53 protein-coding genes (1 of these 53 only partly in view) are annotated in these 57671 nt (G+C 43.3%); 24 read left to right on the top strand and 29 right to left on the bottom strand.

The features are described from left to right. Together FPZ43_RS09030 and FPZ43_RS09035 are read right to left on the bottom strand one after the other, a co-directional pair. Positions 1-103, bottom strand: partial view of an acyltransferase family protein gene (locus FPZ43_RS09030; protein WP_146381536.1) — the start only. The gene continues 1019 nt to the left of window position 1, outside the view; 103 of the gene's 1122 nt are visible here — the first part of the coding sequence; the start codon lies at positions 101-103; its stop codon lies beyond the left edge, outside the window. 84 nt (positions 104-187) lie between these two features. Further along, positions 188-751, bottom strand: coding sequence for a biliverdin-producing heme oxygenase (locus tag FPZ43_RS09035; RefSeq protein WP_146381537.1), 564 nt, complete (start codon positions 749-751; stop codon positions 188-190). A gap of 204 nt (positions 752-955) precedes the next feature. On the opposite strand from FPZ43_RS09035, the gene FPZ43_RS09040 reads away from it, so the two are divergent. Next, entirely contained in the window at positions 956-3283 is a 2328-nt protein-coding gene (locus FPZ43_RS09040; RefSeq protein WP_146381538.1) for a glycoside hydrolase family 3 protein, read from the top strand. Positions 3284-3362: 79 nt separating this feature from the next. Here the strand turns inward: FPZ43_RS09040 and FPZ43_RS09045 are convergent, their stop codons facing one another. The 3 genes from FPZ43_RS09045 to FPZ43_RS09055 all read right to left on the bottom strand — a co-directional run bounded on the left by FPZ43_RS09045 (position 3363) and on the right by FPZ43_RS09055 (position 7964). Continuing rightward, positions 3363-5072 (bottom strand): sodium:solute symporter, encoded by a 1710-nt coding sequence (locus FPZ43_RS09045; RefSeq protein ID WP_146381539.1) that lies wholly within the window; start codon positions 5070-5072, stop codon positions 3363-3365. A gap of 111 nt (positions 5073-5183) precedes the next feature. Next, entirely contained in the window at positions 5184-5384 is a 201-nt protein-coding gene (locus FPZ43_RS09050) for a hypothetical protein (RefSeq protein WP_146381540.1), read from the bottom strand. A gap of 63 nt (positions 5385-5447) precedes the next feature. Next, entirely contained in the window at positions 5448-7964 is a 2517-nt protein-coding gene (locus FPZ43_RS09055; RefSeq protein ID WP_146381541.1) for a PIG-L family deacetylase, read from the bottom strand. A gap of 194 nt (positions 7965-8158) precedes the next feature. Between FPZ43_RS09055 and FPZ43_RS09060 the strand changes: the two genes are divergently transcribed. From FPZ43_RS09060 to FPZ43_RS09075, 4 genes are read left to right on the top strand one after another with little or no spacing between them, the layout of a single operon-like run. Continuing rightward, positions 8159-8806, top strand: a complete 648-nt coding sequence (locus FPZ43_RS09060; protein WP_146381542.1) for a TetR/AcrR family transcriptional regulator — start codon at positions 8159-8161, stop codon at positions 8804-8806. Next, positions 8790-10157, top strand: coding sequence for a TolC family protein (locus FPZ43_RS09065; RefSeq protein WP_146381543.1), 1368 nt, complete (start codon positions 8790-8792; stop codon positions 10155-10157). Before FPZ43_RS09060 ends, FPZ43_RS09065 begins: the two co-directional genes overlap by 17 nt. Positions 10158-10175: 18 nt before the next feature. Then, positions 10176-11225, top strand: a complete 1050-nt coding sequence (locus FPZ43_RS09070; protein ID WP_146381544.1) for an HlyD family secretion protein — start codon at positions 10176-10178, stop codon at positions 11223-11225. 7 nt (positions 11226-11232) lie between these two features. Beyond that, positions 11233-12774 (top strand): DHA2 family efflux MFS transporter permease subunit, encoded by a 1542-nt coding sequence (locus tag FPZ43_RS09075; protein WP_146381545.1) that lies wholly within the window; start codon positions 11233-11235, stop codon positions 12772-12774. A 218-nt stretch (positions 12775-12992) separates the two neighbouring features. Here the strand turns inward: FPZ43_RS09075 and FPZ43_RS09080 are convergent, their stop codons facing one another. The 6 genes from FPZ43_RS09080 to FPZ43_RS09105 form a co-directional block, all read right to left on the bottom strand. Then, the gene (locus FPZ43_RS09080; protein WP_146381546.1) at positions 12993-13577 is read right to left on the bottom strand and encodes a carboxymuconolactone decarboxylase family protein; all 585 of its coding nucleotides are present in this window, start codon (positions 13575-13577) and stop codon (positions 12993-12995) included. Positions 13578-13731: 154 nt separating this feature from the next. Further along, on the bottom strand, positions 13732-14277 hold the full coding sequence (locus FPZ43_RS09085; RefSeq protein WP_146381547.1) for a peroxiredoxin: 546 nt from the start codon (positions 14275-14277) through the stop codon (positions 13732-13734). Positions 14278-14447: 170 nt separating this feature from the next. After that, positions 14448-16076 (bottom strand): NADP-dependent glyceraldehyde-3-phosphate dehydrogenase, encoded by a 1629-nt coding sequence (locus FPZ43_RS09090; protein ID WP_146381548.1) that lies wholly within the window; start codon positions 16074-16076, stop codon positions 14448-14450. 240 nt (positions 16077-16316) lie between these two features. Then, positions 16317-16796 carry a TlpA family protein disulfide reductase gene (locus FPZ43_RS09095; protein WP_186461793.1) on the bottom strand — a complete coding sequence of 160 codons (480 nt, stop codon included), beginning with the start codon at positions 16794-16796 and terminating at the stop codon, positions 16317-16319. A gap of 27 nt (positions 16797-16823) precedes the next feature. Then, positions 16824-17840 carry a Gfo/Idh/MocA family oxidoreductase gene (locus FPZ43_RS09100; RefSeq protein WP_146381550.1) on the bottom strand — a complete coding sequence of 339 codons (1017 nt, stop codon included), beginning with the start codon at positions 17838-17840 and terminating at the stop codon, positions 16824-16826. 103 nt (positions 17841-17943) lie between these two features. Further along, the gene (locus FPZ43_RS09105) at positions 17944-18525 is read right to left on the bottom strand and encodes a DUF4142 domain-containing protein (protein WP_146381551.1); all 582 of its coding nucleotides are present in this window, start codon (positions 18523-18525) and stop codon (positions 17944-17946) included. Between the two features lie 152 nt (positions 18526-18677). On the opposite strand from FPZ43_RS09105, the gene gcvH reads away from it, so the two are divergent. From gcvH to feoB, 5 genes are all read left to right on the top strand, one after another. Next, the gene (gene gcvH / locus FPZ43_RS09110; protein WP_146381552.1) at positions 18678-19058 is read left to right on the top strand and encodes a glycine cleavage system protein GcvH; all 381 of its coding nucleotides are present in this window, start codon (positions 18678-18680) and stop codon (positions 19056-19058) included. 4 nt (positions 19059-19062) lie between these two features. Further along, on the top strand, positions 19063-19458 hold the full coding sequence (locus tag FPZ43_RS09115) for a VanZ family protein (protein WP_146381553.1): 396 nt from the start codon (positions 19063-19065) through the stop codon (positions 19456-19458). Further along, positions 19445-19582: a hypothetical protein gene (locus tag FPZ43_RS19265; protein ID WP_186461794.1), complete on the top strand. Its 138-nt coding sequence runs from the start codon at positions 19445-19447 to the stop codon at positions 19580-19582. Before FPZ43_RS09115 ends, FPZ43_RS19265 begins: the two co-directional genes overlap by 14 nt. A 101-nt stretch (positions 19583-19683) precedes the next feature. Continuing rightward, positions 19684-19899, top strand: a complete 216-nt coding sequence (locus tag FPZ43_RS09120; protein WP_146381554.1) for a FeoA family protein — start codon at positions 19684-19686, stop codon at positions 19897-19899. Between the two features lie 5 nt (positions 19900-19904). After that, positions 19905-22016 carry a ferrous iron transport protein B gene (gene feoB, locus FPZ43_RS09125; protein ID WP_146381555.1) on the top strand — a complete coding sequence of 704 codons (2112 nt, stop codon included), beginning with the start codon at positions 19905-19907 and terminating at the stop codon, positions 22014-22016. 62 nt (positions 22017-22078) lie between these two features. Here feoB and FPZ43_RS09130 read toward each other — a convergent pair whose 3' ends face one another. Then, positions 22079-22483, bottom strand: a complete 405-nt coding sequence (locus FPZ43_RS09130) for a hypothetical protein (RefSeq protein ID WP_186461795.1) — start codon at positions 22481-22483, stop codon at positions 22079-22081. Between the two features lie 127 nt (positions 22484-22610). Here FPZ43_RS09130 and FPZ43_RS09135 point away from each other — a divergent pair, with 127 nt between their 5' ends. Continuing rightward, positions 22611-23231, top strand: a complete 621-nt coding sequence (locus FPZ43_RS09135) for a SprT-like domain-containing protein (protein ID WP_146381557.1) — start codon at positions 22611-22613, stop codon at positions 23229-23231. A 146-nt stretch (positions 23232-23377) separates the two neighbouring features. Here the strand turns inward: FPZ43_RS09135 and FPZ43_RS09140 are convergent, their stop codons facing one another. From FPZ43_RS09140 to FPZ43_RS09150, 3 genes are all read right to left on the bottom strand, one after another. Then, a complete protein-coding gene (locus FPZ43_RS09140; protein WP_146381558.1) occupies positions 23378-24682 on the bottom strand; it encodes an ammonium transporter in 1305 nt (434 codons plus the stop codon). A gap of 635 nt (positions 24683-25317) precedes the next feature. Beyond that, on the bottom strand, positions 25318-26418 hold the full coding sequence (dinB, locus tag FPZ43_RS09145) for a DNA polymerase IV (RefSeq protein WP_146381559.1): 1101 nt from the start codon (positions 26416-26418) through the stop codon (positions 25318-25320). Continuing rightward, the gene (locus tag FPZ43_RS09150) at positions 26418-27152 is read right to left on the bottom strand and encodes a class I SAM-dependent methyltransferase (protein ID WP_146381560.1); all 735 of its coding nucleotides are present in this window, start codon (positions 27150-27152) and stop codon (positions 26418-26420) included. The genes dinB and FPZ43_RS09150 overlap by 1 nt, the downstream gene beginning before the upstream one ends. Positions 27153-27286: 134 nt before the next feature. Between FPZ43_RS09150 and FPZ43_RS09155 the strand changes: the two genes are divergently transcribed. Together FPZ43_RS09155 and FPZ43_RS09165 are read left to right on the top strand one after the other, a co-directional pair. Further along, positions 27287-27856 (top strand): thiamine diphosphokinase, encoded by a 570-nt coding sequence (locus FPZ43_RS09155; protein WP_186461796.1) that lies wholly within the window; start codon positions 27287-27289, stop codon positions 27854-27856. Positions 27857-27981: 125 nt separating this feature from the next. Further along, positions 27982-29094: a DUF6515 family protein gene (locus FPZ43_RS09165; protein WP_186461797.1), complete on the top strand. Its 1113-nt coding sequence runs from the start codon at positions 27982-27984 to the stop codon at positions 29092-29094. Positions 29095-29162: 68 nt separating this feature from the next. On the opposite strand, the gene FPZ43_RS09170 is transcribed toward FPZ43_RS09165, so the two are convergent. Both FPZ43_RS09170 and aspS read right to left on the bottom strand, forming a co-directional pair. Then, positions 29163-29627 carry an FKBP-type peptidyl-prolyl cis-trans isomerase gene (locus tag FPZ43_RS09170; protein WP_146381562.1) on the bottom strand — a complete coding sequence of 155 codons (465 nt, stop codon included), beginning with the start codon at positions 29625-29627 and terminating at the stop codon, positions 29163-29165. Between the two features lie 26 nt (positions 29628-29653). Further along, the gene (gene aspS, locus FPZ43_RS09175; RefSeq protein WP_146381563.1) at positions 29654-31402 is read right to left on the bottom strand and encodes an aspartate--tRNA ligase; all 1749 of its coding nucleotides are present in this window, start codon (positions 31400-31402) and stop codon (positions 29654-29656) included. A gap of 125 nt (positions 31403-31527) precedes the next feature. On the opposite strand from aspS, the gene FPZ43_RS09180 reads away from it, so the two are divergent. The 7 genes from FPZ43_RS09180 (at position 31528) to FPZ43_RS09210 (ending at position 38824) form a co-directional block, all read left to right on the top strand. Beyond that, positions 31528-32604 carry a S41 family peptidase gene (locus tag FPZ43_RS09180; RefSeq protein WP_146381564.1) on the top strand — a complete coding sequence of 359 codons (1077 nt, stop codon included), beginning with the start codon at positions 31528-31530 and terminating at the stop codon, positions 32602-32604. Between the two features lie 47 nt (positions 32605-32651). Next, on the top strand, positions 32652-33287 hold the full coding sequence (locus FPZ43_RS09185; RefSeq protein WP_146381565.1) for an MBL fold metallo-hydrolase: 636 nt from the start codon (positions 32652-32654) through the stop codon (positions 33285-33287). 11 nt (positions 33288-33298) lie between these two features. After that, complete coding sequence (locus FPZ43_RS09190) at positions 33299-34528, top strand: FtsX-like permease family protein (protein ID WP_146381566.1); 1230 nt, start codon at positions 33299-33301, stop codon at positions 34526-34528. Positions 34529-34688: 160 nt separating this feature from the next. Further along, positions 34689-35474 (top strand): succinate dehydrogenase cytochrome b subunit, encoded by a 786-nt coding sequence (locus FPZ43_RS09195; RefSeq protein ID WP_146381568.1) that lies wholly within the window; start codon positions 34689-34691, stop codon positions 35472-35474. Between the two features lie 129 nt (positions 35475-35603). Next, positions 35604-37538: a fumarate reductase/succinate dehydrogenase flavoprotein subunit gene (locus FPZ43_RS09200; protein ID WP_146381569.1), complete on the top strand. Its 1935-nt coding sequence runs from the start codon at positions 35604-35606 to the stop codon at positions 37536-37538. Positions 37539-37630: 92 nt separating this feature from the next. Next, positions 37631-37966: a four helix bundle protein gene (locus FPZ43_RS09205; RefSeq protein WP_261381038.1), complete on the top strand. Its 336-nt coding sequence runs from the start codon at positions 37631-37633 to the stop codon at positions 37964-37966. Between the two features lie 63 nt (positions 37967-38029). Next, positions 38030-38824, top strand: coding sequence for a succinate dehydrogenase/fumarate reductase iron-sulfur subunit (locus tag FPZ43_RS09210; protein ID WP_146381573.1), 795 nt, complete (start codon positions 38030-38032; stop codon positions 38822-38824). A 76-nt stretch (positions 38825-38900) separates the two neighbouring features. Here FPZ43_RS09210 and FPZ43_RS09215 read toward each other — a convergent pair whose 3' ends face one another. The 8 genes from FPZ43_RS09215 to carB form a co-directional block, all read right to left on the bottom strand. Beyond that, positions 38901-39272: a response regulator gene (locus tag FPZ43_RS09215; protein ID WP_146381575.1), complete on the bottom strand. Its 372-nt coding sequence runs from the start codon at positions 39270-39272 to the stop codon at positions 38901-38903. A gap of 82 nt (positions 39273-39354) precedes the next feature. Beyond that, positions 39355-40566: a glycosyltransferase family 4 protein gene (locus FPZ43_RS09220; protein WP_146381577.1), complete on the bottom strand. Its 1212-nt coding sequence runs from the start codon at positions 40564-40566 to the stop codon at positions 39355-39357. Between the two features lie 67 nt (positions 40567-40633). Further along, positions 40634-42172 (bottom strand): YifB family Mg chelatase-like AAA ATPase, encoded by a 1539-nt coding sequence (locus FPZ43_RS09225; protein WP_146381578.1) that lies wholly within the window; start codon positions 42170-42172, stop codon positions 40634-40636. A 57-nt stretch (positions 42173-42229) separates the two neighbouring features. After that, positions 42230-42607: a hypothetical protein gene (locus FPZ43_RS09230; protein ID WP_146381579.1), complete on the bottom strand. Its 378-nt coding sequence runs from the start codon at positions 42605-42607 to the stop codon at positions 42230-42232. 202 nt (positions 42608-42809) lie between these two features. After that, positions 42810-43190, bottom strand: coding sequence for a hypothetical protein (locus FPZ43_RS09235; RefSeq protein WP_146381581.1), 381 nt, complete (start codon positions 43188-43190; stop codon positions 42810-42812). Positions 43191-43437: 247 nt separating this feature from the next. Next, positions 43438-45588 (bottom strand): S9 family peptidase, encoded by a 2151-nt coding sequence (locus FPZ43_RS09240; RefSeq protein ID WP_146381582.1) that lies wholly within the window; start codon positions 45586-45588, stop codon positions 43438-43440. Positions 45589-45735: 147 nt separating this feature from the next. Further along, positions 45736-46455: a hypothetical protein gene (locus FPZ43_RS09245; protein ID WP_146381584.1), complete on the bottom strand. Its 720-nt coding sequence runs from the start codon at positions 46453-46455 to the stop codon at positions 45736-45738. A gap of 61 nt (positions 46456-46516) precedes the next feature. Next, positions 46517-49333: a carbamoyl-phosphate synthase large subunit gene (gene carB, locus FPZ43_RS09250; RefSeq protein ID WP_146381586.1), complete on the bottom strand. Its 2817-nt coding sequence runs from the start codon at positions 49331-49333 to the stop codon at positions 46517-46519. 357 nt (positions 49334-49690) lie between these two features. Here carB and FPZ43_RS09255 point away from each other — a divergent pair, with 357 nt between their 5' ends. Further along, complete coding sequence (locus tag FPZ43_RS09255; RefSeq protein ID WP_146381587.1) at positions 49691-50242, top strand: hypothetical protein; 552 nt, start codon at positions 49691-49693, stop codon at positions 50240-50242. A 1-nt stretch (position 50243) separates the two neighbouring features. Here FPZ43_RS09255 and FPZ43_RS09260 read toward each other — a convergent pair whose 3' ends face one another. The 4 genes from FPZ43_RS09260 to panC form a co-directional block, all read right to left on the bottom strand. After that, entirely contained in the window at positions 50244-50696 is a 453-nt protein-coding gene (locus tag FPZ43_RS09260; protein WP_146381588.1) for a hypothetical protein, read from the bottom strand. 75 nt (positions 50697-50771) lie between these two features. Then, positions 50772-51767, bottom strand: a complete 996-nt coding sequence (locus FPZ43_RS09265) for an energy transducer TonB (protein WP_146381589.1) — start codon at positions 51765-51767, stop codon at positions 50772-50774. Positions 51768-51853: 86 nt separating this feature from the next. Further along, positions 51854-52204, bottom strand: coding sequence for an aspartate 1-decarboxylase (gene panD / locus FPZ43_RS09270; RefSeq protein ID WP_146381590.1), 351 nt, complete (start codon positions 52202-52204; stop codon positions 51854-51856). A gap of 87 nt (positions 52205-52291) precedes the next feature. After that, positions 52292-53122: a pantoate--beta-alanine ligase gene (gene panC / locus FPZ43_RS09275; RefSeq protein WP_146381592.1), complete on the bottom strand. Its 831-nt coding sequence runs from the start codon at positions 53120-53122 to the stop codon at positions 52292-52294. Between the two features lie 150 nt (positions 53123-53272). Between panC and FPZ43_RS09280 the strand changes: the two genes are divergently transcribed. Genes FPZ43_RS09280 through glmS form a run of 3 tightly spaced genes read left to right on the top strand, consistent with a single transcriptional unit; the run spans position 53273 to position 57439 of the window. Then, complete coding sequence (locus tag FPZ43_RS09280) at positions 53273-54097, top strand: glycogen/starch synthase (protein WP_146381594.1); 825 nt, start codon at positions 53273-53275, stop codon at positions 54095-54097. A gap of 15 nt (positions 54098-54112) precedes the next feature. Then, entirely contained in the window at positions 54113-55582 is a 1470-nt protein-coding gene (locus FPZ43_RS09285; protein ID WP_146381595.1) for a DUF4270 domain-containing protein, read from the top strand. A gap of 12 nt (positions 55583-55594) precedes the next feature. Next, positions 55595-57439 (top strand): glutamine--fructose-6-phosphate transaminase (isomerizing), encoded by a 1845-nt coding sequence (glmS, locus tag FPZ43_RS09290; RefSeq protein ID WP_146381597.1) that lies wholly within the window; start codon positions 55595-55597, stop codon positions 57437-57439. Positions 57440-57671 lie beyond the last annotated feature (232 nt).

Genomic DNA, 57671 nt, shown 5'->3' on the forward strand with positions numbered 1-57671 from the left:
CGGGGTTGTTTACAAGCGTCATGGCGGCTATAGTAAGCCCACGAAAAACGTCAAGGCTTAATAGTCGTACTTTGTTAGATGTGTGGATGGGGGCGGCAGGCATTGCAAATGTTTAGAGAGATATGATAATCCGATTATTACGTTACCGCAATGTATCATATCTCCCTGTTTTTTGCAATGGCAGTTATTACTGGTTTTTATTAAACCATTCTCCAAATTTAAGGAAGGTTTGGTTGGCGGCTGCAATTACTACTGCTTCCTGCTCGGGGTTTTTTGCCTGATGGTCAAGCGCATCTTTAAATATGTTCCACATGCGTTCGGTATCGTCGCCATAGCTGGCAAAAAAACTCAGAGCATCCGGGCCAATATTTAGTTGTTGCTGCATCATTTTACTGATGATCTTTCCGCCCAAGGTAGAGCCTTCAATTACATACAAAGCACCCAACGCTTCCAAATGATTATTTATAGCAGGCAAAGCATCACCATCTGCTTTGGCAGGAATACCTGCACCAAGCGCTTGCAGGTCATCGGCTATAGCCTGGGTTTTGCGCCGTTCGGCATTATCGGGCAGCAGGTTAGGGTCGATAACCTTATTGATATTCATTTCCAGCCCGCCAAAGTATCCGTAAAAAAGCTTTAGCAGATCGGCATATTGTGCAGCCGAGCGTACGGCCTTAAGCTTTCCAACCAATGCTTTCTCAAGTATTTGATGATTGGTTTTAGTGGCCTCTTTTAATTTTTCTGATAGCATAGCAAATGTTTGGTGTAAATGTACTATCAGAACGCTAAACGTTGCTGCTTTTTTGCAAACTGAAAAAATAAAAAGATGTATCGTCTTAAAAACTTGCTAATTAAAATAATAATATTTAGCATTGTGTATTATTGACACAAAGATGTTAACAGTGTTATAAACCAATTAATTAAGCGCAACCAGCGCTTGCACCTAAAAATTATTATGAAAAAATATTTAATGCTGATGGCGCTATTGCCTTCGGTTGCTTTGGCGCAGAGCCAGTTTACCGAAAACCGGGTTGGCGATGTTGTTTTTATAAACAATACCGGTGGCCAAAAATTGGGTTATTCGTCAAAATCGGGAGTTAAAATACTGACGGTTGACGGCAAGGCTTTTAAAGACCTGAACAAAAACGGCAAACTGGATAAGTACGAAGACTGGCGCCTGCCTGTTGACGTGCGCGCCAGGGATTTGGCCAGCCAAATGAGCGTTGAGCAAATTGCCGGTTTAATGCTTTACAGCCGCCACCAAATGATACCAACTATGCCGGTAGGTCCGTTTGCGGGCCTCTACAATGGCAAATCTTTTACTGAAAGCGGTGCTGCCGCGTATGACCTGTCTGACCAACAAAAGGCCTTCTTGAAAGATGACAATGTACGGCATGTGCTTATAACATCAGTGCAAAGCCCTGAAGTTGCTGCAAAGTGGAACAATAATGCACAAGCTTACGTGGAAAGTTTGGGCCTTGGCATACCGGCCAATAACAGTTCGGACCCACGCCATGGCACGGTTGCCAATGCGGAGTTTAACGCAGGGGCCGGTGGCGCTATATCTATGTGGCCGGGTTCGTTGGGTTTGGCAGCAACGTTCGACCCATCTGTTACCTTAAACTTTGGTAAAATAGCGGGCCAGGAATACCGGGCCTTGGGTATTGCAACCGCCCTATCGCCACAGGTTGATATTGCTACCGACCCGCGTTGGAACCGCTTCAGCGGTACATTTGGTGAAAATCCGCAGCTGGCGGCTGATATGGCAAGGGCGTATGTAGATGGCTTCCAAACGTCAACCGGAAATAATGAAATTGCCAATGGCTGGGGTTACGTAAGCGTAAATGCAATGGTTAAACACTGGCCGGGCGGCGGCGCCGGCGAAGGCGGGCGCGATGCGCATTATGGTTTTGGCAAATATGCCGTTTACCCCGGTAACAACTTCGATCAGCACCTGATACCCTTTACACAGGGCGCGTTTAAACTGAATGGCAAAACGGGTATGGCTTCAGCTGTAATGCCATATTACACAATCAGCTATAATCAGGATAAAAAGAACCACGAGAATGTAGCCAACAACTACAATAAATATATTATAACCGACTTGCTGCGTAATAAATACAAATACGATGGCGTGGTATGTACCGATTGGCTTGTTACAGGTGACGAAACAGTTGTAAACAGCTTCCTCTCAGGTAAATCATGGGGCGTTGAAAAGCTGACCGTCGCGCAGCGTCACTATAAAATACTAATGGCCGGGGTTGACCAGTTTGGCGGTAATAACGATATGAAGCCTGTTTTAGAAGCTTACCAAATGGGCGTTAAAGAGCACGGCGAAAAATTTATGCGTGCAAGATTTGAGCAGTCGGCCCTCCGCTTACTGCGCAATGTGTTCCGCACCGGCTTATTTGAAAACCCTTACCTGGACCCGCAAGTAACCAAAAGCACTGTAGGCAAACCAGAGTTTATGGATGCAGGCTACCAGGCGCAGCTTAAATCCATCGTGATGCTGAAGAACAAAGGTGGTGTGTTGCCTTTACAAGCAGGTAAAACTGTTTATGTGCCGAAGAAATTTACGCCTGCAGGCAAAAACTTTTTAGGCATTCCTCACCCCGAAAAAACGGAGTACCCGGTTAATATGGATATCGTTAAAAAATATTTCAAAGTAACCGAGAACCCTGACGAGGCCGACTATGCGCTTGTATTTATAGAAAGCCCTATTGGACATGGCGGATATAACGAGGAAGACGCCAAGAACGGCGGTAATGGCTACCTGCCCGTGTCATTACAATACGGCGCCTACAAAGCCGAAACTGCCCGCGCTACCAGCATTGCCGGTGGCGACCCGCTTGAGAAATTTACCAACCGCAGTTATAAAGATAAAACTGAAACATCAACTAATGTAACAGATCTGGCCATGGTAAATGATACCTATGCAAAAATGAAAGGCAGGCCGGTTATTGTATCAATAAACATCAATAACCCTATGGTAATGGCCGAGTTTGAAAAGCAGGCCAGCGCAATAATAGGTGACTTCGGCGTACAAGGCCAGGCCAGCCTGGATATTTTAACCGGTAAAGCAGAGCCATCGGCCTTATTGCCATTACAGATGCCTGTTAATATGAAAACGGTTGAAGCCCAATACGAAGACGTTCCGCATGATATGAAATGCTACACTGATAGCGAGGGTCACGTTTATGATTTTGGCTACGGCTTAAATTGGAAAGGCGTTATCAAAGATGCGCGCACTACTAAATATGTTAAGGCACTGCCAAAAATGTAATTGCACACACACACACTTAATCAACTATATGGGGCGCAGGGATTATTTCCTTGTGCCCTTTTTATTAGTAAAGTACTTCTTATTTGTGTGCAGTAGATACCGGCTTGCTGCCGGGCTTAACAAAGGTATTTAAAATAACTGCTATAAGCACCACCCCTATACAACCTATCGCATTGAACCAAAGGTAGGCCACTACATCAAAATAACCGCACAGGCACACTATAGCTTCTGTTATGATAGCGGCGATGAAAATCGCTGTTCCGCTTATTCTTTTTAAGAAAAATGCTACCATAAAAACGCCGAGCATAGTGCCATAAATGTATGACCCTAATTGATTAACGGCTTCTAACAGGTTGCCTATTTTGCTGGCATAAAGTGCCATGCCAATACATACCAATCCCCAAAAAACGGTTAACCAGCGTGATGCAGTTACATATTCCTCATCAGATGCCTCTTTATTGATCATCCTTTTATAAATATCGATAACACTTGTTGATGCCAGCGAATTGAGTGCGCTTGCTGTCGACCCCATGGATGCGAGGAAGATGATGGCAATAAGTAGCCCTATTAATCCTTTGGGTAAGTATTGGGTTACGAAGCTTAGAAAGATGTAGTTGGTATCATCGGCATTAGCTTTATCATTATTTTTTTTGATGAGGGCAACGGCCTGTTTTCGTAGTGTATCTGTTTGCGCTTTTGATTTGTTCAGGTCGATTTTAGCGGATGATATCGCCTGCTCACTTCCTTCGTCTATGGCCTTGATAAGCATCTGGGCCTTTGCCTTTTTTTGCTCGAAAGCGGTATTGTACTCAGTTTCTATCCTGTTGTATTCAGCTCCATAAGGGCTTTGCTTAACCTGGCTTACCTCATAGCTGTTAAAAAATACCGGCGGGCGATTAAACTGGTAAAAGCTGAACACCAGCACACCCACCAGCAATATCAAAAACTGCATGGGTATTTTTAGCAACCCGTTCATGATGAGGCCTAGGCGGCTTTGGCCTTCGCTGCTACCGGTTAGATATCGGCCAACCTGGCTTTGATCTGTACCAAAATAGGCTAGCTGCAAAAAGAAACCGCCAATAATTCCGCTCCAGATATTGTAACGATTGCTCGCATCAAACTTCCAGTCGATTACGTTCATGCGCCCCATGTTGCCTGCAAGTTTCACGGAATCTATAAAGCCGACATCCTTTGGCAGCAGTGCAACCACAAATGCACCCGCGGCAAACATGCCTAAAAAAATGATGCTCATTTGTAGCAGTTGCGTGTAGGATACGGCTCTGCTGCCCCCGTAAACGGTATAAAAAAGCACCAGCCCACCAATAAAAAGCGTAGTGTAAGTAATATCAATATGCAATATACCCGAAAGGATAACAGATGGCGCGTAAATGGTTATCCCCGTTGAAAGGCCGCGCTGAACAAGGAACAATAACGAAGTAAGAACGCGTGTCTTTAAGTCGAAACGCTGTTCCAGATACTCGTAAGCGGTATAAACCTTTAGCCTGTGAAAAATGGGGACAAAGGTTGTGCATAGCACAATCATGGCCAGTGGCAGCCCAAAGTAAAACTGTACAAAACGCATCCCGTCGCTATAGGCCTGCCCTGGTGCCGACAGGAAGGTAATAGCACTGGCCTGGGTAGCCATAACCGACAGGCCCACATGGTACCAGGGTAACGAGCGGCTGCCCGTAAACTGATCAATGTTTTTGCTGCGCCCGCTTTTATAAACGCCGTAGGCCACAATGGCCAGCAGCGTAAAAGCTAAAACTATCCAGTCGGTTAAACTCATTCAAAAAATTTTGTAATGAGCCAAAATATAAAAATTAAAAAAACCAGCCATACAACCACAAGGATGTAAAACTGGTTCCAGTTCTTAAAAAAAGCGGGGAGGCTGTCCTGGTTAGACTTCCTCACGGCCACGCACCAAAAATTTGATGAATAGCGCTGCTGTAAGTAAACCAAAAACACCGCCTACTGGTATCCATATGAAGCCTCTTTCAACAATGGCACCTACAAAAAGGCCGCTTATCATTGCTACCAGGTAAAATATGTAATCATAGCTTTTTTGCTCTTTTTGGTGTGGATGGTGATGGTGTGACATATCTTTATATATTATATATTCCGTTGCAAATTTATATTAATAAACCGTTGGTGCCTAATTCAATTACTGTTTTTTGGGTTTGCTTATCAAATTAATAAACAAGCGGTATGCACCCGGCACACCGGCAGGCAACTGGCGAAAAAATGCCAGCGACGTATACACGTATCTGCCCTTCCCATAATCGGCAACTATCAATGAACCATTCTTAGCGCTTTCGCCGGGGTCGTTCATCTCAAGTGGTGTGCTATACTTAGGTTCGATACCGGTTACAAAGTAAAGGCCACGCTCCTGCACCCAACCTTTAAAGTCGTCCTGGGTAATTTTGTTTGGATAATTTAATAACGGGTTTTGGGCATCAGTAATTTTTACGGCTGCTGTTTCATCGGTAACGCGCTCATTAACCGGCCGAAACGGATACGGACCTAATTGCTGCGTTACCAGGCCGCTTGGGTTGTTGTATTGTACAACCAGGTTACCGCCATTTTTTACATAGTCCAACAGTTTCGGCTGCTCATAAGCAAGGCGTTCGTTCACATTGTATGCGCGCACACCAACAATAATAGCGTCGTAACCGCTAAGGTCGGTATTGATGATTTCATTTTCGCTTAGCGGATGCACATCGTATCCTACTTCCCTCAACGATTCCGGTATCAGATCTCCGGCACCCTGGATATAACCTATCTTTTTACCGGCGGTTTTAAGGTCGATATTTACCAATTTTGCCTGTGCCGGCGGGAACAGAGTGATGTTAGGGATATGCTCATACTTGATATTAAGCACCCCTAATGATGATTGCTCCCCGTTTGCTGTAACCACCGCTTCCAGCACATTGGTGTTTGATTTATTGTCAACCGGCGATACCGAAAAATTTACTATCCACTCGTCGCCTTTTTGTTTATCACTAAAATCGATCTTTTCCGGGCTTATTTTCCAGCCGCTAACAGGTTTAAGGCTGATGCTGCCGCTGGCGTTGGTGTAGCTTTTAAGTTTTACCTGTACCGTTTGTGGTTCAGTAGAGTTATATACGTAAGTTTTCTCAGCAATATTAGCTGTAACCGCAGGGGCAATAACCAATGGCTGATATATCTCGCCACGGGCCGGGTCAACGTATTTAAACACAACGTTACGGGTGTAATTAATTGCTATACCGTTTATCTTAAAATGATAAATTACAGCAGGCGCATCCGGATTTTCGGGATTGCCGATTTTAAACTCGTCGGCTATGCTGTAGGAGCCTATACCATGAGGTGCCTCGAGCCAATATGGGTTGGAAACCTTTTGCGCAGGTATAGTAATATTGTTAGTTTGTAATTGGCCTATTTGCAAACTGCTTGTTGCGATGTCCTGTTTTTCACTGCCTATATCTATACTATTTAGCGCTACTGGAATGTTAGCAAATTTTATTGCTTGCGCTTTAATGTTCATAGAATTACCCACTGCATAACTCGGCTGATCGGCGTAGGCTTCGAACCATAATCCTGCACAAGCAGCGATCAGGTCTTTTAATTCTTTTGTTTTCTGCTGATGCCAATAGTCGTAGTCGGCAACGGCTACTTCGCCAACGCGTACGGTTTGCATGGCTTTATCGGTGCCTATGGTTTGGTCAACCTTGCCAAGTAAATCAACAAGTGCAGGTACCGAAGCCTCAGGGGCATCGCTGTTAAATGCTTTGGTTATGGCAGCTACCTGTGTGCCTATAGCCGCGCCAACAGGTATACGGCTCCAGGTTGTGTTTACACCATCCATTAAATCCGTTTTGGGTGCCTCACCTAAAATGGTCTTGAAGTATTCGAACGCATCGCCACGTTGCCTGGCCGAGCCAAAGCCCTGCGATTTATGATTGCTGCGACTCTCGGCAGCAATTTCGCCGTAGCCTTTGCCCAGGGTTGGGTTGTATGTGCCAATATTAAGTTTAAACTGATCTGCCGAGATGGCATTAACCGAGCCAAAGTTAAATGTGTTCCACAATAACCTTTTGGCCTGCCATACTTTTACATATTGTAATTGTTCCGGGTAGCGTTTTGGGTCGGCGGCGGCGCTAAATGCTTCCTGCGCTAAAATGGCCGATGCGGTGTGGTTACCGTGGCCGCCCTCGCCCGTTGTAGGGAAACGGCAAATCATCACATCGGGCCTAAACTTTCGGATAACCCAGACCATATCGCCCAATACTTTATCCTTATCCCAAAATTTTAAGGTTTCTTCCGGGTTTTTACTGAAACCAAAATCATTTGCACGGCTAAAAAATTGTTCGGCGCCGTCTACCCTTCGGGCCGCTAAAAGCTCTTGTGTACGTATCAGCCCAAGCAATTCGCTTTGCTCTTTACCTATCAGGTTCTGCCCACCGTCGCCACGTGTTAATGACAGGTACCCGGTGCGGTAATGTTTCTCCTGCGCAAGGTAGGCCAGCAGGCGGGTGTTCTCATCGTCAGGGTGGGCGGCGATGTAAAGTACACTACCCAACACGTCCAATTTCTTTAAATTCTGACGAATGGTAGCTAAATCGGCGGGGGGCGCTGTTTGTGCAAATAGTGTTTTTGCTGCTGCAAATAAAAAAAGTAGCAGGGGCAGTATACGCTTCATGAAACAAATATATCGCTATGATGTATTTGTACAATATACACCAAGTAATAAAATGGTCATTATCATTTAAATGTGTTAGCTAAACTCACTTTGTCTGACCATTTTTTAGATATCGTCAATAGTATGACAATCCAATAACAATAAGCTGTTTTTCTAATCAATCGTTTGATTAACTTTGTGCCCGACAAAAAGCAATGGAAAAAGAAAAAACTGATAAGAAAGACCATATCCTTGACGTGGCTGAAAAAGTTTTTGCTGAGTTGGGATATGATGGCGCATCAACCCGTGTAATATCCGGAGAAGCGGGTGTAAACATGGCCATGCTCAACTATTACTTTGGATCGAAAGAAGGTGTTTTCCTGGCCATTTTTGAACGCAGGATTGCATCTTTCCAGTCTACCTTATTAGGTATAGGTGCTGATGAAAGTAAAGACTCGTGGGAAAAGCTGAATAAATATGTGGAAAGTTATGTTGACCGTGTGATTAACAACAACTGTTTTCATGTAATGCTTAACCGCGAAATTTCCAAGTCAAAAAAAACAGACCTCACCGATAAGATTACGGATATCATCATGAAAAATGTAGCTGTTTTTCAACAAATTATAGCAGAAGGTATAGCAAGCGGCCAGTTTAACAATGACGTTGACGAAGCTTTATTAACGGCTACACTGTTTGGCACAAAAAACTATATGGTTAACACGCACCATATATCGAGCCGTGTAATAGGTTATGATGTAATGGATAGGAAAAACCAGGACGAACTACTTAAACCGCGCTTAAAAACCTATCTGAAAAAACTTTTAAAAGCTTATCTACAACCAGAAAATGACAACAATAATTAATAGCCCCTTGAAAACTTACCTAAACAGTAAAGCTGTTAGGGTGACGGGTAGTTTTGCCATGCTTTTAATGGCACTGCTATTTACAGCTCACCCTGCATCGGCCCAGGAAAAAACGCTTACCCTGCAAGAAGCCATACAACTTGGCCTCGATAACAGTAAGGTGTTAAAACTTTCACAATCAAAAATTGATCAGGCGGTATCACGCTACGAGCAAGCTAAAGACCGCTCGTTGCCTACAGCCAGCGCCAGTTTTGGCTACAACCGCGCTCAGATTCCCGCCAACGAGCTTAGGCTTGGCCAGGAAAGCATTAACCTGCCAACAAGCGCCAATGCTTACTTAGGCACACTATCTATAACCCAGCCGATTTTTGAAGGTGGTAAATTGCGTTACGCCCGCGAATCGACCAACTTGCTTACGCAGGTTGCCCGAATGGATGCTATAAGCGATAAAGACCAGATCACCTTTAACATCATCAATGCTTACTATAACCTTTATAAAGTTTTACAAAGCAAAAAGGTGGTTGAGCAAAACCTTGCCACTATTGATGTACAAATAAAACAATCGCAACGCTTTTTTGACCAGGGTTTGGTTACCAAAAATGACGTGTTGCGTTTTCAACTGCAACGCTCAAACATCGAGCTTAACGGTATCGACCTGGAAAGCAACCGCAAGATCATCAACTACAACATGAACATTTTGCTGGGCCTGCCCGAGAGTACCGAGCTTAATATTGCCCAGATTAATGAAGTGATACCTACGCTTGAGCCATTGGCTGCTTACCTGGATTCGGCTGCAGCTCATCGCCCGGAATTAAAATCGCTTGATTTACGTGGTGAGGTTGCCGAAACTAATATTAAAAGCATTAAAGCTAACCTGTCGCCAACATTGGCATTTGCAGGTAGCGCTTACTACGTGGGCATATCTGGCAACCCAATACCAAAAACTGGTAATTACATTACGCCAATATCATTAGGCCTTACCCTTGGCTGGAACTTTGGTAACCTTTGGACCAACAAGAACAAAGTAACAGAGGCACGTTTACAGCGTGAGGAGGTAACCATAAACAAAGGTATAACGGTTGATAATATTAAAAACGAAGTTAACCAAAGCTACCAAAATTACAAGGCAGCTGTAAACAGGATTAACCTGCTGCAAACTTCAATTAACCAGGCCAACGAGAACAACCGTATCCTGGAAAATAAATACCGCAGCAATATATCAACCGCTACAGACCGTGCCGATGCACAAACCTTGCTTTACCAGGCCGAAATTAACCTTGAGCTGGCAAAAGCAGATGCAGGACTCGCATATTATACCCTATTAAAATCAACAGGAAAACTTAACAAATAATTACAATTATATAAAGCAATGGCACAGCAAGAAAACGAAGCCCCAAAAAAGAAAAGCAAAGTACTCCCGATTATATTAGGAGTGATCTTGATTGGCGGGATAATATTTGGTATTAAGGAATATATATACTTTAGCCATCACGTTGATACGGATGATGCGCAGATTGATGGCGATATAAGCCCGGTGGTAGCACGCGTTGGCGGTTATGTAGACTCGATCTTTTTTGAGGAGAATACCCATGTCAATAAAGACCAGTTATTGGTTAAGATTGACGATCATGACTTAAAGATACGCCTTGAACAGGCCCAGGCGGCACAGGTTGGTGCAAGTGCAGGTATTAACGTAGGCCAATCACAAATTTCTACAACAGCTGCTAACTCATCAAGCGCTAAGGCGGAAGTTGCATCAGCAAAAGCCCGTTTGGATAAAGTACGTAAAGATTATGCTCGTTATGCTAACCTTGTGCAGGATGGATCTGTTACCCGCCAAGCGTTTGACCAGGCAAAGGCCGATTTGGAAGTTGCGCAGGCCAACTACACTGCAGCGCAAGATCAATACAAAGCAGCTTTACAACAAGTAGCAACAAGCCGCAGCCAGTTAAAGGTAACAAACACCGGTGTAAACCAACGCCAGGTTGATATTGACTATGCAAAGCTGCAGCTATCATACAGCAACATTAAATCGCCTGCAAGTGGCTTGGCATCTAAAAAGAATGTGCAGGTTGGTCAGTTGGTACAGGCTGGGCAAACACTTTTCTCGGTTGTGAATGATAACAGCATTTACATCACTGCCAACTTTAAAGAGACCCAGTTGGATAAGATAAAGAACGGACTTAAGGTTGACGTGGATGTTGACGCTTATCCTGATATGAAAATTGAGGGTACGGTTTATAACTTTTCGCCTGCAACCGGCGCGAAATTCTCATTACTGCCACCAGATAACGCTACCGGTAACTTTGTGAAAGTAGTACAACGTATTCCTGTTAAAATAAAAATTACAGGTAGCAAAGAAGATATCGCGAAACTACGCCCTGGTATGAGCGTAAATGTTTCGGTAATTACTAAATAAAAAAATCATGGCTGAAACAGGCTTTAAAAAGTGGATAATTACCATCACGGTAATCATGGCGTCGCTCCTGGAGCTGATCGACACGACTATCGTGAACGTGGCTATCCCGCACATACAAGGTAACCTGGGTGCCACCCTTGAAGATATAGCCTGGGTGGTTACAGGTTATGCCGTGGCAAACGTTATTATCCTGCCCATGTCGGGCTGGTTGGGCGGGCGCTTTGGCCGTAAAAATTACTTCCTTACATCTATCATTGTATTTACCATAGCCTCGTTCCTTTGCGGTAATGCAACCTCGCTTGATGAGCTTGTGATATTCCGTATTCTGCAGGGTATTGCAGGTGGTGGCTTGATATCAACAGGGCAAACCATCCTGATCGAGACCTGGCCGCGCGAGCAAATTGGTACGGCAACTGCTTTGTTTGGTTTAGGTGCTGTAGTAGGCCCAACAGTAGGCCCAACCATTGGCGGCTGGATAACCGAAAACTACTCATGGCCCTGGATATTTTATGTAAACCTACCGGTAGGCGCGCTTGCTGCTTTCCTTACCTACACGTTTATAAATGAAACGCCCAAGGATACCAAAAAGCCGATTGACTGGTGGGGTATTGGCTTGCTTGCCCTGGCGGTAGGCAGTTTACAAACCATCCTTGAAAAAGGTGAGTCGGAAGACTGGTTTGCTAAAACTTACATCATTGTGTTAACAGTAACTGCCGTTTTAGGAACGCTATTATTCATTTGGCGCGAGTTGAGTACCGATCACCCTATTGTGAACTTCAGCATTATGCGGCACCGGAGCTTTTCGGTGGGTATGTTTACATCCTTTATACTCGGTTTCGGGTTGTATGGATCGGTGTTCGTGTTCCCGGTGTTCTGCCAAAACTTATTAGGGTTTAACGCCCAGCAAACGGGCGAGCTATTGTTCCCGGGTGGTGTTTGTACCATTGTGATGATGCCCTTTATAGGCAAAATGCTTAACAAAGGTGTACCAGCGCAATTTATGGCTACGGGTGGTATGTTCTTATTCTTTGTATTTACCTGGATGCTGAGCAACTCTACCCTTGCCACCGGTGAGAGGGATGTGTTGATACCATTGCTTATTCGTGGTGTGGGTATGGCGCTATTATTCGTTCCGTTAACAACGTTAGCGATGGCCGATCTGAAAGGCCCTGAAATTGGCCAGGGGTCGGGTTTGAACAACATGATGAGGCAACTGGGCGGATCGTTCGGTATTGCCGCGCTGACAACTATTATACACATCCGCCAGGGCTTTCACCGCAGTGTGCTGATAGAACATGTTAACCCATATAACAATGCTTTTAACGACAGGCTTAATATGCTTACCCATGCATTTATGGCCAAAGGTAAATCGATGCTTGATGCAACCCACATGGCATATGCAGCCATTGAGGGTACTGTAATAAGGCAAACCATGTTGCTTACCTATGATGACGCATACTGGATCTCTGGCCTGGTAATGCTTTTCTCGATACCGCTGCTTTACCTGCAGCCGTTTAAAAAGCTGAAGGCCGTTGCCGATGCTCACTAAAAAATAAAACCCATTCTGTTCTCGCAACAGAATGGGTTTACCCAAAAAAATCAACAATTAAATTCTTAAACGCCCCCTGTAAGGACATTATACTTTGAAGCAGCTATAAGGTTTCAGGGGGTTTTATTAATCTAAAGCACTAAATTTAGCGGTTTTTGAGGGAGAATGCCAAATTTTATTTTACAAAATTTTGCACATAGCGAAAATATTTTTTGGAATTAGAAAATTACTTTACCCGTTGCGGTAACTAATGATGCAATTCTTACCGCATCAAATATCCTTTCCTCGGTAGTTCCAAGCTTAATCAGCGAATCCTCGTGTGCATTTACGCACATCTCGCAACCGTTAACAGCTGATATAGCAAGGCTCATCAATTCAAAAAATTCTTTCCCGGTTACAGGTTTCATCATCAACTGCATGCGTATGCGGGCCGGTATTTGTGTGTACTTTTCCTTTTGCGTAAAATGGCGGAAACGGTAAAACACATTGTTTGATGCTAGTAACGATGCGCAGCCAACAGCCTCGGCTATGTCAGCATCTGTAGCGTCGGCCTCTTTTGCCTTTGCTATATAAAAGTTAATGAGTGCTGTATTATTATTGTTTACAGCAGTGCTTAGTCCAAGCAAGGCGCATTCTTTAGCGTTAATGTGCTCTGACGTAAGCGTGCTGGTAAAGTTTAATTTAAGGTCGCGCAGGTAGCGTGATTCGCCTGTTTCCAAAAGCGTTAGGCTGGCGTTGCGGTATGCGGTATCAAGGCCTACTGTTTGTAAAAGCTCTTGTATGGTTTCTGTACTTTCAGTCATGTTTTAAATAAATGATAGTTGAATTTGATGGTAAAAAATTAACCACAAGGATTTCACAAAGTTTACAAAGCGGAATGGCGCAATTATGCAATTATCCGTTTTGCTGTAGCCCTGTGTTCTTTGTGGTTAATCAAATAAACCCTTACGGGTAAAATTATACAGTTAAAGTTTCCTGGCCTTTTTCCCAGTTGCAAGGGCAAAGCTCGTCAGTTTGTAAACCATCCAGTACACGCAAAACTTCTTTAACGTTACGGCCAACGTTAAGGTCATTTACACATACCCAACGAATGATGCCTTGTGGGTCGATAATGAAAGTAGCACGGTAAGCAACTTTTTCATTTTCTTCAAGAATACCAAGATCTTCAGCTAATGTTTTTGAAGTATCAGCAAGCATCGGGAACTTAAGGTCGCGCAGGTCATCATGGTGTGTTCTCCATGCAGCGTGTACGAATTCAGAGTCGGTTGAAGCACCGATCAGGCGGGTTTCGCGGTCGCGGAATTCACCAAAGTTTTTGTTGAACTCAGCAATCTCGGTAGGGCAAACAAAAGTAAAGTCTTTTGGCCACCAGAACATTACGGTCCACACGTTGTCTTCGTTTACCAGGTAGTCTGAAGTTATGGTTTCAAACTCTTTACCTTTTTCAAGGCTAACAACTGCGGTTTTAGAAAATTGAGGAAATTTTTGTCCTATCGTTAACATAATGCTTGTTTTGTTAAAATTTATGCAACAAATATAGCTTTAATTAACGGCAGAGCACCATTGTAAATATTGATAGGGTATAGACAAAAGCTATTTATTCTGTCAAAGATATTATTAGGAGCTATTTAAATTAGGGCGGCTACAAATTATTGCAGTCGCCCTAATTATTTTTATAAGATAAACTTCGTACTTAAAAAATTGGAATCGTTATCATTCACAATTTCATTGATGAGTGTTTTGTTTTGCTCATTTAATTTACCTGCTACCAAAGAGCGGAGCGAGAATGCACGCAAAGCGTCATGAACTGACAGGGTACCTTCTGCACTATCTTTACGGCCGGTGAACGGGAAAACATCCGGCCCGCGCTGGCACTGTGTATTGATGTTTACACGGCTTACAAGGTTCACAAAAGGGTCTATCAGTGATGACACCTCTTTAGCATCGTTACTAAAAATACTCACCTGCATACCATGCGGAGAATTGATTTGGTAAGCTATCGGCTCCTCTATCGACTCGTACGGAACCACAGGAATTACAGGCCCGAACTGTTCCTCGTGATAAAGTCTCATTCCCTCGTTTACAGGATAAACCACCGCCGGGAAAACAAATGAACCAGAGGTGATACCTCCATGCGGATTTATCACTTTGGCACCGCCTGCTGCAGCGTCATCAATAACTTCCTTCAAATAATCAGGCTTGTGTGGCTCGGGTAGCGGGGTGAGTTTTACGCCGTCCGTCCACGGCAGCCCGGGTTTCAGCGCTTCAACTGCTGCGCTTAGCTGCCTGGTGAATTCTTCGGCAACGTCTTTATGTACAAATATGATTTTGATGGCCGTACAACGCTGCCCGTTAAAAGATAATGCACCCAATAAACACTCGCTTACTGCAAGCCCGATATCAGCATGCTTAGTAACTATGGCGGCATTTTTTGCGTCCAGGCTTAAAACAGCGCGTAGGCGGTTTACCTTCGGGTGGCGTTTTTTAAGGTCATTTGCTACTTTGCTGCTGCCAATAAATGCCAGCACGTTTATTTTACCGGTAGCCATAAGACCGGGCGTTACTACTGCCCCACGGCCATAAACGGTATTGACCACACCTTTTGGAAAAGCGTCTTTAAATGCTTCCAGCAAAGGGTAGTGTAAAAGCGTACCGTGTTTAGGTGGTTTAAAAAGCACCGTGTTGCCCATTATCAAGGCCGGTATCAGTGTGGTAAAGGTTTCGTTAAGCGGGTAGTTGAATGGCCCCATGCAAAGCACCACCCCAAGCGGCGAGCGGCGAATTTGGGCAACAAGCCCCTCGGCCATTTCAAACCTTGATGATTGCCTGTCGATATCCTTAAGCGCATCAATGGTTGCATTAATGTACTCGATAGTGCGGTCAAACTCCTTTATCGAGTCGGCGTATGATTTGCCTATTTCCCACATCAGCAGTTTTACAACAAGCGTGCGCTGTTCGCTCATTTTGTAAACAAACCGCTCCATGCATTTAATGCGGCCGGCTACGCTCATGGTTGGCCACTCGCCACGGCCGTTGTCATAAGCCTGCAGCGCAGCTTCCATGGCTTCGGTTGCTTCCGTTTCGGTACATACGGGGTAGGTGCCAATCAACTTGCGTTGCAAGCTGCCATCTGCGGCAGGTATCATAACAGGCGAGTATACCTCGCTTACCTCGCCATTCCAGGGTCGCATTTCGCCATTTACCAGGTATTCGCGCTGATGGATCTCATCCACCCGGTGTTGCTCGGGTATTTGGTCCTCCGTAACGAACATGGCCTGCAGCTGTTCTTTAAAGTTTTCCATTTTTAAGGGTCTTAAATTTTAATTTGATTTATGATCCGAACTGTTTAGATGTAGCCTCTAATTTAGCCCGATTACCTTAATTAACCCAAATAATAGTATCATGGTTGCGTATTTTTTATTTGCAAATCACCTGTTGGGTTGTAAAGGTGCCAACACAGCATGTTGAGCACAAAAATTAATTTAAATAAAATAGGGCCGGCTGCTTATGCAACCGGCCCTATTTTGTAAATCAAGTGTTAGCTAAACCTTTTTAATGGTTTCCATTACCGTTTTAAACTCGGGTACTTTATCAAAAGCTTTTACAAGCTGGCCTTTTGCATCGTAAATAGCTACATAAGGTGTTTGTTTAAGCCCGTAATATTTTTGAACAACGTATGAGTAGCCTTCGGTACCTACAGTAAAATTTGGATAGTTTTTAAGGTTATACTTTTCGTAAAAAGGTTTTACCATGCGTATATCAACAAAGGTTACCATAACAACCTCAAACTTTTTAAGCTGATTCATTACGGGTTTCATCTCGTCCATCATGGCGGTACAGTGCCCGCAATCTGGCGAAAAATAAATAAGTATTACCGGTTTGCCTTTTTGCAAATTGGCCGGGGTTGCATAAGTGTTATCAACCTTTTGTATTTTAAACGGGGCAAGTACGGGGGGCGTATTTTGCGCACTGCTACAGGCAGCAAAAATCAGCATGCCCAGCATAAATATCAATCTCTTCATTCTGTTAAGGTCAATTTTTTTCATCTATCAGGCTTCAAGCAATTCAAGCTGCCAGGCTATCTGCTCTTCAGTTATTGGGTATAACGCATTATTGCGTATTGTATGATACACGGCTTCAAATATCTGGTTGTAGTCGCCCTTTAGCGACGGTACCAGTTCCGTGTGCTTTTGGTTATCGATGTCAACTAAAGTTAATACGCCTTCGTTGCCGGCCGGCTCAATGCCGTATTCAGCATCATCGGGCATCATGCCTTTATCTAACTGCGCTTCCTGCACATCGGTACGGTTCTTAACAAAACTGCCTAATGTGCCGTTTACCACGAAACCGGGGTAGTCACCAGCTATTAACAAGCCCGATGTAAGGTACACATTCAATTGATTTGGATATATCAGGTGGAAGTTGAAATAATCGGGCACCTCAGACCCTTCACGGTAAATACCCGTAGTTTTAGTAAAAGATAGCGGTTTGCCGAACAATGCAATGGCATTATCAACAAGGTGGGCGCCCAAATCATAAACAATACCGTTAGCAGGCATTTCTTTCGACTCCTTGAACGACTTTGGACCAATGACAGCTTTATACCTGTCCATCCGGAAAATCACTTCAAAAACATTACCCAGGCGGCCACTTTCAATAACCTGTTTGGTAGCTAAAAAACCACTATCGTAACGGCGGTTTTGGTAAAGCATAACATGCTTGTTCAACCTGCGGGCCGTATCAAACAAAAGCTTTACATCTGCAACGGTAGCAGCAGCCGGTTTTTCCAGCAATACGTGTTTGCCAGCCTCCATAGCACGCAGGGCATATTCAAGGTGAGTATTGTTTGGCGTGTTAACAATAATCAGCTCAATCTCTTCGTCGTTCAGCAAATCTTCAACTGCATCATAGCTTATAATGTCCGGATAGGTCTCGGCAGCCTTTTTCTTGCTGCGCTCTACAACCGCTTTTAATTTGAAACCCGGATGGGTGTGTATAAAGGGGGCGTGAAATATCCTGCCCGACATTCCGTAGGCCATTAAGCCTGTTACAATGGTAGATGACATACCGGTAAATTTATATATTAATAATTAGCAACCCAATTTAAAACGGCACAAAAAAAGGGACAGGCAAGCGCCTGTCCCTTTTTTAATTATTTAAGCCTTAAGCTTATTTCATTGATTTTTGGATAGCTTCAATTTTAGCTAAGTGTGCTTTAACTGTAGGCAAAGTTTTGGTGGCAAAGGCCATCAAGTCCGCATCTTTACAGTTTTTTGAAGCATCTTCTAACATTGATGCTACTTTTTTGTGACCGTCAACCATTGCATCAACGTAGGCTTTGTCAAAATCTTTACCTGTTTTTGCGCCAAGGTCAGTAAGCATTTTTTGGTGCTCTTCATCTGGTGCTACCGGTAAAGTGATATTTTTGGTTTTAGCAATCGCCATTAATTCTTCGTTTGCTTTTGTATGGTCTGATGCCATCATTTCACCAAACTCTTTTACAGCCGGGGTTACTGCTTTTTCGGCAGCTAATTTGCCGGCAGCAACTTCTGCCATACCTGCGTTAGCAGCATCAGTAGCAAATTTTGCATCGTTAGCATCAACAGCAATACCTGTTGAACCGTCTGTAGTAGTGTCTTTAACAGCGTTTACGCTATCTGCGGTTTCTTTGCTGTCTTTTGCTTCGTTATTACATGCCTGGAATGATAGGGCTGCAAGAGCAATCATTGCAGCTAAACTTAATTTTTTCATGTTAGATGTTTTTTTGGTTTTTAAGTTAATGCTTAACAGCAACGATATCATAATGTTTTTAAGTGGTTACGGTTTGTTACGTTTGGTAAAATTGACGCCGTTATTGTTATACCTTAAAGTTTTGTTATTTTTGAGCAACTAAAAAAACAGATATGAATTTTCCTGCTGAACTAAAATATACAAGCGACCACGAATGGATACGTGTTGAAGGCGATGTAGCTTATATTGGTATTACTGAATTTGCCCAGGGCGAACTTGGCGACATTGTTTACATCGACATTAATACAGTGGGGCAGGAAGTTGCTAAAGAAACTGTATTTGGCACTGTAGAAGCAGTTAAAACCGTATCAGATTTATTTATGCCGGTTGATGGTACTGTACTTGAGGTTAATCCTAAATTGGACAGCCAGCCGGAACTTGTAAACAGCGACCCATACGGCGATGGCTGGATGGTTAAAATTAGCCTTGCCAATGCTGCCGACGCAGATAACCTTTTAACTGCCGATGCGTATAAAGGCGTGATTGGCGTATAGTTAAATGATTCAAAAAATTAAATATTACAGGCCCGCTATTTTGTGGGCCTTATTTATTTTAGTGATATGTAACCTGCCCCTGGGCGGCATTGACAAATCGCCACGTTTTTTTCCGGGCTTTGATAAACTGGTGCATTGCGGCTTGTTTGCTGTACTGGCTGTATTGTACTCGTTGGGTAGTATAATGCGCTGGAACACCCGTACTGTACGTATAGAGATAGCTGTTAAAAATACCATAGTGCTTATTAGTTACGGGGCGCTTATAGAATGGTTGCAAACCTACGTTTTTACCTGGCGCAGCGGCGACTGGAACGATTTGTTTGCTGATACGATTGGCGCTTGCCTGGGCATGTTTAGTGTGTTGGTTACTGCTTATGCTTTAAATCATGAAAAGAAGTAAATTATTAATACTCGTTGCAGCCATTACCGTATTTGCATCATCATGCGGCATTTTTAAAAAGGACTGCAATTGCCCGCACTTCGGCAAAATCAAGGTTGATGCTCCAGCCGGCCACAGGGCGTAATTATCATAGTATAGTACTTTTGTGGTTAATAATCCATTAGCCAACCCTCGCTATTTGGATTTATTTTAAATAAGACTACCTTTGTGGTCTAATTTAAGCAAATGACACTTTCGCAACTTGAAGTAGGGGAAACTGGGATAGTAAAGGAATTTACTGATCTGGAAATGTCTGTTAAGTTGATGGAGATGGGCTGTCTGCCCGGCGAACAGGTTAGGGTTTGCCGTATAGCACCGCTCGGAGATCCGATTGCCATACAGGTATCCGGATACCAGCTCAGTTTGCGTAAGTTTGAAGCTTCGACCATAATTTTGCAGTAATTTCATTGAAACCTGATATCAGAGTAGCACTTGTAGGCAATCCTAACACCGGTAAATCGACATTATTTAATGCCCTAACCGGCTTAAACCAAAAAGTTGGAAACTTTCCGGGTGTTACTGTTGATAAGAAAACTGGGATAGCCCAATTACCTGATGGCCGCCGTGCCGAAATCATTGATCTTCCTGGCACCTACAGCTTATACCCGAAAAGTAAAGACGAATCTATCGTGTTTTCGGTATTAGCTGAAAAAGGTTCAGCGCTTACGCCCGATCTTATTGTTATTATTATAGATGCTACCAATCTAAAGCGTAACCTGCTTTTGTACACACAGGTAGCTGATTTAAAAATCCCGGTTGTTATTGCTTTAAATATGATGGATATGGCTGCAAAGGCCAACATCAGTATTGACATTGATTTATTGTCGAGACGTCTTGGGGTGCCTGTTGTACCTGTATCCGCCCGAAAGGTTGAAGGTATTGACGATTTAAAGAAAGTTATTTCGTTTGCCAACAAGCACGCAATGCAAGTAGATTCTATCGATGTGCATGCTATAGCTCCGGCTTTAATAGCCGACATCAGTAATGAGGTGGAGGTTGAAAGCCCATACTACGCCCTTCAACTTGCCCATCAGCATGAATATCTTAATTTTTTAACGCCGGCACAAAGCGATAAGATAGAGGAACTTGAAAAAAAACACAGCTTCCATTCGCAAAAGGCACAGGCGGCAGAAACTATTGCGCGTTATAATTATATAAACGATGTTTTATATGATACAGTGCAAACGCCGGAGACCGCGCACGAAGAAAGCGTGAGTAATAAGATCGACCATATCCTGACACACCGTGTATTTGGGTTTGTAATATTTATGGCTGTATTGCTGTTTATGTTTCAATCGATATTTGCATGGTCGGAGTACCCGATGTCGCTGATCGAGGATGGGTTTGTTTGGGCCGAGGGTTTACTGCGCGGCGTTTTACCTGCCGGTCCATTGGCCGATTTGCTTATCGACGGTGTAGTAGCGGGTTTAAGCGGTGTGCTTGTGTTTATCCCGCAAATAGCTATTTTATTTGCTTTTATATCGATACTTGAAGATACGGGCTATATGTCGCGCGTTACGTTTATGATGGATAAGATCATGCGTAAGGTAGGTCTCAATGGTAAATCGGTAGTACCATTGATAGGCGGGTTTGCCTGCGCTGTACCATCTATTATGAGTACCCGCACCATTGAGAACTGGAAAGACCGTATGATAACCATTATGGTTACGCCATTGGTGGCCTGTTCGGCACGTTTACCGGTTTATACTTTATTAATTGCATTGGTAGTACCTAACAAAAATGTTTGGTGGATATTTAACCTGCAGGGCCTTGCGCTTACCGGTATGTATGTGTTAAGCCTTGTATCGGCAGTTATTGTAGCCTTTGTGATGAAGTTTATACTTAAAGCACGCGAGCGTGGCTACTTTATAATGGAGCTGCCCGTTTACCGTATGCCAAGGTGGAACAACGTTTTATTCTCGATGTACGAGCGTTCAAAAGCTTTTGTTGTGCAGGCTGGTAAAGTAATTATTGCGGTATCAATTATTCTTTGGGTACTGTCATCATACGGACCGGGTAACCGTTTCGAAAACATCAAGAAAAAATACAGCCAGCCGCAGTACACGCAAAAGTTGCCGCAGGCAGATCTGGACAGATTGATATCATCCGAAAAACTGGAAAATTCATACGCAGGTGTTTTAGGCCACAGTATCGAGCCTGTTATAAAGCCACTTGGCTACGATTGGAAAATAGGCATAGCCCTTATTACATCTTTTGCTGCCCGCGAGGTATTTGTGGGTACCATGGCTACAATCTACAGCGTGGAAGGTGATGCCGATAACATTACATCTGTGCAGGATAAAATGCGGAGCGCAAAAACGCCGGAAGGCAAACCAGTATTTACACTGGCGGTTGCATTCTCGCTTATGATGTTTTACGCTTTCGCCATGCAATGCGCCAGCACTGTTGCCGTAGTTTACCGTGAAACCAAAAACTGGCGCTGGCCAGCCGCTCAATTAGTCTACATGACATTGTTGGCCTACGGAGCAGCTTTGCTGACCTACAATCTCTTGAAGTAAGCTTTTGAGCTGAAGGGTGAAAGCAGACGACGTTTGAACTTACCGAAGCATTTGTCAAGAGGTTAAAACCCATCTTCTAATTCTGTAATGACAAGGGATGGGTCACTCGTAGCATATCTTATTCTTACACTGTCATTCTTCCCCAAGTGTCGCGGATTGTTACTCCAACCTCCGATGTATTCATACTCTTTTCCTTTTACAACGTATTTTATATGAATCGACTTGCCCTTATAGTAAAATATCAAAGTAATAACGCCATTGGTATAAACGCAACCGTTATTAACTGCTTTAAGCCGGACTGTATTTTCTTGGTCTGATGTCTTACCTAACCAGTAAAGGCCACTAATTATTATCGCTGTAATTACTAATAAAGTAACTAGCGCATCTTTTTTTTCCTGCTTGCTCAGGGGCCTTTTCTGTTCAGGTTTCTTTTTTATCATTGACACGAAAGTAATAATTGCGTCCATACTTACTTCCAATTTAGCTTCTACCTTCTTTCCTTTTTGCTAGAAAAGCTTTCAGCCTTAGTCTTTACGCTTTTAGCTGAATACAGCTTTCTTCCGCAAAACGCTTATCTTTGAATAGAGGTAAAAATTGGATAAAGTAAAAATATTAGAAAAGTATCTACCGCCGGATGCGGCTCCACTTATAGGCCGCTGGATAGATTATTTTAAATGTGAATTCAAGATCTCGCGTAACCGCAACAGTAAATTTGGCGATTACCGCGCACCTTATCAAGGCAAGGGGCACCGCATATCGGTAAATTACGATCTTAACCCTTACGCTTTCCTGGTAACTACGGTACATGAGTTTGCGCACCTGCATACCTGGAACGAGTACCAGCTTAAAGCCAAGCCGCACGGCACCGAGTGGAAAAATAATTTTAAGAAAATGATGCAGCCTTTTTTTGAAAAGGACGTTTTCCCTGCGGATATCAAGCAAGCTATAACAAGCTATTTAAACAACCCGGCAGCTTCGAGCTGCTCGGACCTTACGCTATACCGATCGCTACGTAAGTATGATGCACCCAAGGAGAATATAGTTACCGTTGAGAAACTGCCGCTAAAAACCGTTTTCAAATTAAAGGATGGCCGGGTTTTTCGCAAAGAAGAAAAGCTACGCAAGCGATATCGTTGTACCGAATTAGCAACCAAACGCATTTACCTCTTCAGCCCCGTAGCCGAAGTTGAAGTTATTGAAAATTACAATAAGTGATTAGCCGGCAAGTATCTTACAAGAGGGCTGGCCGCGAAAATATTTTTCCCAAACGCTGTAAAAACAAAGAGGGAAGCTTTCGCCTCCCTCCCGTTAGTTAGTAGTAGTTAGTAGTAAAATTGTAATAGGTCAGTTCAACAAATATTTTATAATTCCTCGTCATGCTGGCTAACGTCTAATCCTGCAAGTTCATCTTCAGCAGTTACACGCAGCGGGCTTATAAGGTCTGTTACTTTCAATAATATAAACGAGCCCACAAAGGCAAATGCCGATACAGCTACCAAAGCAATAAGGTGTTTTACAAATAAGCCTGTTTCGCCATAAAATAGGCCATCTGCACCTAATGAGTTAACGCTCTTGGTTGCAAATACGCCTGTCAAAAGCATACCTACCATACCACCTACACCGTGGCAAGGAAATACGTCCAGCGTATCATCGATATTGGTTTTGCTTCTCCAGATAACAACCAGGTTGCTTACAACGGCTGCTACTATACCAACAATAAGCGAGCTTGATACGGTGATAAAACCGGCAGCTGGCGTTACAGCAACCAAGCCTACAACCGCACCTATACAGGCACCCATTGCCGAAGGTTTTTTACCCCTCAGGATATCAAAGAATATCCATGACATGGCAGCTGCAGCTGATGCAGTAGTGGTGGTAGCTAAAGCAGTAGCCGCTAACTCGCCCGAGCCCAAGGCAGACCCTGCGTTAAAACCAAACCAGCCGAACCAAAGTAAGCCTGTACCTAAAATTACATAGCTGATACGTGCCGGGGTGTGTGCCTCCGGTATTTCGTTACGTTTTTTGAGGAATAAGGCCGAGGCTAACGCCGCCCAACCTGCAGACATGTGTACTACCGTACCGCCGGCAAAGTCAAGTACACCCATTTTAAAGAAGAACCCATCCGGGTGCCATGTAGCGTGAGCCAATGGAATGTATATGATAACGATGAAAAGGGTAATGAAAATAAGGTAAGAGTTAAAACGAATACGCTCTGCAAATGCACCTGTAATTAACGCCGGAGTAATAACAGCGAATTTTAATTGAAACATGGCAAACAGAATCACCGGTATGGTACCACCCAGCCATGCAACGCCGAGTGTATTCTGCATCATAAAGAATGTTTTAGGGTTACCAAGAAAGCCACCACCAATGTCATCACCAAAGGCCATACTAAAGCCAAATACTACCCAAATAATAGTTATCAGTCCCATACAAACAAAGCTTTGCAGCATGGTTGAAATAACATTTTTTTTACGCACCATACCGCCATAAAAGAAGGCAAGTCCGGGAGTCATCAAAAGCACTAATGCAGTGGAAATAAGAATCCATGCAATGTCGGCACCGTTGTAGGTCGTAGCGGGCTTCACTGCCGTAATGTTTCCCGGATATATTAATGCCAGGATAACAACAATGACCAAGATACCAAAGGGTACAACTTTTTTCATGTTTTTAGTTTAAGTGTGGATAACAGGGTTAGTTAATAGTTATTAATTAGTTAGGATTGTTCATTAAATATTATCGCGCAAAGGCATTAAAAAGCACGATCTCCGGCAGCTGTGACGACTGATTGTCTTGCTGCAAAAAATCATGCTTTACATACTTATTATAATTTGTCGCGGTAGTTGCGCTTAAAAATTCGGGTAAAAGCCCGTTTTTTATTCCTGATTTCCTGAAAAACCCATCTATTGTATCCCACCTTGGAAAAAAGAGTAAATAATATGAAGTAATTGACTCGAGGCTGTAGAAAAAACTTAGTATTAAATTAAAAATGGCGTTGTTTTGCGTTGTTAATAAATTAAATGAATCAACTAATCGTTCGTGTTTGAACAATTTTATGGTTGCGTCATTTATTTTATTTAAAATCATATGCTAAAAATATAATTATAAAAGCAATTTGTCAATAAAAATTGAATATTATTGAAAATATATCAGATAATTATAATTATACTATTATAAATCTCCATTTATAATTCTGTTGCAGTAATTATTTTGTGTTTTAAATTTCTATAAAATTGATTTGCCCTTATTTGTGTATCGGAATTGCTATTTCTACGAATAATTAACAACTTTTGTCTAATTTTTACTCAAAAAGATCAAGTTGGGGAGAACTTTGCTTTTGTTTAGGCTCGATGGGAGTAAAATTGGAAAGCGTTATACCTAGAAGCCGTATACGGGCATCTTCAAGATCAGTTACTGCCAACAAATCTTTGGCGGTTCGGGCAATTAACTGTAAATCATTTAGCCTTTCGGGATGGGAATAACTGCGGGTTATCTGCTTAAAGTCGGCATATTTTATTTTAAGCGTTACCGTTCGGCCTTTAAGCTGATATTTTAAAAGGCGGTCATGCACAAGTTGGGCTATCTTATCCAATTCAGCGTGCATTTCATCAATAGTGGTTAGGTCGTACGGGAAAGTATCTTCTGCACCCATTGATTTTGTTTCGCGATGCGGCTGTACAGCCCGATTATCAATACCGCGAACTATATTGTAGTAAAAGGCGCCCGTTTTACCAAAGTTGGCGGTCATTTCAGCAAGACTTAGCTTTTTAAGATCGGCACCTGTAAACAGCCCCTTATTCATCATTTTTTGCGCTGTTACTTTGCCTACACCGTAAAATTTTTCTACCGGCAGTTTTTCAATAAAGCGTTCAACGGATGATGGACCTATGAAAGTTAAGCCATCCGGCTTTTGCATATCAGAGGCTATTTTGGCCACAAACTTGTTTACAGAAACACCTGCCGATGCTGTAAGGTTCAACTCTTCCTTAATGGCCTGTTTAATCTCCTTAGCAATGTCCATTGCTGATCCTATTCCAAGTTTATCTTCGGTGACATCAAGGTAAGCCTCGTCCAGCGATAGGGGTTCAATCAGATCGGTATAACGGCTAAATATTTCACGGATTTTTTGTGAGGCCTCCTTGTAGGCTGCAAACCTTGGCCGCACAAAAATAGCGTGAGGGCACAATTGCAATGCCTGTTTTGATGACATGGCCGAGCGCACTCCAAATTTTCGGGCTTCGTAGCTGGCTGTAGCAACCACGCCGCCGCGGCCCTCCGGCAAGCCGCCAACAACCAAGGCTTTGCCGCGATACTCGGGATTATCGCGCTGCTCTACCGACGCGTAAAATGCGTCCATATCTATATGGATAATTTTGCGGCGTATAGGTTGTTGGTGCTCCATCAAATCTTTCCGATGCGCAACAGTAGCGGAAAACTCACCGGCTTAATCTCTTCAGCTGCCCAATGCGGCTCAATTTGTACCCTCAATTCATCAATAGGGTTATATCCATTTTGATTGATGAAATGCTTAACGGCCGACCATGTGTTTAAATAGCCTACTAAATGATCAAGTTCCCAATCCTTGGTATTGGTAAAAGCTGGTGTTTGTATTTCTTCAAACGGGAAGGGTATGGTTTTGTAACCCTCGTCAACATACTTTCGTTCATCATCCCAATAAGGGCCTATCACGTTTTTGTAGAAGTTGCTAATGACTTCATCTATCTGCTCGGATATTTGGAGCATGCCATAACCCAATACGCAAATAATGGCGTCTTTTTTTGCAGTTCGTTTAACTTCGTTATAAAACCTGTCAAAATCAAACCAGTGAATGGCCTGCGCAACTACAATAAGGTCAAATAAACCGTCCGGAAAGTTCGTTTGTTCCGCAGGTTGTACGGTGTAAATTATATTTTCTGCTTTGTGGGCGTTTTCAAGTTGAGTTTTGCTGATGTCAGTTGCATACACTGTTACAAAGCTTTTTGCCAGTTGGCGGGCAACCTGCCCGTTACCTGTACCGCAATCCCATGCATTTACCTTGTTCGTAACCAGGGTGTCTAGATAATCAAATAACTCCGGCGGGTAAGTAGGCCGATATTTTGCGTACTCATCAGCCTTTTGAGAAAAGTTATCTTTCATGTGCAAAGAATTTATGTATTACTATCCAACCACGGGCCAGTTATGCGGTAACACAAAATTAATGATAACAATAGTGTATCAAACGGGTAGCTATTTATTTAAATTATCTTAGCGTTTTACTTAGCACATCAAAAATGTCATCACACCATATTGTTCGCGAAAAACAGGAGCCCGCTTTGCTTATATTATCGTTAGATGATTTTGATGAAGAACAATTGGGCCAATTATTAGAGTGGAGCCCAACAGTGATAACAACTCCCATAACAGCCGAGCTTTTGGATGCAATTGGAATTAAGGTAGATGTTGTTATGGCTGATGAGCTGGAAGAAATATTGCAGTCGGACATTAAGCTCGTCCCGACCGATGGTCGGGCAACGGCCAAAGCTGCCATGCACTATCTGTTAAGTAATGGGTACCCTGCCGTTAATATAATTACAGATGAAGTAGATATAGAGACGTTCGCGGCTTTTGCAACCCAAATAAACATCGTTGTTTTTAGCGGTAACAGAAAGATTTTTGCCATAAACAGTGGATTTAGCAAATGGAAGCCGGCAGGTGAGCGCATGGAAATTCTGTCCGAAGCATCTGATTTGATGGTAGCCGGTGCTCAACCAATTGGCGAGCGCAGATATTTAACACAACATGATGGTTTTGTAACATTTACGTTTAACAGCCCGTATCTGTTTATAGCCGAAGAAATATGACGGTAGGCAACAAATAGGTGGCCTGCTTTTTGTAAAAAATAATTAAGCGACTATTAAACCGTTGTTAAATTTTTCAGTCATACATACACATCAGCCAACAGGCTGATCCTTAACAATCTTTCGTCATGGATACTAAATATAAAAAAATCTTAAGTTTTGCTTTCAGCGGGCTGCTTTGCCTGTTCGTGGCAATGGATGCCAGTGCCCAACGCAGAGGTGGCGGTGGCGGCTTCGGCGGCGGTCGCCCATCAGGTGGCGGCGGTGGCTTTGGTGGCGGCGGTATGAGTCGCCCTTCAGGTGGTGGCGGTTTCAGCAGGCCGTCAGGCGGTGGTTTCAACCGTCCGTCTATGGGGTCAATGAGCCGTCCGTCTCAGGGTGTAATGCAAGCGCCATCCCGCGGTAACGGTGGGTACATGAGCCGCCCATCATTCGGTAACCGTCCGGGTGGTAGTTTCCAGGGCAGGCCAAACAACAGTGCATTTGGTGGTAACCGCGGTTCTTTCAATAATTCACGTGGTGCTTTTGGTAACGGTGCCCGCCCATATGTAGGTAATCGCCCGTATTACGGCAATCGTGGAAACTATGGTTACCGTGGCAATTACGGCCGTGGCGGGTATTACAACAGGGGTTACGGCTATGGCTATCGCCCAAGATATTATGGCTCACGCTATTTTGGCTACGGCTGGTATAATAACTTTGGTTATTATAATTCATATTACCTGCCACGTATTGGTTTCAGCATAGGCGTGTTACCTTACGGCTATTATCCGTTCTGGTACGGCGATTATCAGTACTATTACAGCGATGGTTTATATTACCGCCAGTATGATAACCAGTATACAGTTGTTGAGCCACCAATTGGTGCCGAAATCAAGGAGTTGCCATCAAAAGCTTCACAGATCACTATTAACGGCGAGCAATACTACGAGTCAAACGGTGTTTACTACCGTGCGGTTACTAAAGACGATGGTAGCATCGTTTATGAAGTGGCCGGTAAAGATGGTGAATTGAATACTGGTGATGGACAGTACCAGGATGATGCACCGCAATTGCAAATTGGCGAGATTTTAACCAAGTTGCCTGAGGATAGCCGCAAGATTAAAGTAAACGGCGAAAAGCTATATGTATCTCCTGATGGCACTTACTTCCAGGAAATACGCGATGCAAACGATAACAAGGTTTACAAAGTTGTAGGTAACGCTGCCGATGAGCAACCTGCCGAAGACGATGGTGAATAAGTATAAATGCTATTGCAAAAAAAAGCGCCTCTGTTTGGGAGGCGCTTTTTTTATGACTTATAGTTTTCTTAATTATTAAAACCTAAAAGGTCAATTGTAAATACCAATACCGAATTTTTAGGTATGCCTGCACCGGGCGATGTATTGCCATAACCTAACGCCGATGGAATAATTAACAGGATACGGCCACCTGCCTTAACATGTGGCAAGCCGTACTGCCATCCTTTTACAACACTTGATAAAGATGATGTAAAGCCTGTGCCGGCATCAAACTGGCTGCCGTTTAACAAAGTGCCAACGTAGTTAACCCTAACAGTACTTGTTGATGTAGGGTTTGAGCCCGTACCCTCGGTTATAACTTGGTAGTAAACCCCGTTTGCATCTTTAGTGGCTTTTATATTTGGGTTAGCAGCCAAATATGCTTGTATTGCGGCCTCGTCTGTTGCGGCTTGTTTGTTGGCATCAAAGCTGTCTTTTTTACAAGATGAAAAACCGGCTAATATTACGGTAAGGATGAGTATGTATTTTTTCATGTTATTAGTAACGGGAATTTTTAGCCTTACGATACAACTGTTTTTATTTTTAGTTCGTTCATCTGCGCTTCGGCAATGGTTGAAGGCGAATCAATCATCACATCGCGGCCCGAATTGTTTTTAGGGAATGCAATCACATCACGGATTGAATCTAAGCCCGCGAAAATGGATGCAAGCCTGTCAAAACCGAAAGCTATACCGCCATGTGGAGGCGCACCATATTCGAAGGCGTCCATCAGGAAGCCAAATTGCTTCTGCGCTTCTTCTGCCGAGAAGCCCAGGTGTTTAAACATCAGCGATTGCAGTTCGCGATCGTGAATACGGATAGAGCCACCGCCAATTTCGGTACCGTTTATTACTAAATCGTAGGCATTGGCACGTACGTTTTTAGGGTCGGTGTCAAGCAAGGCAATATCCTCCGGCTTTGGCGAGGTGAACGGGTGGTGCATGGCATGATAACGGCCAGTTTCTTCATCCCACTCCAGCAGCGGGAAATCAAGCACCCATAGCGGCGAAAATTTATTTTTATCGCGCAGGCCAAGGCGGCTGCCAATTTCCAAACGCAGTTCGTTCAGTTGTTTGCGTACCTTGTCGGTTTGGCCGGCAAGTAATAATATCAAATCGCCAGGCTCAGTCTCAAACGCGGCCTGCCATTTGGCCAACTCTTCTTCGTTAAAGAATTTATCAACCGAAGATTTGATGGTGCCATCTTCATTATGACGGGCATATATTAAGCCTGTTGCGCCAATTTGCGGGCGTTTAAGCCATTCGGTCAACTCGTCAATTTGCTTGCGGGTGTAGTTTGCGCAGCCTTTGGCATTGATACCAACAACCAGTTCGGCGTTGTCAAACACCCCAAAGTTTTTGCCTTTAACAATATCGCTTACCTCAACAAACTGCATCCCGAAACGGGTGTCAGGTTTGTCAGATCCGTACAAACGCATAGCATCGGCATATTGCATACGTGGGAAATCACCCAGCTCAAGATTTTTAACATTTCTGAACAAATGGCGGGTAAGTCCCTCAAATATATTCAGGATGTCTTCCTGTGTAATGAATGATAGCTCGCAGTCAATCTGGGTAAATTCCGGTTGGCGATCGGCACGCAAATCCTCATCCCTAAAGCATTTCACAATCTGGAAATAACGGTCGAAACCACTTACCATAAGCAACTGCTTAAATGTTTGCGGCGATTGCGGTAAAGCATAAAACTCACCCGCATTCATGCGGCTTGGCACCACAAAATCACGCGCACCCTCTGGCGTAGATTTGATCAGTACCGGGGTTTCAACTTCAATAAAGTCAAGGTCTGATAAATAGCGACGGATTTCCTGCGCCATTTTGTGGCGCAAAACCAGGTTGTTACGTATCGGGTTGCGGCGCAAATCCAGGTAGCGGTATTTCGCACGCAGTTCCTCACCGCCATCGGTTTCGTCCTCAATTAAAAACGGTGGAATTTTGGCAGCGTTTAACACTTCCAATTCCGTAACGGCAATTTCAATTCCGCCGGTAGGGATCTTTGTATTTTTATTTGAACGCTCCAACACCTTACCTGTTACCTTAATAACAAACTCGCGACCAAGCTCACGACCGGCTTCGCGCAACCCCGCATCACTCTCGGTATTTAAAACCAATTGCGTTAAACCATAACGGTCGCGCACGTCAATAAACGTTGTGCCCCCTAAGTCGCGTGATTTTTGCACCCAACCGCAAAGGGTAACCGTTTCGCCTAAATTGCTGATATTTAATTGTCCGCAAGTGTGTGTTCTAAGCATAATTCCTTTTTTTAAAAGTCAGCAAAAGTACTGTTTTGGGTTTAAACGTTAAAGCTTTAAGCAAAAAGCCTTAAATTTTATGTAACTATACTGGGCCTGTAAACTCCAATAGTTTTAATATCACAATGCGTCAAAAAATATCAGCTCTATTAGTTGCACTTGTTTTAACTATATCAGCCAATGCCCAGCAACAGGTTAAATCCTTCGATGCATTTTGTTATATATTTAATAACAACTATGCTTTTTTTGATCTGCATAAAGTAAACTGGAAAGCCTCGTATCAAAAATACAGGCCGCTGGTGAGCGATGATATTACTAACGATAGCTTATTTAATATAATGAGTGCAATGGTAAAGCCGCTCGGCGATTCGCACGTAAACATTATTGATGCAAAGCGGAAAAAGAAATTTAATGCAGCAGGTTATTCAAAGTTTGCGGCTGAATTTAATACCGACAGCCTTAAAGCCGCTTTTTGGGCAAATAATGACAGGCTGTTATTGGCAAATGGTTTTGCGCCGGTTAAAGGTTATGGATCGGTATTTAAGGGAAGGCATTTGTTTTATTACAGTAGGTCGGCAAATTATGCCTACCTGCGCATTACCCGTTGCTTTGCGAAAATAACCGATGGCGAGATAGATGACAAGGATTTTGAAATGCAGGTGCTGGATTCGCTGATGGCGCAAAGTAAGGGTTTGAGAGGCATAATAATTGATGTGCGTGCCAATATTGGCGGCGACGATGAATTTAGCTACGAGGTAGCGGGCAGGTTTACTGTAAAGCCTGTTACCGGCCACTTTAAACAGGAGCGTATAGCCAAAACCAATAAATACAGCAAGCTGCAAAAATGGATTATTCAACCCCGAGGTAGTTATGCGTTTACAAAACCGGTAATGTTGCTTACCAATAGTAAAACCGTGAGCGCGGCAGAGGTATTAACGCTTGCCATGAAGCAACTGCCGCAGGTTAAAACCATAGGCGAACCAACCGAAGGCAATCTCTCTGATATGTTTAGCGAAGATTTGCCCAATGGGTGGTCGGTTACTTTATCAAACCAAAAGTACTATTCGCCCAAAATGGTTTGTTATGAGGGCGTGGGCGTGCCTGTGTATGTAAGGGTTTCAAATTCCTTACAGGAGTTAGAGACAGGGCATGATGCTGTTTTAAGTACTGCATTGAACCGGATGGATGCCGCTGCCAAGTAGGCCGTTATTATCTTTATGGTTTAAAGGCAATAAAGTACTTTTGCGCTATGGCCTTTGTAAAAGCGTTTGTAAACAATCCGTACCAGGAAAATACCTACCTGTTGTATGACAATACCGGCGAATGTGTAATTATAGATCCGGGCATGTACACATCTACCGAGCAAAACGCGGTGGTTGGTTTTATCATGAGTAATAACCTTAAACCAGTGCTGTTACTTAATACCCATTGCCATATCGACCACGTGCTGGGTAATAAATTTGTGTTTGACCAGTACGGGCTTAAACCAAAGTTTCATGAGGGCGAAAGCGAAACACTGGCTGCAGTTGTAGCATATGCGCCCGCTATGGGCTTTACTTATGAGCCTTCGCCGCTGCCTGATGAGTATTTGCCCGAAACCGGCACAATTACATTTGGCAGCAGTACTTTACAATTGATTTTTGCGCCCGGACATTCGCCGGCTCATTTGTGCTTTTATGACGCTGATGCCAATATCCTTATTGGCGGCGATGTGTTGTTCCGTAACAGCATTGGCCGGACCGATTTGCCGGGGGGGAATTACAGTACACTGGTAAAAAATATCGAAACCAAACTTTTTGCCCTGCCAGACGATTGTACCGTATACCCCGGTCACGGGCCCGAAACAACAATCGGTTACGAAAAGCAACATAACCCTTATTTATAAACAGCACCTGTTTGAATACCGCCATTTACATAGCCAAAAGGTACCTGTTTAGCAAAAAGCAAACACATGCCATCAATATCATTTCCGGTATATCAATGCTGGGTGTGTTGGTTGGCAGTGCCGCGCTAATTATTATCCTTTCGGTATTCAATGGTTTCGAGCAGGTTATTTTATCGTTATACAGCAACTTTACCCCGCAGATAAAAATTGAACCCGCCCAAGGGAAACGATTTGACCCTAACGCGCTGCATTTTCATGAGCTGAGCCACGACAAGCGAGTGCTATCATACACGCAGGTGTTGCAGGAAAAGGTGTTGATCCGCTATGGCGACAGGCCCTTCATCGGTACAATAATGGGTGTAAGTGACGGATTCCTCAAGAATACCCATTTAGATAGTACTATTACCTGGGGATCATTTACATTAAAAGAAAAAGGGCGGTATTACGCGGTAATTGGTTCAACCATACAGGGAAGCCTGGGTGTGAACATAAAAAGTGAAGAACTGCCGCTGCAGGTGTATTCGCCGCGGCGAACAGCAGGCAATTCCAACGACCCGATGAACGATTTTGTGTTCCGCTCGATATTCCCGTCTGGTGTTTTTGCCATACAGCAGGATTTTGACAATATTATCATCACCCCGATTGAGTTTACCCGCGACTTATTAGGCGAGCCGCTTGAAGTGTCTGCCATTGAAATAAACTACAAGCCGGGTAACGATGTAGATAAAATACGCGAAGAAGTGCAGGAAACCATCGGTGATAAATACGTTGTTAAAAACCGCCGTGAACAAAATACCGAGTTGTACAAGACAATTAATTATGAGCGCTGGTCCATTTTCATGATCCTGGTTTTTGTATTGATCATAGCCATATTTAACATCATAGGCTCATTAACTATGCTGGTTATGGATAAGCGCAAGGACATAGCCATATTAACAAGCCTTGGTGCCAACAAACGGCTTATACAGGGCATCTTCTTCTTCGAGGGGATGATGATATCGGCTATTGGCTGCGTTGCAGGTATTGTGATAGGATATATTGTTTGCTTTATTCAAAAGGAGTTTAGCCTGATAAAAATGGGTGCTAAGCTTTCGGTATTGGATGCATACCCTGTTGAGTACGATTTTGTAAACAATATCGCCCTGGTAATATTTACAGTCGGGCTAATTTCTGTTATAGCCTCAGGCATAAGTTCACGATTAAGCATAAAAGGGCTAGATGACATCAAGCAGGAGTTGTAATTGCTTATCAAATTCTAATGATTGCTGCCTACTGAAGCTATTTTTCCACTATTCTTTTAGATTGTTTCTAAATAACCATAAATGGCTTTATTAAACTGAAACCATTTATATCTTTTGTTATTTAATAATAATTTTGCCACCAAAATAAATCTGATCAATAATGAGTGAATTTAAACAAACCTTTAACTCATCACTGGGAAAAAAGCTGATAATGGCTTTAACTGGCTTGTTTTTGTGTACCTTTTTAATTGTGCACCTGGGCGGTAACCTTTTGTTATTTAAAAACGACCAGGGCTTTGCTTTTAATAGCTATGCAAATTTCTTAACGCATTTTCCGCCTATCGAGGTAGTTGCGTACATCCTTTACGTGAGTATTATTATACACTCGGTATATGCGCTGGTGCTAACAATCAAAAACCGCAGGGCAAGGCCGGTAGGCTATGCAGTGCAGCCTAAATCGCCGGCATCATGGTCTTCAAAAAACATGGGCGTTTTAGGTTCAATCCTGTTACTGTTCATTGTTATACACATGGGCGATTTTTGGTTTACCTACAAGTACAACAACATACTTGGCTTTAAGGAATACAAAACCAACCAAATCACCGGTGAAACTACCGTTACAGACTTTACGCCATCAAACCCGGATTTTGAGCGTTCGTACTCAACAGAAAACAACGTTGAAATTGTAAGAGTAAAAGACTTGCACGCACGTATCCAATGGAGCTTTAGCCACCTTTGGTATGTGGTGTTCTACGTTATTGCTATGGGTGCTGTATCATTCCACCTCGTGCATGGTTTTCAAAGTGCGTTTAAAACACTTGGCTGGGTACACAGGCGCTGGAATGGTGTGGTTTATTTTATAGGCACCTGGTTATTTGCAGTGGTAATACCCGTAGGTTTTGCGCTGATGCCGATAGTATATTATATACAAAGCCTAAGTAAGTAAAGGGATCAAGAAACAGAATCGAGATTCAGGACACTAATAGTTTAAGCAAAATACGACACAGGAACAAAAGAGGGCCAATCATAATATCTTGATCCTACACTCTTGGTTCCTGACTCTAAAATAGAAAATATGAGTTTAGATGCTAAAATTCCGCAAGGCCCATTAGCCGAAAAATGGAGCAAGCATAAATTTAATTTAAAGCTGGTAAACCCAACCAATAAGCGTAAGTACGACATTATAGTTGTAGGTACAGGTTTGGCTGGTGCATCAGCTGCGGCATCACTGGCCGAGCTTGGTTACAATGTTAAGGCATTTTGTTTCCAGGATAGCCCGCGCCGTGCACACTCAATTGCTGCGCAAGGTGGTATCAATGCTGCTAAAAACTATCAAAATGATGGCGATAGCGTTTATCGCCTTTTTTACGATACCATTAAGGGTGGCGATTACCGCGCCCGCGAAGCCAACGTACACCGTTTGGCAGAGGTGTCGGTAAATATTATTGACCAGTGCGTTGCACAGGGCGTTCCATTTGCACGTGAATACGGCGGCTTGCTGGATAACCGTTCATTCGGTGGTTCGCAGGTATCGCGTACGTTCTATGCGCGTGGCCAAACAGGGCAGCAATTGCTTTTAGGTGCGTACTCGGCATTAAACCGCCAGATACACCTGGGCAAGGTTAAGATGTATACCCGTACCGAAATGCTTGATGTTGTTGTGGTTGATGGCCATGCAAAAGGTATCGTTACACGTAACCTTAAGACTGGTGCTATTGAAACACACAGCGGTCATGCAGTATTGTTGTGCACAGGTGGCTATGGTAACGTGTTTTATCTTTCAACAAATGCTATCGGCTCAAACGTAACTGCAGCATGGCGTGCCCACAAACGCGGTGCATACTTTGCTAACCCTTGCTATACGCAGATCCACCCAACCTGTATCCCGGTAACCGGCGACCACCAGAGCAAGCTTACGCTGATGTCTGAATCGTTACGTAACGACGGACGTGTTTGGGCACCGAAAACTAAGGAGATTGCAGAGAAACTTCGCAAAAAGGAAATAACTGCCGCACAGGTTAAAGAAGATGAGCGCGATTATTTCTTAGAGCGTAAGTATCCATCATTCGGTAACCTTGTTCCGCGTGACGTTGCTTCACGTAACGCAAAGGATATGACAGACGAAGGCCGCGGCGTAGGTGCATCGGGCTTAGCGGTTTACCTTGACTTTGCAGACGCTATAACCCGTATGGGCGAAGATACCGTGCGTGCTAAATATGGTAACTTGTTTGATATGTATTATCAGATCACTGATGAGAACCCGTACAAACAGCCAATGCGTATTTACCCGGCGGTACACTATACAATGGGTGGCCTTTGGGTTGACTATAACCTGAGTACAAACATACCTGGCCTTTACGCTTTAGGCGAATGCAACTTTAGCGATCACGGTGCAAACCGCCTTGGTGCTTCCGCTTTGATGCAGGGATTATCTGACGGTTACTTTGTTATCCCTTACACCCTTGGCGATTACCTTGCAGGTATCGGCATGAAACCGGTTGACACAAACCACCCTGCTTTTGCAGAAACCAAAAAACAGACTACCGAGTACGTAAATAAATTATTGGCGCTTAAAGGCACCAAAACGGTTGTTGAGTACCACCGCGAACTTGGCCACATTATGTGGGAATATTGCGGCATGGCACGTACCGAAGAAGGATTGACGAAAGCAAAAGCGATGATCCAGGAGCTGAAAGCTGATTTCTGGAAAAATGCTTTGGTTGTAGGCGAAAATGATGAAATGAACCTTGCCCTTGAAAGAGCAGGCCGCGTTGCCGACTTTATTGAGCTAGGCGAACTGATGGTTACCGACGCTTTGATGCGCCGTGAATCATGCGGTGGCCACTTCCGTTTGGAATCGCAAACAGAAGAAGGTGAAGCATTGCGCGACGACGAAAACTTTGCATTTGTTGCAGCATGGGAGTTTAAAGGAGAAAACCAACCCGAAGAATTGCACAAAGAAGAACTGGTTTACGAAAACGTTAAGTTAACACAAAGAAGCTACAAGTAGAGATGTGAGACATTAGATTTGAGATATGAGACCGAAAGGAGCATACTTAAAATTAATGTCAAACCTGATATACGATGCATAACTTAAGGGAATTGAAAATCTGGAATAAGGCTATCGACTTTTCGGTTGATATTTACAAGGCCTCTTCCAATTTCCCGGCAGATGAGCGTTTTGGACTTACAAGTCAACTAAGGCGAGCTGCTATATCAATTCCTTCAAATATTGCAGAAGGTGCCGGCAGAAATTCAAACAAAGAGTTTTGTAACTTTTTAGGAATCGCTAAGGGATCTTCATATGAAGTACAAACCCAGCTTGTAATTGCAAATAAGCTAGGATTGCTTCAGATTGATGTTTTAAACGAATTATTGAGACAAATAGAGGAACTGCAAAAAATGAATTATGCGTTCCAGCAAATGTTAAGCAAATAGGTATTGGATTTGAGTAGTGGGGCTTATCTCACATCTCATATCTAAAATCTCAAATCTAAGATTATGAGTCACGGAAACATGAACCTGACGCTGAAAGTATGGCGCCAAAAAAATTCGCAAACTGCAGGAAAGTTTGTGACCTATAAAGCCGAAGGTATTTCGCCTGATATGTCATTCCTTGAAATGCTCGACGTGGTAAACGAGAGCCTGATCAAGAAACATGACGAGCCAATAAACTTTGACCACGATTGCCGCGAGGGTATTTGCGGTATGTGTTCATTATATATCAACGGCCGCCCGCATGGCCCTAAGCGTGGTATTACTACCTGCCAGTTGCATATGCGTAGCTTTAGCGACGGCGAAACCATCACTATCGAGCCCTGGCGCTCGGCAGCCTTCCCAATTGTTAAGGATTTGTCTACAGACCGTTCTGCATTTGATCGTATACAGCAGGCCGGTGGTTACATATCTATCAACACTGGTGGTGTGCCTGATGCAAACTCAACACCTATACCAAAGGTTGTAGCTGACGAGGCTTTCAACTCGGCTACCTGTATTGGTTGCGGTGCTTGTGTGGCAGCTTGTAAAAACGCATCTGCAATGTTGTTTACATCAGCTAAGATCACTCAATTAGGCTTGTTGCCACAAGGACAGCCCGAGCGCTACAGCCGTGTGCAGGCAATGGTTGCACAAATGGACAAAGAAGGTTTTGGTAACTGTACCAACACCGGTGCTTGCGAAGCCGAATGCCCTAAAGAAATATCACTTACTAATATATCACGTATGAATAATGACTTCTTCAGCGCGAAAATATTCCGCGAAGACAGGGTTCATGATCATGGCGTAGGCGGCGAGTAATTGTAACTTGTCGTTGTATAACAAAAAGCCCCGATTGCATTTGCAATTGGGGCTTTTTGTTTAATCTATCAACGTATTATTTTACTAAAACGCCGTTTATAATCCGTTCAAGTTCTTCCAGATCGAAAGGTTTGGCAAGGTAAGTTTCGGCTCCTGCATGATTAGCCAATAACTGAATGTCGCTGTTGGCCGAGAAGTAAACAACAGGAATATGTTTCAAGTCCGGGTCCCTTTTCAAAGTTTGCGTTGCCACAATACCACCATTGTCCGGAATCCAGTTATCCATCAATATAACATCAGGTTTTATACCGGAAACCTTTTCTATTATGTTATTGCAGTTAGTAAATGTGGAAACCTCCCAGCCCTGTTCCTCGAGGATGTAATTACAAATGGATAAAATATCTTCATCATCATCGAATATGATGATTTTCCGTGCGTTATCATTCATGGGCAAAAGTAGCGGGCATGAATCTAAAAATAACTTTTAAAAAAAGCAAATAATTTACCTTACAGTATAAAGCTTATCCCGTTCATGATAAATAGTCAACGGCGGCGGCCTTTGGGATGGTTGCTTTGCTATTATTAGCTTTATTTGCACATTCGTCCAGCACGTAGTTAACATATTGTTGCGCTATAGATGCCCAATTGAATATTGTTGGTGTTTTGCGATAGGCGTTTTCTGCAAAAGTGTTTAGCTCTTCGGGATTATCCAAAAACGTGCGGATTTGCTCGGATACTTCTTCAGGCGTAAGATTTTGCACCGCTAAACCTAGCTTTTCAGCTACAACTGCATCTGCAAGATTTGTCTCTTTTGATACCAATACCGGCATTCCGTACAGCAGCGCCTCTAAAACCCCAGTAGGTACGCCTTCCCATCGTGATGTATGCACAAATAAATGGTGGCTGGCGTACAGATGCTCTTTTTCTGATTGCTGATACACGGGGCCGCATATCGTTACCGTATCTGATAAGCCAAGCCTGGCTATCAATTCGATTATCTGCGCTTGTGCTTTTGCATTAAATTGCGGGCCTGCTATGGTAAGCTTCACCTCGCCGTTTTTGAAAGTTGCAAGGCTTTTAATCAGCACGTCAAGGCCCTTGTGTAATGGATCCAGCCGGCCCAAAAACAGCATACGGAGTGGGCCATCTTCTTTAATATATTTTTTGCGGGCGGGTTTAGATATGTTTATAGCCGGTGCGCCGTTTAGCAATGTATAGCAGGGCTTGGATGAGTATCGTTTAATAAAATTTTCCTCCTGCTGCCCATGAACAAAAAAGTAGTCGATGCTTTTTAAAAATTGCTCTTCGTAAAGAAAATTAAAGATTGCCTTTTTTAAAAAATTCCGTTTAAAAGAATAGTTATGGTAAGCACCTTGCGGCGTAAGGCAAAGGGCTATTCCAAGCGACTTAGCATACCTGGCTATAGCTATATTATTTGGTGTAAAAACGCTATGCAGGTTTATGCAGGCAATGTCATCCCTGTCGGCAATAAGTTGTTGCTTTAACTTGTCCGACACTTCAAATTTAAACAGATCGTCATTAAAGTGGCGGTAAAACGGATAATTGTTGATGTCCTCCTCGGTGCTGATACCCCATAGCTCGCATCTGTAGCCAAGATTGTAAGCATTTAAGGCAATGTTCTCGATAACAATGTAGGGGCCGTTAACAATATTGGTAGCAAAGTTGGCCAGTATAACTATCTTTTTTTGCCGACATGATGCTAACGATTGTTGAGTGGGCATAGCTTGTGCAGATTTACAGCACAAGCTATAAAACAAGGCGTGCTTAACACAACACTATACAGTTAATTTAGCCGGCCCATCCTTCCCTGTCCAAACTGCGGAAATGTATAGCCTCGGCCAGGTGTTCTAAAAGTATTTCTTCGCTGCCGGCAAGGTCTGCAATGGTGCGCGACACTTTAAGGATACGATCATAAGCACGTGCCGACAGGCCAAGTTTTTCCATGGCCTTTTTTAACAGCATTTGTCCCGCGTTATCTATCTTGCAAATTTCTCTTACAAGTTGAGGGCTCATCTGGGCATTAGCATGCAGGTCGGGGCGGGTTCCAAAACGTTCTATCTGTCTATCGCGGGCTTTTATTACCCGCTCACGTATAAACTCGCTTTTCTCGGCCAGGCGTTCCGAAGACAGCTCGCTGAAATTAACCGGCGTAACCTCGACGTGCAGGTCGATGCGATCAAGCAGCGGGCCCGATATTTTGCTCAGGTATTTTTGTACTGTTCCCGGCGGGCAGATACATTCTTTTTCGGGGTGATTGTAGTATCCGCAAGGGCATGGGTTCATACTGGCTACCAGCATAAAGCTGCTGGGATAATCAATAGTGAACTTGGCCCGCGATATGGTAACGCGCCTTTCCTCGAGCGGCTGCCGCATTACTTCCAATGCGCTGCGTTTAAACTCGGGTAATTCATCCAAAAACAAGACGCCATTGTGCGCAAGCGAAATTTCGCCCGGCTGCGGGTTGCTGCCGCCACCAACAAGCGCAACATCTGATATGGTGTGATGCGGCGAGCGGAACGGCCTTGTTGTCACCAAGGCATCTGCGGTTGATAATTTACCTGCAACGGAATGTATTTTAGTAGTCTCCAGCGACTCATGCAAGCTCAGTGGCGGCAAAATTGAAGGCAGCCGGCGTGCCAGCATGGTTTTGCCGGCTCCCGGCGGGCCTATTAAAATAACATTGTGGCCACCTGCGGCCGCTATTTCAAGCGCACGCTTAATGTTTTCCTGGCCGCGTACTTCACTAAAGTCGCTGTCGTAATTGGTAAGGCTGTTGAAGAATTCGTCACGTGTATCAACAAATTCAGGGATGAGTGTAGCTGTGCCGTTAAAGAAATCGGCAACCTGTTTTATGTTCTCTACGCCGTAAACTTCCAGATCATTTACAATTGCAGCTTCACGCGCATTTTGTTTAGGGAGTATGAAGCCTTTGTATTTTTCTTTACGCGCCTGTATGGCAATGGGTAAAGCACCTTTGATCGGCTGTAAGCTGCCATCTAAGGATAGTTCACCCATGATGAGGTATTTGTCCAGGTTGTCTGCCTCAATTTGCCCAGATGCGGCTAATACACCGGTTGCAATGGTAAGGTCATACGCTGAGCCTTCTTTTTTGATATCTGCCGGGGCCATATTCACCACCACCTGCTGCCGCGGCATACGGTAACCGCAATTCTTAAGGGCCGAATCTATACGGAAATAACTTTCTTTAATGGCAACATCTGGCAGGCCCACAACAAAGTATTTGGTGCCTGGCGCAATGTTCACCTCAACCGTTATGGTAATGGCTTCAATGCCATATACGGCGCTTCCAAAGGTTTTAACTAACACGTGTAAGGTTTTATATGCCGAAAGATATATAATTTATTTGAGTGCTGCGCTTGTTAATTAAAGGGCTGCAAGCAAGCCACGTGTAATTATAAGTAACCATGCGGAGAGCGTAATGTAAAACAGCACAATTAAGTATCCCGTTAACGAGTTGTTTTGTGTGGATGTTTTATCGGGAGCAGGTACGTTCCAGGTTAGCGTATGCAGCGAATATTTATAATCGATAGCAAACAGCAACATAAGGCAGGTAAAATCAACATAGCCAATAAATTTATTAGTGCCCATAAGCAACTGGATGGCATTACAAATGGTAAGCAAATTAATGTAGACCGTTGCCATTAAAACCGAAAAAGTAATTGCCCCACTGTTACTATCGCTGGTGCCAAACAACTTTATGAACGTGTAAACTTTAACAAACGCGAATTTATATAGATACATGCAGATAGATGTGGCACTCCAGATTATTTGGAATGGCCAAAGCTGTTATACTGGATTTTGCTGCATTAGGTTTTAAAATTTGCCCTTTTTAGCCGCTATAAGCTATATTTTGTTAGGATGTAGATAGGTGTTCGGCATAAATTAAAAAAGGGAAAGGCACAACTAAGTGCACCTTTCCCTTTTCTCGTTCTTAGAAAATTAACTACCTGATCACGCACAGACCGCAGGCAAACAATACGTTTACAAGCAGCAGTATCGAAAATATATTGATGTTACGTTTGCTTACAGAAGCTAAACGCATGTTTACTGATCTTAATAATTTATTGTTAAGCATTATAAAATGGTTAACTAGCATAAACAGGATTGCCCCACCAGTAATAGCTACAAACGCAGTTGGGTTAAAAGTTATCCAGTTTGATTTTATCATCAGCTTTAACAACACCATCAAGTTGGTAAGAACTATAATAAGCAAAAAGCTTACGTTAAAAAGCGATTTAAAACGAGGTAATGAACCGCCTAAACCAAAATTTTTAAAGCTCCACCTGTATACTGGTACAAGCACGGATTGATAAGACTTTAACATAATGCAGATATTTAAGTTAACGGATAGTTTCGACTGTGCATTCTTTTAAGATTTTGCAATCGCTTAGTCAATTATACAAATAACTTTGTTTAATAGTACAATGTTTTGAAAAATAATTTTTAACAGAATTTTATAAACTTAAAAACGGCACAAGCAAAACATAATATTATTTGACCGTTGACTATTTGACTGGTTGTATAACAAAAGGTTTAAAATCGAAAAAGCCAGGCGTTAACCTGGCTTTTACTTATTTGCGTTTAAAATCTGCTTCGGGGTAAGGTTTTTCTAACAGGTATTTGTAAATGAACTTATTTGTTTCCATTTGCTGATGCGCGGCCTTTGCCGGATCGCGGAAGCCGTGGCGCTGACCCGAGTATAGCATAAACTCGAAAGATTTACCTAAATCCTGCAATTTTGATGTCAACTGGATGCTGTTTTGCATATGTACGTTATCGTCCATAGTACCATGTACAATGCGCAATACGCCCTTCAACTTATCAGCATGTGTTAACACCGAACTGCTTTTATAACCTTCAGGGTTGTTTTTTGGTGTACCCATATAGCGTTCGGTATAGTGCGAATCATAAAGCGACCAATCCATTACCCCAAAATTGGCTATGCCGTGTGTAAATACATCGGCACCATATGTTAATGCGTAGGCCGATATATAGCCACCGTAGCTGCCGCCGGTTATCATGATCTTTTTAGGATCGGCACCGTATTTATCTTCCAGGTATTTAACCATTGTGATATAATCGGCCATTTCCCATTTGCCAAGATCTTTATAAATATAGTTTTGGCCCATTTTACCAAAGTGGCCCGATGCACGGTGGTCTAGCGCTACCTGGATGATACCTTCTTTGGCCCACCATTGGCTTTGACCACTAAAACGCCAGTTATCCATCACGGTGCCGGCATTCGGCCCGCCATAAATGCTGATGATCAACGGGTATTTTTTACCTGCCTGGTAGTTTGTAGGCAGCATAAGGGTGAGCGGCAAATCAAATCCGTCGCTGGTTTTAACACGCAGCAGTTGGGTGGTGGCTAATTCGTAATCGTTAAACTCCTCGCCCTTGCTATCTGCAATATCCTTTACTAATTTGCCCTTATTATCGTACACGGCAAGTTTTGTAGGCGTTGCTACGTTTGAGTAAGAGTCGGTAAAGTAACTGCCATTTGGCGATAGGCTGATGTTGTGGTTGTACTGGCCGCTGGTAAGCCTTACCAAGCCTTTGCCATTAAAGTTTACCTTGTAGAAATCTACCCGTGCAGAGTTTTCTTTGCGGGCGGTAAAATATACCAGCTTATTTTTCTCGTCGATGTGTTTTAGGCCGGTTACAGTGTAATTACCGCTTGTAATTTGCGATTTAAGCTTGCCGTCCATACCATACCAGTAAAGATGCATCCATCCGCTTTTATCTGTTTTAACAATAAAGCCCTGGTTATCTTTAAGGAAATCGATATCATCAAACCAATCCAGCCAGGTTTTTTGTGTTTCGTTATAGATCTCTTTCTTGGCACCTGTAGACGGGCTCACCGCGTAAACTTTAAGGTTGTTTTGGTCGCGGTTCATCCATTGCATCCAAAGCGATGTTCCATCGGGCGACCAAAATGGCGTGCCCAGGTAAGTGTCGGCCTTTTCATCAAAGTCGGCCCATGTTATCTTGTTACCTGCAAGGTTGTAAAAGCCCATTTTAACTTCCGGGTTCGGGTCGCCTGCTTCAGGGTACCTGGTATTTTCGGTAAAGCCGTGCTGCCCTTCAGAGTTGTAGATCGGGAACATAGGCACGCGGGTGTCATTAAAATGCATCCAGGCCAGGTTCTTGCTATCCGGCGACCACCAGAAAGCGCGGTACTGCGTTGGCCTGCCCAAAATCTCCTCATAGTAAACCCACGATGCATAACCGTTGTAAATAACATCGGTACCATCATTAGTTATTTGTGATTGCTTGCCTGTAGCCACATCTATAATGTAGAGGTTGCCGCCAAAAGTGTAGGCCACCTTGCTGCCGTCCGGCGAAAGCGTAGGGTTTTGTTCAACGTCGGCTGTCTTGGTGAGGCGTGTTTCGGTACCATCAACTTTGGTTAAATATATATCACGGTCTTTAATAGCAACCGTTGTACCTTTTGCAGGGGGCGGGGTGTAAGGCGTTTCGGCACCGGTGAGTACGTCAACCTGTGTGCTGCCACCGCCACCGCTACGGCGGCCGAAAGTTCCTTTAATGTAATGCGTATCATCGGCCCAACCGTTAATGGCCGGCAGTGGGGCTACAATTTTATTTGGCTCGTTCCTGAGCATTTGCCCGGTAGTGAGCTGCTTTTTTTGCGCGTTGGCAGCAAATGCAGTCATGGCTAAAGCCAGCATAGTTGCCCTGCTAACAGGTATAAATAACTTCATGTATGTAAAATGTTTAAAGGCTAAAGTTTATAAAAATATAGCGCAATACCCATATGTGTAAGTTTATTTTTACAAGCGCGAAAAAGCGCCTAAACAAAAAAAGCGATGGTTGTAAACCATCGCTTTCATAAATACTTTTTGATCTATTTAAACTAATCTTGCCTCTTTTGTAAGCATGGTCGGTTCAAGATCAAGGTAATCTGCAAAAAGCGCTTTTACTTTTTGCACAACCTCGGTGCGGTTAACGGTTGATGCATCCCGGCGGCACTTTAGATAGTGCTCACGCGCAATCTTTTCGGCAAGGTCGCCAAGGGTTTTTACCTTAAGCTCGCGACCGAACTTGCCGGCCAATACCAGGCAGGTTACAGCAATGCCACCCAAAACAAAACCGGCGGTATTGTTTAAAAACGATAAGCCTATTGATGCCAGCAACAATATGGTAAATGCCCATACAACGCCTTGCTTTGGCTGCAGCAAATTCATGTGGAAGCCAAGCTCATTTTCAATATCACCAACAACCTCGATACGGTTATCGCGCGGAAAAATCTCGCAAAGTTTGGTTTGTGGTTTAAGCAAAAACTTCTCGGTTGGGTTTTTACTGTTTATGGCGTTACGCAATTTGTAAAATGCCTGCTGCGTGGTGCAGCTATCGGCATGCTGTAATTTTAGCTTGTGCACAACAAGGTCACATAATACACCGAAGGTTTTAACTTCCTGCAGGTCCTCATTATTAAACTGTATATTAAAAGATCTTTCGATCTGTAGTAATACGTCGCTAATTTCTTCAGCGTTAAAATCGTTCAAATTAACAACCGGATGGCTGTTCTTCAAAGTAAGTTTCAATACAATAGTACTAAATAAAACCATTAATTAGCCGCCGTATCACTACAGCGGCTAATTGTAAATTCAAAACTGGTGCCAGCCCGAATTATTTGCTCAAATACATTGATTTTTCTTTGTATAGATGCCTGAAGTATGGGTCCATCAAATTAGGGATGAACCTGATAGCCTCGCCGGTTGATTTCATCTCAGGCCCAAGCTCTTTAGTTACTTCAGGGAACTTATCGAAAGAGAATACCGGCTCTTTAATGGCATAACCTTTCAGTTTACGCACAATGGTAAAGTCTTTCAGTTTATTAGCGCCCAGCATTACCTTCGCAGCGATGTTGATGTAAGGCACATCGTAAGCTTTAGCTATAAACGGTACTGTACGTGAAGCGCGCGGGTTGGCCTCGATCACGTAAACCTTATCGTTTTTAATTGCAAACTGGATGTTTAATAAACCGCGTACGTTAAGTGCACGGGCTATTTTTTCAGTATATTCTTCTATCTGCTCAATTACAGTATCGCTCAGGTCAAAAGGAGGCAACACCGCGTATGAGTCGCCGGAGTGGATACCGGCAGGCTCGATGTGTTCCATCATACCGATAATGTGAACGTCTTCGCCATCATGGATTGAATCCGATTCGGCTTCGGCAGCACGGTCAAGGAAGTGGTCAATTAATACACGGTTACCGGGTAAATTTTTCAACAAGTTGACCACCGCTTTCTCCAAATCTTCATCGTTGATTACGATGCTCATGCCCTGGCCGCCAAGTACGTAGCTTGGGCGAACTAACACCGGGTAGCCTACTTCATGTGCAACTTCAAGTGCTTCTTCAGCGCTTTCGGCTACACCGTATTTAGGGTAAGGAATATCAAGTTCTTTCAACAAATCGCTGAAACGGCCGCGGTCTTCGGCAATGTCCATGTCATTGAATGACGTACCGATGATTTTGATGCCATGCTGGTGCAGCTTCTCGGCCATTTTAAGTGCCGTTTGGCCACCCAACTGTACAATAACACCTTCCGGCTTTTCAAGATCGATGATCTCGCGAACATGCTCCCAGAATACCGGCTCGAAATATAGCTTGTCGGCCATGTTAAAGTCGGTAGATACAGTTTCAGGGTTACAGTTAACCATTATAGCTTCGTAACCGGCCTCTTTTGCAGCAAGCAGGCCATGTACGCAGCTATAATCAAACTCAATACCCTGGCCTATGCGGTTAGGGCCCGAACCTAATACGATGATCTTTTTGCGATCAGATACTACAGATTCGTTTTCACCCTCGTAGGTTGAGTAATAGTAAGGTGTTTTTGCGGCAAATTCTGCAGCGCAGGTATCAACCATTTTATACACGCGGTGGATATTTAACTCCTTACGGCGTTGGTAAACATCCTCTTCGGTTACGTTACCTAATATATAAGCGATCTGCGTATCAGAGAAACCTTTTTGCTTAAGCGTGTAAAGGAAGTCTGTTGGTATGTTGTTTAATGAATAGCGACGAAGTTCGGTCTCCATGTTAACCACATCCTGGATCTGGTTCAGGAACCAGCGATCAATTTTGGTTACTTTACGGATAGACTCGATTGGCACGCCAAGGCTCATGGCATCATAAACGTGGAACAACCTGTCCCAGCTTGGATGCTCAAGGCTGTGCATTATCTCATCAAGGTTGCGGCTTTGGCGGCCATCGGCACCAAGGCCGGCACGGCCTATCTCCAGGCTTTGGCAAGCTTTCTGTAAAGCCTCAATAAAGCTGCGGCCAATACCCATAACCTCACCTACCGATTTCATTTGCAGGCCAAGCTGTTTGTTTGCACCCTTAAATTTATCAAAGTTCCAGCGAGGGATTTTAACGATCACATAGTCAAGCGTAGGCTCAAAATAAGCTGAAGTAGTTTTGGTGATCTGATTCTCTATCTCATCAAGGTTATAACCTATAGCCAGTTTTGCAGCAATTTTTGCAATTGGGTAGCCGGTTGCTTTTGATGCTAATGCCGATGAGCGCGATACACGCGGGTTGATTTCGATAGCGATGATCTCCTCATTAGCCGGATTTACTGAGAACTGTACGTTACAGCCACCTGCAAAGTTACCAATGGCACGCATCATTTTGATGGCCTGGTTACGCATTTCCTGGTAGCAACGGTCGCTCAGGGTCATGGCCGGGGCTACGGTTATCGAGTCGCCGGTATGGATACCCATCGGGTCGAAGTTTTCGATAGAGCAGATGATGATTACGTTGTCGCGGTTATCACGTAATAACTCAAGCTCATATTCTTTCCAACCCAATACAGCCTGCTCTACCAAAACCTCGTGGGTTGGCGATGCCTGCAGGCCGCGGTTTAGTGCAGCGTCAAAATCTTCTTTTTTGTGTACGAAGCCGGCTCCTTTACCGCCAAGCGTGTAGCTTGGGCGTATAACCAACGGGAAACCAATTTCCTGCGCTCCTTCTTTACCTTCAAGAAATGAGTTGGCAATTTTTGATTTAGCAACGCCTACGCCAATGTCAACCATTAGCTGGCGAAACGCTTCGCGGTTTTCGGTTTTCTCGATAGCGGCAATATCAACACCAACAATTCTTACCCCGTATTTTTCCCATATACCACGCTCATCAGCTTCTATACAGAGGTTTAACGCAGTTTGGCCACCCATTGTAGGTAACACAGCGTCAATTTGTTGCTCTGTAAGGATTTGCTCGAGGCTGTCGCAGTTTAACGGTAATAAATAAACATGGTCGGCAATAACTTTGTCGGTCATGATGGTTGCCGGGTTGCTGTTGATGATAGATACAGATATACCTTCATCTTTTAGCGACAGGGCTGCTTGCGAACCTGCATAATCAAACTCGCACGCCTGGCCTATAATAATAGGGCCCGAACCAATAATTAAAACGGATTTAATGGAAGTGTCTTTGGGCATAGTCTTTTTTAAAGTCTTAAGTCCTAAGTCCTTCGTCGAGAGCGGGGCCGGGTTTGGTAGGCTTTTAGCTGCTGACTACTGACTTGAAATACTATACGCTGAAAGCCTGGAAATTCCGACTTCGTTGTCGGGGTGCAAAGATAGAATTTATTAAGGATTGTTTAATTGATTTTTCAAAAAAACATATGCTAACAAGTGTTTAAAAGCTTATATTAAGCACGCGGGCTGTTGCAGGCAGTGCAATTTAAAAGTAAATATGCATGTGATTGTCACTGCGTGTACGTGCAGATTGTAATTTAGCCTCGCGTTGCCAACTATTATCATTTAGTTTTTAAATTGGCAGCTTTAACTTAGTCTATGAAAAAGCTTTCTGTTTTTGTGATTTGTGCCGTGCTATGCTCATGCGCTTCAGTACAATCTATTATTAAATCAAGTTTCCCGTATACGGCTACTTTTGCAATCCCGGCGTCTTCAAGCACTGGTAATAGCCAAACTACAGTTAGTATGGGTAGCAGTTTTGATCAAAACTTCTCGAAAAGCGGCAATAATGCCGATCGCGTAAAAGATGTGCACATAGCATCGGCCCGGCTACAGGCTACAGACCCGCGCGATTTTAACATCGGTAACCTGCAATCGGCAAAGGTGTACATGGCCCGTGCCAACGGACAAGGCGAAGTTATGGTTGCTTCGCGTACAGATATCGGCGCCAATGTTGGCAGCAGCCTTGTATTGGATATTGATAACAGCGTTCTGCTAGACGAACTGGTGCGCGAAAAAAGTGTACGCGTAAAAATGGTTTATGTATTGCGCAATAAAACTGAAGTAAAAGCAAGCCTGAAAGTAAGTTTAGGAATTAGTGCCAGTGCTAATACTGCGAAAAGTGGGGCGGCTGCAGAGGGAACTAAATAAGTTAAGCTATTAAAAAGTAACTTAGGCTACCTTTATTAATGTGGTAAAATGATATAATTCGGGTTCCTTTAAAAGCGAAGTATATAATTGGCTTGTTTTTAACCGAGAGCACTACAAAATTTTTATCATCACTTGTGTTAAACTTAACTTTTTTGCCTGCAAATTCTGCATATTTTGAAATTTTGTAATCTGAAGAATTAATTACCGAACCCGTTTCTGATATTAATTTACCAAGTAATGCCGCAATTAACGCTTCCTTTTTTTTGCGGTGTATAGTATCATCCGGCGCTGAATACATATAGTTATTGATAATAAAAGAGGCATCTTTTTTGTCAATATACGCGGATGTGATAAACTTGCGAATGCACAACTTCCGATTGTCAAACGTTCCCTGCGCTTGAGCGGCAATCTTGATGAGAATGAAAAAGGCCGTTAGGATAATTGAGTTTTTCACAGGTGTGATTTAGAGTGTACGCTTTGCTAAACAAATTAAATATCGATATCTTATCTGTAAAACATCTCGAAACACCTACATTACGCCAATGCCGAATGCTATAGGCACGTTGTATGACACTTTAACTGGCAAGCCAAACTTTGTAGCAGGTTGCCAGTTAGGCGATGTTCTTAATACCCGCAGCGATTCGGCGTCAAGTGTCGGGCTTACATTTTGCACAACGCGCATGTTTGATAATGAGCCATCTTTTTCGATGTCAAAAGATAACACAACCGTACCTTGTACACGCCGATCTCTGTCGGGCGCAGGATACCTAATTTGTTTCGCTAAAAAGCGAGAAAAGGCGGCATCGCCTCCAACAAATTTAGCGGGTACATCTCTATTAGTTGCATAAGTAGTTGTTATACCATCGTGAAAAGAACTTCCTGATACGAGTACGCCGTCGGCATATTTCTCTTCGAATGTCAGGCCCATAGCTTGATCATGGCCTTTCCAAATGCCGTCGCGTTTCCCGCCCTTGAGTGCTCCTTGTTCTGCAATGTCTATAAAGTCTTCTGTGTAAATTGTAAATATTCCGTTCCCGTCAACAACCGTTGCTTTGCCTAACGAGTCGTAAGCTTCGGGAATAGTGTAATTGAAATCGATAGTTGGTTTATTATCTGCAGATGCTTTTGCTTTCGGATCAGCAGGGAGCGGGTATTCTTTCCTGTTATAAAGTTGCCCGTTATGATAGTACTCGTATAGTGCGCCTGTGTTACGCCCATACACATAGTTTTCAATGGTATGACGACGCCCATCTTCATAAAATGATAAAAGTGCCCCGTGTATTTTGATTGGATATAGTGCAGTTGACTTATAAAGTCTTTTCTTTTTACCGCTTTTATAGTAATCCGCTACGGTAAGTAAATCTTTACTGTTTTCGGGAGCGGTTACAATTCTTATTGTAGCTGCACTGTCTTTATTAAAAGTTACTCCGCCTTCAAGATTTAAGTAATAAGCGGTTTGTTGCTGCGATAAGCAAATTGCCGGGAAAGCTATTAATGAAAAAATAATAAAAGCATACTTTATCATGATAGGTTAGATTTAACCCAAAGATAATAGTTAACCAATAAATAACAATAGTAGTTACGGGCTAAACAGCTATAGAGCTCGCTTCACTATCTTATAAGCTTATTATTTACATCCGGGAAGATGAGGATAGGCTCATATTTGCGGGCTTCTTCGGCCTCCATGTACGCGTAAGACATAATGATAACGATATCGCCAACCTGTGCAAGCCTTGCAGTTGCTCCGTTTAAGCAGATGGTGCCGCTGCCGCGTTCGCCTTTTATAACGTATGTTTCGAAACGGGCGCCGTTGTTATTATTAACAATTTGCACCTTTTCGTTAGGGATGATATTAGCTGCATCAATAAGATCCTCGTCAATAGTAATGCTGCCAACATAGTTTAATTCGGCCTGCGTTACTTTAACACGATGCAGTTTTGATTTTAATACCTCAATTACCATAGTGCAAAGGTATAAATAAATTTAGTGGATAGCCTACCGCCAAAAGTTTGGATAAAGTAAACATTTGTTGTTAACAAAAGCTTGCCGCTATTTAATCAACATATTATCTATCAGCCTTGTTTTACCAACCTTTGCGGCTGTAAGAGCAACAATAGTTTCTGAACTGGCGTCGGCAGGCAGGAGGGTCTGCCCGTCGGCAAGTTCAAAATACTCGGGCTGTACACCAGGCTCGGCTTGCAGCATATCATTAGCTTTTTCTTCCAGATCGGCTATGCGGCTATTGTCAAAGTTATCCTTAACCCACTGCAGAGCACGTGATAATACAAGGGCGTGCTGCTTGTCGTCATCGCTTAAATGAATGTTGCGCGAGCTCATGGCCAAGCCGCTTGGTTCGCGCTCTATAGGGCACATTACCATTTCTACAGGTATGTTTTTAATAGCTAACATGCGGTTTATCACGGCAATCTGCTGGTAGTCCTTCTGGCCCATGTAAAGGCGTGTAGGTTTTACTATATCAAGCAATTTGTAAACCACCTGCATTACGCCCTGGTAGTGCCCCGGCCTAAATTCGCCCTCAAGCAAAAATTCCAGCTGCCCAATATTCAAATGCCAATGCTCATTGCCATCATACATATCATCTACACCCGGGTTGAACAACACGTCGCAATTAATCGCTTCCAGTTTAGCTATGTCTTCTTCAATTGGCCGTGGGTAATTTTCCAGGTCTTTAGCGTCTGTAAACTGGGTTGGGTTTACAAAAATGCTGCATACCACAACGTCATTCTCGCTGGCTGCTTTACTTATCAATGATAAATGCCCGTTATGCAAGGCGCCCATGGTTGGTACAAAGCCAATGGTTTGTTTGCCCAGGGTTTTAAGGTATGCTTGTATATCGTGGCGGGTAGTAAATATTTTCAAAATAATGCTTTACAAAAATCTGGCAAAGGTGGTTAATTCATTAAAAATTAGCAAGAGCTATTGTGTAACTGGTTGTTAGTTCATATTATAATGCTTATATTTGCACACTCAAAATTTTTTGACTTCTTACATTTATAATTCTGATTAGTGATGGGTAAATCTAAGCTACTGTTCATAACTCATGAAATGTCTCCTTTTCTTGAAATCTCAAAAATTGCTGAAATAACACGCCAGCTCCCGCAAGCCATGCAGGAAAAAGGTTTTGAAATTCGCATTTTGATGCCGCGTTTTGGGAATATCAATGAGCGCAGGAACCGTTTACATGAGGTTATCCGCTTATCGGGGATGAACATCATCATCAATGATAACGATAATCCGCTTATCATCAAAGTAGCCTCAATACCGGCTGCGCGCATGCAGGTTTACTTTTTAGATAACGAAGAGTATTTTCAACGCAAGCATGTTTTCAACGATAAAGACGGTAAGTTTTATGCCGATAACGATGAGCGCATGATATTCTTTTGCAAAGGTGCTTTAGAAACCGTTAAAAAATTAGGTTGGGCACCGGATGTTATACACTGCCATGGTTGGATGAGCGCATTGGTGCCGGCTTACTTAAAAACAACTTACAAGGACGACCCTACCTTTAAAAGCTCTAAAGTTATTTACTCGATTTATGAAAACGAGTTTAATGAGAAGCTTGATGCCGACTTTGCACGTAAAGCGGTTATGGGCGATATGACGGAGGAGAACACCGAAGTATATAAAGAAGGCACTAACTCGGCTTTATATGCAGGTGCAATTCAGTACAGTGATGCCATAGTTCTTGGTAGTGAGAATATCGCGCCGGAGGTGTTAAATAATGTTAAAAGCAGCAATAAATCGGTATTGGATTACGTTTCCACTTCTGATTTCGAAAATTATTACAATTTTTACGACGAAATTACCAATGACGAATTGGTTAATGTTGCATAAGCTTTAAAACTATATATGAAATTTTACAAATTAGGCTTATTAACCCTGTTAATAAGTCTTTTTATTTTGAGCAGCTGTAAAAACCAGGACGAGATAGGCTTAGGCGTTGATCCCGGTAATCAATTAAACGGCAGTATGATAGTTGATAGCAGCATGACTGTTGCCACTATCCCTGATGATACGGTAGCAACAGTTGGGCTTTCAAGATCGGCATTATCCTATTTCAACGATCCTGTTTTTGGTGTTACTCAATCTGATATTGCAGCATCGTTATCGCTGCCCGGCAGAACTGCATACACCATCCCAACCGGTGTACTTAGTATCGATTCTGCAATGCTTATCCTGCCATACGCCGCCGGCTTTTATGGCGACTCATTAACGTCAAGGTTTAAGTTGAATGTACATCAGTTGCAAGAGCAGGTGAAAGCATCCACTACATATTTTAGCAATAAAACCTGGAGTTATAACCAGGATGTAATTGGTACTAAAATATTTACTGCAAGGCCAAATGATAGTGTAAGGGTGTATAATATTGTAGCTGGTAAAGCAGATACTTTAGTAAGGTTGGTACCGCAAGTAAGGGTGCCAATGAATACAGCATTTATTTATAACAACCTTTTTGAAGGTGATAACAATCTTAAGTCGGACGCTATTTTCCAAAATGCGTTTAAAGGGCTTTTTATAACGCTCAATAAAAATCAAACAACCGGGCCGGGGGGTAATATCATGCTGAATATGGACTCCGCACGGATCGCAGTATATTATAAATCGCGCAACTCTACCAGCGGTGTTGTGGATACCGCAATGGTGACCATGCCTGTTACGCCAACTCAGCATGCTGTAAATATCAAACATACTTATAGTTCAACTATCCAGGCCGCCATTAGTAACCCTACTGCGTCGAATAACTTTTACTTACAAGGGCTTGCTGGATTACGTGGTAAAATTACTTTTCCTAATATTAAAAATGTGGTTGCCGGTTTGGGCAACGTAGTGTTGAACCGTGTTGAGCTTGTTGTAAAGGTTGCACCAGGTACCAATATACCTTATGCTCCTGCATCTAAGCTTACGCTTTACCAGTTGGACATAGCCGGGCAAAGGGCGTTATTGCCGGACGCCAATACGGCAGATACCCGCGGCGCAAACGCGCTTTCGGCTTTTGGTGGTTACTATATGAAAAGTACAGGCGAATATCATTTTACCGTAACGGCTTATATCCAGGATTTGATCAGGGATAGGGCAAAAGATTACGGCCTTTATATTGCACCCGTAAACCCTACGATAAGCACAACAGCAATTGATATTGCTGCTACGCCATCATACGCCGAACGCTCTGTTATCGCCGGTAAAAATTCATCAAACCGCATCAGGCTAAATATTACCTACACAAAAATAAATCGTAAAACTATAGCGGCTTTCAATTGCTTATTAATTAAGCGTTGGCAGCCGCTGTACTTTTTTGTATTGCCGCGTCATCGCATCTAAATCTTAAAATTTATGTGTGGCATAGTAGGTTACATTGGGTACAGAGAGGCCTATCCCATAATTATAAAAGGGTTACATCGCTTAGAGTATCGCGGGTATGATAGTGCCGGCGTGGCCCTGAATGATGATGAACACGGCCTCCAGGTTTTTAAAAAGGCCGGCAAGGTTAGCGATCTGGAAGACCACGTAAACGGTGCCGAGTATCTTAAAAGCACCTCCGGTATTGGCCATACCCGTTGGGCTACGCATGGCGAGCCGAGCGATCGCAACTCGCACCCTCACTTATCGGGCAATGGTAAACTATCCATTATCCACAATGGCATTATCGAGAATTACGCCAGCATCAAAGAAACGCTTTTAGCAAAAGGCCATGTATTTAAAAGCGATACCGATACCGAGGTATTAATACACTTTATAGAAGATATACAGCGAAATACGGGTAAGAGCCTGCAGGAGGCCGTGCGCCTTGCGCTTAACCGTGTTGTGGGCGCTTATGCCATAGTAATTGCAAATGCCGATCAGCCCGACGAGCTTATAGCTGCACGCAAAGGTAGCCCTATGGTTATTGGTGTGGGCGAAGGCGAATACTTTATAGCATCAGATGCTACCCCTATTGTAGAATACACGCAGAACGTGATCTACCTTAATGATAATGAAATTGCTTACATTAAGCGAGACGACCTGCTGGTAAAAAATATTGATAACACCATACAAGAACCGTACATACAAGAGTTAGAACTTAAGCTGGAAATGCTTGAGAAAGGCGGCTACGATCACTTTATGATGAAGGAGATATATGAGCAGCCGCGTTCTATTCGGGATTGCATGCGTGGGCGTATTTACCCCCAAAAAGGGCTTGTACAGTTGGGCGGCATAAAGGATTACGCTGATAAGCTTAAGAATATCGATAGGATAATTATTGTAGCCTGCGGCACTTCATGGCATGCCGGGCTGGTTGGTGAGTATTTAATTGAAGAATATGCCCGTGTGCCTGTGGAGGTTGAGTACGCTTCAGAGTTTAGATATCGTAATCCTATTATAACGGATAAAGATCTGGTAATTGCTATCTCACAGTCGGGCGAAACGGCCGATACCATGGCGGCCATAGAACTGGCTAAGGAGCGGGGTGCAACCATATTTGGCATTTGTAATGTTGTTGGTGCATCTATACCAAGGCTAACGCATGCGGGCGTTTACACCCATGCAGGGCCCGAAATTGGCGTGGCATCCACCAAGGCTTTTACTGCCCAGGTTACTATATTAACGCTAATAGCTTTTTATGTAGCACAGCAGCGCGGTACAATTACCGAGGCCAAACTTGTGGAATACTTAACAGAGCTTGACAGTATACCTGCGCTTGTTGAACAAACGCTTAAAGCAAACGAGCAAATAAAAATAATTGCCGAGCGATTTAAAGATTCGGCTAATTGTTTGTTTTTGGGGAGGGGAAGTTCTTTCCCTGTGGCGCTTGAAGGTGCGTTAAAGCTTAAGGAGATATCGTACATACATGCCGAAGGCTACCCGGCCGCTGAAATGAAACACGGCCCTATTGCGCTAATTGATGCCGATATGCCCGTGGTTTTTATCGCTACCCAAAACTCATCTTACGAGAAAGTGATTAGTAACATACAGGAAGTAAAGGCACGTGGCGGACATGTAATTGCCATTGTATCTGAAGGCGATACAACGGTAAAAGATATGGCCGAATATGTCGTAGAAATACCGCAAACTGCCGAGGCTTTTGTGCCTTTACTGGCCACTATCCCTTTACAACTGTTGGCTTATCATATAGCTGTTATGCGCGGCTGCAATGTAGATCAGCCCCGTAACCTTGCTAAATCGGTAACGGTTGAATAATTAGATTTGAGACGGATGCAAAGCGCCAGGGTTAATTGCGACGTTGGTTAATACTGTGTACTCACTTTTAATGTCTCAAATCTAAACCTAAGCCGACATTTTTTTATGGCTTACTAAAGAGTGAACTGAAGGCCTTTTGCCAAAAATCATAATCCGATAGGTATTTAGCAACAAATTAAACATCAGCAAAATGCTCGATAGGCAAATTCGATTGTTATTATATATTTGCATA

The sequence above is a fragment of the Mucilaginibacter pallidiroseus genome (assembly GCF_007846085.1).
In the GTDB taxonomy this organism is placed as follows: Bacteria; Bacteroidota; Bacteroidia; order Sphingobacteriales; family Sphingobacteriaceae; genus Mucilaginibacter; species Mucilaginibacter pallidiroseus.

Bases quoted from the DNA above. Each gene is read 5' to 3' on its own strand.
- FPZ43_RS09035 (WP_146381537.1), bottom strand. From the start codon at position 751: ATGCTATCAGAAAAATTAAAAGAGGCCACTAAAACCAATCATCAAATA.
- FPZ43_RS09040 (WP_146381538.1), top strand. From the start codon at position 956: ATGAAAAAATATTTAATGCTGATGGCGCTATTGCCTTCGGTTGCTTTG.
- FPZ43_RS09045 (WP_146381539.1), bottom strand. From the start codon at position 5,072: ATGAGTTTAACCGACTGGATAGTTTTAGCTTTTACGCTGCTGGCCATT.
- FPZ43_RS09050 (WP_146381540.1), bottom strand. From the start codon at position 5,384: ATGTCACACCATCACCATCCACACCAAAAAGAGCAAAAAAGCTATGAT.
- FPZ43_RS09055 (WP_146381541.1), bottom strand. From the start codon at position 7,964: ATGAAGCGTATACTGCCCCTGCTACTTTTTTTATTTGCAGCAGCAAAA.
- FPZ43_RS09060 (WP_146381542.1), top strand. From the start codon at position 8,159: ATGGAAAAAGAAAAAACTGATAAGAAAGACCATATCCTTGACGTGGCT.
- FPZ43_RS09065 (WP_146381543.1), top strand. From the start codon at position 8,790: ATGACAACAATAATTAATAGCCCCTTGAAAACTTACCTAAACAGTAAA.
- FPZ43_RS09070 (WP_146381544.1), top strand. From the start codon at position 10,176: ATGGCACAGCAAGAAAACGAAGCCCCAAAAAAGAAAAGCAAAGTACTC.
- FPZ43_RS09075 (WP_146381545.1), top strand. From the start codon at position 11,233: ATGGCTGAAACAGGCTTTAAAAAGTGGATAATTACCATCACGGTAATC.
- FPZ43_RS09080 (WP_146381546.1), bottom strand. From the start codon at position 13,577: ATGACTGAAAGTACAGAAACCATACAAGAGCTTTTACAAACAGTAGGC.
- FPZ43_RS09085 (WP_146381547.1), bottom strand. From the start codon at position 14,277: ATGTTAACGATAGGACAAAAATTTCCTCAATTTTCTAAAACCGCAGTT.
- FPZ43_RS09090 (WP_146381548.1), bottom strand. From the start codon at position 16,076: ATGGAAAACTTTAAAGAACAGCTGCAGGCCATGTTCGTTACGGAGGAC.
- FPZ43_RS09095 (WP_186461793.1), bottom strand. From the start codon at position 16,796: ATGAAGAGATTGATATTTATGCTGGGCATGCTGATTTTTGCTGCCTGT.
- FPZ43_RS09100 (WP_146381550.1), bottom strand. From the start codon at position 17,840: ATGTCATCTACCATTGTAACAGGCTTAATGGCCTACGGAATGTCGGGC.
- FPZ43_RS09105 (WP_146381551.1), bottom strand. From the start codon at position 18,525: ATGAAAAAATTAAGTTTAGCTGCAATGATTGCTCTTGCAGCCCTATCA.
- gcvH (WP_146381552.1), top strand. From the start codon at position 18,678: ATGAATTTTCCTGCTGAACTAAAATATACAAGCGACCACGAATGGATA.
- FPZ43_RS09115 (WP_146381553.1), top strand. From the start codon at position 19,063: ATGATTCAAAAAATTAAATATTACAGGCCCGCTATTTTGTGGGCCTTA.
- FPZ43_RS19265 (WP_186461794.1), top strand. From the start codon at position 19,445: ATGAAAAGAAGTAAATTATTAATACTCGTTGCAGCCATTACCGTATTT.
- FPZ43_RS09120 (WP_146381554.1), top strand. From the start codon at position 19,684: ATGACACTTTCGCAACTTGAAGTAGGGGAAACTGGGATAGTAAAGGAA.
- FPZ43_RS09130 (WP_186461795.1), bottom strand. From the start codon at position 22,483: ATGGACGCAATTATTACTTTCGTGTCAATGATAAAAAAGAAACCTGAA.
- FPZ43_RS09140 (WP_146381558.1), bottom strand. From the start codon at position 24,682: ATGAAAAAAGTTGTACCCTTTGGTATCTTGGTCATTGTTGTTATCCTG.
- dinB (WP_146381559.1), bottom strand. From the start codon at position 26,418: ATGGAGCACCAACAACCTATACGCCGCAAAATTATCCATATAGATATG.
- FPZ43_RS09150 (WP_146381560.1), bottom strand. From the start codon at position 27,152: ATGAAAGATAACTTTTCTCAAAAGGCTGATGAGTACGCAAAATATCGG.
- FPZ43_RS09155 (WP_186461796.1), top strand. From the start codon at position 27,287: ATGTCATCACACCATATTGTTCGCGAAAAACAGGAGCCCGCTTTGCTT.
- FPZ43_RS09165 (WP_186461797.1), top strand. From the start codon at position 27,982: ATGGATACTAAATATAAAAAAATCTTAAGTTTTGCTTTCAGCGGGCTG.
- FPZ43_RS09170 (WP_146381562.1), bottom strand. From the start codon at position 29,627: ATGAAAAAATACATACTCATCCTTACCGTAATATTAGCCGGTTTTTCA.
- aspS (WP_146381563.1), bottom strand. From the start codon at position 31,402: ATGCTTAGAACACACACTTGCGGACAATTAAATATCAGCAATTTAGGC.
- FPZ43_RS09180 (WP_146381564.1), top strand. From the start codon at position 31,528: ATGCGTCAAAAAATATCAGCTCTATTAGTTGCACTTGTTTTAACTATA.
- FPZ43_RS09185 (WP_146381565.1), top strand. From the start codon at position 32,652: ATGGCCTTTGTAAAAGCGTTTGTAAACAATCCGTACCAGGAAAATACC.
- FPZ43_RS09195 (WP_146381568.1), top strand. From the start codon at position 34,689: ATGAGTGAATTTAAACAAACCTTTAACTCATCACTGGGAAAAAAGCTG.
- FPZ43_RS09200 (WP_146381569.1), top strand. From the start codon at position 35,604: ATGAGTTTAGATGCTAAAATTCCGCAAGGCCCATTAGCCGAAAAATGG.
- FPZ43_RS09210 (WP_146381573.1), top strand. From the start codon at position 38,030: ATGAGTCACGGAAACATGAACCTGACGCTGAAAGTATGGCGCCAAAAA.
- FPZ43_RS09215 (WP_146381575.1), bottom strand. From the start codon at position 39,272: ATGAATGATAACGCACGGAAAATCATCATATTCGATGATGATGAAGAT.
- FPZ43_RS09220 (WP_146381577.1), bottom strand. From the start codon at position 40,566: ATGCCCACTCAACAATCGTTAGCATCATGTCGGCAAAAAAAGATAGTT.
- FPZ43_RS09230 (WP_146381579.1), bottom strand. From the start codon at position 42,607: ATGTATCTATATAAATTCGCGTTTGTTAAAGTTTACACGTTCATAAAG.
- FPZ43_RS09235 (WP_146381581.1), bottom strand. From the start codon at position 43,190: ATGTTAAAGTCTTATCAATCCGTGCTTGTACCAGTATACAGGTGGAGC.
- FPZ43_RS09240 (WP_146381582.1), bottom strand. From the start codon at position 45,588: ATGAAGTTATTTATACCTGTTAGCAGGGCAACTATGCTGGCTTTAGCC.
- FPZ43_RS09245 (WP_146381584.1), bottom strand. From the start codon at position 46,455: ATGGTTTTATTTAGTACTATTGTATTGAAACTTACTTTGAAGAACAGC.
- carB (WP_146381586.1), bottom strand. From the start codon at position 49,333: ATGCCCAAAGACACTTCCATTAAATCCGTTTTAATTATTGGTTCGGGC.
- FPZ43_RS09255 (WP_146381587.1), top strand. From the start codon at position 49,691: ATGAAAAAGCTTTCTGTTTTTGTGATTTGTGCCGTGCTATGCTCATGC.
- FPZ43_RS09265 (WP_146381589.1), bottom strand. From the start codon at position 51,767: ATGATAAAGTATGCTTTTATTATTTTTTCATTAATAGCTTTCCCGGCA.
- panD (WP_146381590.1), bottom strand. From the start codon at position 52,204: ATGGTAATTGAGGTATTAAAATCAAAACTGCATCGTGTTAAAGTAACG.
- FPZ43_RS09280 (WP_146381594.1), top strand. From the start codon at position 53,273: ATGGGTAAATCTAAGCTACTGTTCATAACTCATGAAATGTCTCCTTTT.
- FPZ43_RS09285 (WP_146381595.1), top strand. From the start codon at position 54,113: ATGAAATTTTACAAATTAGGCTTATTAACCCTGTTAATAAGTCTTTTT.
- glmS (WP_146381597.1), top strand. From the start codon at position 55,595: ATGTGTGGCATAGTAGGTTACATTGGGTACAGAGAGGCCTATCCCATA.